At 73.7% G+C, this 54408-nt stretch carries 59 protein-coding genes (1 of these 59 cut by a window edge); 32 read left to right on the top strand and 27 right to left on the bottom strand.

Annotated features, from left to right (window positions below):
* The 11 genes from argG to PUR71_RS36195 form a co-directional block, all read right to left on the bottom strand.
* Positions 1-255 carry the 5' end (the start) of an argininosuccinate synthase gene (argG, locus tag PUR71_RS36245; protein ID WP_329931497.1) on the bottom strand. The gene continues 1170 nt to the left of window position 1, outside the view, so only the first 255 of its 1425 coding nucleotides appear in the window; the start codon lies at positions 253-255; its stop codon lies beyond the left edge, outside the window.
* A gap of 226 nt (positions 256-481) precedes the next feature.
* Complete coding sequence (locus PUR71_RS36240; protein ID WP_329931496.1) at positions 482-1288, bottom strand: SAM-dependent methyltransferase; 807 nt, start codon at positions 1286-1288, stop codon at positions 482-484.
* Between the two features lie 117 nt (positions 1289-1405).
* Positions 1406-2068 carry a rhomboid-like protein gene (locus tag PUR71_RS36235; protein WP_329931495.1) on the bottom strand — a complete coding sequence of 221 codons (663 nt, stop codon included), beginning with the start codon at positions 2066-2068 and terminating at the stop codon, positions 1406-1408.
* 151 nt (positions 2069-2219) lie between these two features.
* Positions 2220-2783, bottom strand: coding sequence for a YbaK/EbsC family protein (locus tag PUR71_RS36230; protein WP_329931494.1), 564 nt, complete (start codon positions 2781-2783; stop codon positions 2220-2222).
* Between the two features lie 249 nt (positions 2784-3032).
* Positions 3033-3413: a VOC family protein gene (locus tag PUR71_RS36225; RefSeq protein WP_329931493.1), complete on the bottom strand. Its 381-nt coding sequence runs from the start codon at positions 3411-3413 to the stop codon at positions 3033-3035.
* Between the two features lie 155 nt (positions 3414-3568).
* Complete coding sequence (locus tag PUR71_RS36220) at positions 3569-4489, bottom strand: STM4011 family radical SAM protein (protein WP_329931492.1); 921 nt, start codon at positions 4487-4489, stop codon at positions 3569-3571.
* A gap of 11 nt (positions 4490-4500) precedes the next feature.
* Entirely contained in the window at positions 4501-5832 is a 1332-nt protein-coding gene (locus tag PUR71_RS36215; RefSeq protein ID WP_329931491.1) for an STM4012 family radical SAM protein, read from the bottom strand.
* A complete protein-coding gene (locus PUR71_RS36210; RefSeq protein WP_329931816.1) occupies positions 5829-6692 on the bottom strand; it encodes an STM4013/SEN3800 family hydrolase in 864 nt (287 codons plus the stop codon). The genes PUR71_RS36215 and PUR71_RS36210 overlap by 4 nt, the downstream gene beginning before the upstream one ends.
* A 41-nt stretch (positions 6693-6733) precedes the next feature.
* The gene (locus PUR71_RS36205) at positions 6734-7885 is read right to left on the bottom strand and encodes an STM4014 family protein (RefSeq protein ID WP_329931490.1); all 1152 of its coding nucleotides are present in this window, start codon (positions 7883-7885) and stop codon (positions 6734-6736) included.
* 10 nt (positions 7886-7895) lie between these two features.
* Positions 7896-8825, bottom strand: a complete 930-nt coding sequence (locus PUR71_RS36200) for an STM4015 family protein (RefSeq protein ID WP_329931489.1) — start codon at positions 8823-8825, stop codon at positions 7896-7898.
* Between the two features lie 80 nt (positions 8826-8905).
* Positions 8906-9850, bottom strand: a complete 945-nt coding sequence (locus PUR71_RS36195; protein ID WP_329931488.1) for an STM4015 family protein — start codon at positions 9848-9850, stop codon at positions 8906-8908.
* Between the two features lie 268 nt (positions 9851-10118).
* Here PUR71_RS36195 and PUR71_RS36190 point away from each other — a divergent pair, with 268 nt between their 5' ends.
* The 5 genes from PUR71_RS36190 (at position 10119) to PUR71_RS36170 (ending at position 15477) form a co-directional block, all read left to right on the top strand.
* On the top strand, positions 10119-11507 hold the full coding sequence (locus tag PUR71_RS36190) for a hypothetical protein (RefSeq protein WP_329931487.1): 1389 nt from the start codon (positions 10119-10121) through the stop codon (positions 11505-11507).
* Between the two features lie 274 nt (positions 11508-11781).
* A complete protein-coding gene (locus tag PUR71_RS36185) occupies positions 11782-12108 on the top strand; it encodes a hypothetical protein (protein WP_329931486.1) in 327 nt (108 codons plus the stop codon).
* 88 nt (positions 12109-12196) lie between these two features.
* Positions 12197-13282: a DUF6745 domain-containing protein gene (locus PUR71_RS36180; RefSeq protein WP_329931485.1), complete on the top strand. Its 1086-nt coding sequence runs from the start codon at positions 12197-12199 to the stop codon at positions 13280-13282.
* A 180-nt stretch (positions 13283-13462) separates the two neighbouring features.
* Positions 13463-14257, top strand: coding sequence for a MerR family transcriptional regulator (locus PUR71_RS36175; RefSeq protein WP_329931484.1), 795 nt, complete (start codon positions 13463-13465; stop codon positions 14255-14257).
* Positions 14254-15477 (top strand): glycosyltransferase, encoded by a 1224-nt coding sequence (locus tag PUR71_RS36170; RefSeq protein WP_329931483.1) that lies wholly within the window; start codon positions 14254-14256, stop codon positions 15475-15477. Before PUR71_RS36175 ends, PUR71_RS36170 begins: the two co-directional genes overlap by 4 nt.
* Positions 15478-15503: 26 nt before the next feature.
* Here PUR71_RS36170 and PUR71_RS36165 read toward each other — a convergent pair whose 3' ends face one another.
* Positions 15504-16277 carry a class I SAM-dependent methyltransferase gene (locus PUR71_RS36165; protein WP_329931482.1) on the bottom strand — a complete coding sequence of 258 codons (774 nt, stop codon included), beginning with the start codon at positions 16275-16277 and terminating at the stop codon, positions 15504-15506.
* Between the two features lie 175 nt (positions 16278-16452).
* Here PUR71_RS36165 and PUR71_RS36160 point away from each other — a divergent pair, with 175 nt between their 5' ends.
* Positions 16453-16812, top strand: coding sequence for a hypothetical protein (locus PUR71_RS36160; protein ID WP_329931481.1), 360 nt, complete (start codon positions 16453-16455; stop codon positions 16810-16812).
* 48 nt (positions 16813-16860) lie between these two features.
* On the top strand, positions 16861-17613 hold the full coding sequence (locus tag PUR71_RS36155) for a class I SAM-dependent methyltransferase (protein WP_329931480.1): 753 nt from the start codon (positions 16861-16863) through the stop codon (positions 17611-17613).
* 20 nt (positions 17614-17633) lie between these two features.
* Here PUR71_RS36155 and PUR71_RS36150 read toward each other — a convergent pair whose 3' ends face one another.
* Positions 17634-19235, bottom strand: a complete 1602-nt coding sequence (locus tag PUR71_RS36150) for an ABC-F family ATP-binding cassette domain-containing protein (protein WP_329931479.1) — start codon at positions 19233-19235, stop codon at positions 17634-17636.
* 241 nt (positions 19236-19476) lie between these two features.
* On the opposite strand from PUR71_RS36150, the gene PUR71_RS36145 reads away from it, so the two are divergent.
* Positions 19477-20421 (top strand): ATP-grasp domain-containing protein, encoded by a 945-nt coding sequence (locus PUR71_RS36145; protein ID WP_329931478.1) that lies wholly within the window; start codon positions 19477-19479, stop codon positions 20419-20421.
* A 3-nt stretch (positions 20422-20424) separates the two neighbouring features.
* Here the strand turns inward: PUR71_RS36145 and PUR71_RS36140 are convergent, their stop codons facing one another.
* Complete coding sequence (locus PUR71_RS36140) at positions 20425-21768, bottom strand: NAD(P)/FAD-dependent oxidoreductase (RefSeq protein WP_329931477.1); 1344 nt, start codon at positions 21766-21768, stop codon at positions 20425-20427.
* A gap of 587 nt (positions 21769-22355) precedes the next feature.
* On the opposite strand from PUR71_RS36140, the gene PUR71_RS36135 reads away from it, so the two are divergent.
* The 7 genes from PUR71_RS36135 to PUR71_RS36105 all read left to right on the top strand — a co-directional run bounded on the left by PUR71_RS36135 (position 22356) and on the right by PUR71_RS36105 (position 28574).
* The gene (locus tag PUR71_RS36135; RefSeq protein ID WP_329931476.1) at positions 22356-23756 is read left to right on the top strand and encodes a hypothetical protein; all 1401 of its coding nucleotides are present in this window, start codon (positions 22356-22358) and stop codon (positions 23754-23756) included.
* A 161-nt stretch (positions 23757-23917) separates the two neighbouring features.
* A complete protein-coding gene (locus PUR71_RS36130; RefSeq protein WP_329931475.1) occupies positions 23918-24517 on the top strand; it encodes a helix-turn-helix domain-containing protein in 600 nt (199 codons plus the stop codon).
* Positions 24518-24584: 67 nt separating this feature from the next.
* Positions 24585-25499, top strand: a complete 915-nt coding sequence (lepB, locus tag PUR71_RS36125; RefSeq protein WP_329931474.1) for a signal peptidase I — start codon at positions 24585-24587, stop codon at positions 25497-25499.
* Positions 25500-25640: 141 nt separating this feature from the next.
* The gene (locus PUR71_RS36120) at positions 25641-25889 is read left to right on the top strand and encodes a hypothetical protein (protein ID WP_329931473.1); all 249 of its coding nucleotides are present in this window, start codon (positions 25641-25643) and stop codon (positions 25887-25889) included.
* 160 nt (positions 25890-26049) lie between these two features.
* Complete coding sequence (locus tag PUR71_RS36115; RefSeq protein WP_329931472.1) at positions 26050-26709, top strand: double zinc ribbon domain-containing protein; 660 nt, start codon at positions 26050-26052, stop codon at positions 26707-26709.
* A gap of 180 nt (positions 26710-26889) precedes the next feature.
* Positions 26890-27288 carry a hypothetical protein gene (locus PUR71_RS36110; protein WP_329931471.1) on the top strand — a complete coding sequence of 133 codons (399 nt, stop codon included), beginning with the start codon at positions 26890-26892 and terminating at the stop codon, positions 27286-27288.
* A gap of 89 nt (positions 27289-27377) precedes the next feature.
* Entirely contained in the window at positions 27378-28574 is a 1197-nt protein-coding gene (locus PUR71_RS36105; RefSeq protein ID WP_329931470.1) for a trans-sulfuration enzyme family protein, read from the top strand.
* A 32-nt stretch (positions 28575-28606) separates the two neighbouring features.
* Here the strand turns inward: PUR71_RS36105 and PUR71_RS36100 are convergent, their stop codons facing one another.
* Positions 28607-30349 carry a SpoIIE family protein phosphatase gene (locus PUR71_RS36100; protein WP_329931469.1) on the bottom strand — a complete coding sequence of 581 codons (1743 nt, stop codon included), beginning with the start codon at positions 30347-30349 and terminating at the stop codon, positions 28607-28609.
* A gap of 183 nt (positions 30350-30532) precedes the next feature.
* Between PUR71_RS36100 and PUR71_RS36095 the strand changes: the two genes are divergently transcribed.
* Both PUR71_RS36095 and PUR71_RS36090 read left to right on the top strand, forming a co-directional pair.
* Entirely contained in the window at positions 30533-31402 is an 870-nt protein-coding gene (locus PUR71_RS36095; protein WP_329931468.1) for an SDR family NAD(P)-dependent oxidoreductase, read from the top strand.
* A gap of 491 nt (positions 31403-31893) precedes the next feature.
* Positions 31894-32454: a hypothetical protein gene (locus tag PUR71_RS36090; protein WP_329931467.1), complete on the top strand. Its 561-nt coding sequence runs from the start codon at positions 31894-31896 to the stop codon at positions 32452-32454.
* 147 nt (positions 32455-32601) lie between these two features.
* Here PUR71_RS36090 and PUR71_RS36085 read toward each other — a convergent pair whose 3' ends face one another.
* The gene (locus tag PUR71_RS36085; protein WP_329931466.1) at positions 32602-33627 is read right to left on the bottom strand and encodes an HD domain-containing protein; all 1026 of its coding nucleotides are present in this window, start codon (positions 33625-33627) and stop codon (positions 32602-32604) included.
* Positions 33628-33701: 74 nt separating this feature from the next.
* Between PUR71_RS36085 and PUR71_RS36080 the strand changes: the two genes are divergently transcribed.
* Both PUR71_RS36080 and PUR71_RS36075 read left to right on the top strand, forming a co-directional pair.
* A complete protein-coding gene (locus tag PUR71_RS36080) occupies positions 33702-35078 on the top strand; it encodes a radical SAM protein (protein WP_329931465.1) in 1377 nt (458 codons plus the stop codon).
* Entirely contained in the window at positions 35075-36073 is a 999-nt protein-coding gene (locus PUR71_RS36075; protein WP_329931464.1) for an aminotransferase class I/II-fold pyridoxal phosphate-dependent enzyme, read from the top strand. Before PUR71_RS36080 ends, PUR71_RS36075 begins: the two co-directional genes overlap by 4 nt.
* A gap of 24 nt (positions 36074-36097) precedes the next feature.
* Here the strand turns inward: PUR71_RS36075 and PUR71_RS36070 are convergent, their stop codons facing one another.
* Positions 36098-36754 (bottom strand): iron-containing redox enzyme family protein, encoded by a 657-nt coding sequence (locus PUR71_RS36070; RefSeq protein ID WP_329931463.1) that lies wholly within the window; start codon positions 36752-36754, stop codon positions 36098-36100.
* Positions 36755-36901: 147 nt separating this feature from the next.
* A complete protein-coding gene (locus PUR71_RS36065; RefSeq protein ID WP_329931462.1) occupies positions 36902-37303 on the bottom strand; it encodes a hypothetical protein in 402 nt (133 codons plus the stop codon).
* A 119-nt stretch (positions 37304-37422) separates the two neighbouring features.
* Here PUR71_RS36065 and PUR71_RS36060 point away from each other — a divergent pair, with 119 nt between their 5' ends.
* The 5 genes from PUR71_RS36060 (at position 37423) to PUR71_RS36040 (ending at position 40284) form a co-directional block, all read left to right on the top strand.
* Positions 37423-37590 carry a hypothetical protein gene (locus PUR71_RS36060; protein ID WP_329931461.1) on the top strand — a complete coding sequence of 56 codons (168 nt, stop codon included), beginning with the start codon at positions 37423-37425 and terminating at the stop codon, positions 37588-37590.
* Positions 37591-37740: 150 nt separating this feature from the next.
* The gene (locus tag PUR71_RS36055; RefSeq protein WP_329931460.1) at positions 37741-38292 is read left to right on the top strand and encodes a DUF2975 domain-containing protein; all 552 of its coding nucleotides are present in this window, start codon (positions 37741-37743) and stop codon (positions 38290-38292) included.
* Complete coding sequence (locus tag PUR71_RS36050; protein ID WP_329931459.1) at positions 38292-38525, top strand: helix-turn-helix domain-containing protein; 234 nt, start codon at positions 38292-38294, stop codon at positions 38523-38525. The genes PUR71_RS36055 and PUR71_RS36050 overlap by 1 nt, the downstream gene beginning before the upstream one ends.
* Before the next feature lie 172 nt (positions 38526-38697).
* Entirely contained in the window at positions 38698-39510 is an 813-nt protein-coding gene (locus PUR71_RS36045; RefSeq protein WP_329931458.1) for a DUF4037 domain-containing protein, read from the top strand.
* Between the two features lie 210 nt (positions 39511-39720).
* Positions 39721-40284 (top strand): dihydrofolate reductase family protein, encoded by a 564-nt coding sequence (locus PUR71_RS36040; RefSeq protein WP_329931457.1) that lies wholly within the window; start codon positions 39721-39723, stop codon positions 40282-40284.
* 7 nt (positions 40285-40291) lie between these two features.
* On the opposite strand, the gene PUR71_RS36035 is transcribed toward PUR71_RS36040, so the two are convergent.
* The 9 genes from PUR71_RS36035 to PUR71_RS35995 all read right to left on the bottom strand — a co-directional run bounded on the left by PUR71_RS36035 (position 40292) and on the right by PUR71_RS35995 (position 46742).
* Positions 40292-40687, bottom strand: a complete 396-nt coding sequence (locus PUR71_RS36035; RefSeq protein WP_329931456.1) for an Imm32 family immunity protein — start codon at positions 40685-40687, stop codon at positions 40292-40294.
* An 82-nt stretch (positions 40688-40769) separates the two neighbouring features.
* Entirely contained in the window at positions 40770-41246 is a 477-nt protein-coding gene (locus tag PUR71_RS36030) for a universal stress protein (RefSeq protein WP_329931455.1), read from the bottom strand.
* Between the two features lie 3 nt (positions 41247-41249).
* Positions 41250-41429 (bottom strand): hypothetical protein, encoded by a 180-nt coding sequence (locus tag PUR71_RS36025; protein ID WP_329931454.1) that lies wholly within the window; start codon positions 41427-41429, stop codon positions 41250-41252.
* A gap of 81 nt (positions 41430-41510) precedes the next feature.
* Positions 41511-42305, bottom strand: coding sequence for an isocitrate lyase/PEP mutase family protein (locus PUR71_RS36020; RefSeq protein ID WP_329931453.1), 795 nt, complete (start codon positions 42303-42305; stop codon positions 41511-41513).
* Positions 42306-42358: 53 nt separating this feature from the next.
* Positions 42359-43192: a hypothetical protein gene (locus tag PUR71_RS36015; protein WP_329931452.1), complete on the bottom strand. Its 834-nt coding sequence runs from the start codon at positions 43190-43192 to the stop codon at positions 42359-42361.
* A 121-nt stretch (positions 43193-43313) separates the two neighbouring features.
* Positions 43314-44693, bottom strand: a complete 1380-nt coding sequence (locus PUR71_RS36010) for an MFS transporter (protein ID WP_329931451.1) — start codon at positions 44691-44693, stop codon at positions 43314-43316.
* A gap of 285 nt (positions 44694-44978) precedes the next feature.
* Entirely contained in the window at positions 44979-45155 is a 177-nt protein-coding gene (locus PUR71_RS36005; RefSeq protein WP_329931450.1) for a hypothetical protein, read from the bottom strand.
* 158 nt (positions 45156-45313) lie between these two features.
* Positions 45314-45850 (bottom strand): CinA family protein, encoded by a 537-nt coding sequence (locus PUR71_RS36000; RefSeq protein ID WP_329931449.1) that lies wholly within the window; start codon positions 45848-45850, stop codon positions 45314-45316.
* 391 nt (positions 45851-46241) lie between these two features.
* The gene (locus tag PUR71_RS35995; protein WP_329931448.1) at positions 46242-46742 is read right to left on the bottom strand and encodes a hemerythrin domain-containing protein; all 501 of its coding nucleotides are present in this window, start codon (positions 46740-46742) and stop codon (positions 46242-46244) included.
* Between the two features lie 506 nt (positions 46743-47248).
* On the opposite strand from PUR71_RS35995, the gene PUR71_RS35990 reads away from it, so the two are divergent.
* The 8 genes from PUR71_RS35990 (at position 47249) to PUR71_RS35955 (ending at position 54392) form a co-directional block, all read left to right on the top strand.
* Positions 47249-47782, top strand: coding sequence for a hypothetical protein (locus tag PUR71_RS35990; RefSeq protein WP_329931447.1), 534 nt, complete (start codon positions 47249-47251; stop codon positions 47780-47782).
* Positions 47783-48019: 237 nt separating this feature from the next.
* A complete protein-coding gene (locus tag PUR71_RS35985; RefSeq protein ID WP_329931446.1) occupies positions 48020-48280 on the top strand; it encodes a DUF4235 domain-containing protein in 261 nt (86 codons plus the stop codon).
* 71 nt (positions 48281-48351) lie between these two features.
* A complete protein-coding gene (locus PUR71_RS35980; protein WP_329931445.1) occupies positions 48352-48558 on the top strand; it encodes a hypothetical protein in 207 nt (68 codons plus the stop codon).
* 23 nt (positions 48559-48581) lie between these two features.
* On the top strand, positions 48582-49097 hold the full coding sequence (locus PUR71_RS35975; RefSeq protein WP_329931444.1) for a DUF6328 family protein: 516 nt from the start codon (positions 48582-48584) through the stop codon (positions 49095-49097).
* Between the two features lie 310 nt (positions 49098-49407).
* Positions 49408-49581 (top strand): CsbD family protein, encoded by a 174-nt coding sequence (locus tag PUR71_RS35970; protein ID WP_329931443.1) that lies wholly within the window; start codon positions 49408-49410, stop codon positions 49579-49581.
* Between the two features lie 153 nt (positions 49582-49734).
* Complete coding sequence (locus PUR71_RS35965; protein WP_329931442.1) at positions 49735-52155, top strand: hypothetical protein; 2421 nt, start codon at positions 49735-49737, stop codon at positions 52153-52155.
* A gap of 44 nt (positions 52156-52199) precedes the next feature.
* A complete protein-coding gene (locus tag PUR71_RS35960) occupies positions 52200-54053 on the top strand; it encodes an RHS repeat-associated core domain-containing protein (protein ID WP_329931441.1) in 1854 nt (617 codons plus the stop codon).
* A 99-nt stretch (positions 54054-54152) separates the two neighbouring features.
* Positions 54153-54392, top strand: a complete 240-nt coding sequence (locus tag PUR71_RS35955) for a hypothetical protein (protein ID WP_329931440.1) — start codon at positions 54153-54155, stop codon at positions 54390-54392.
* The last annotated feature ends 16 nt before the right edge of the window (positions 54393-54408 follow it).

Genomic DNA, 54408 nt, shown 5'->3' with positions numbered 1-54408 from the left:
GAGCGCGGCCAGGCCCTCCTCGACCAGCGCGGCCCGGCAGTCCACCAGGCGGGCCTGCTCGGCGCCGTAGGCGCGGCCGCGGGCGGGCACGTCGGCGAGGTTCGGCTCGTCGTACTGGCCGATGTCCGCCGTGTACGCGTAGGGGACGGCGCCGTGCTCGCGCATCCACGCGACCGCGACGGAGGTGTCCAACCCACCGGAGAATGCGATGCCGATCCGTTCACCGACCGGCAGCTTGCTCAAGACCTTCGACATGCGTGCACCCCTGGACCCGCGGCGCGCGGGTCTTCGAACTAGCGACGTGTGGGACGTTTCGGCACTGGTGTCCGACACCGTCACCCTGGCATAGGTTTGCAGAGTACCGCAAGACAATACGGAAGTGGCGGCCGGGTCCGCCCGACGGAACGGCGCCGTCGGGCGGGACCGCGCCGGCTGTCGGGACCGCGGTGGCCGTCCGGACCGCGGTGGTCCCCCGCGCGCGTCAGGCCTTGCGGCCGACGCCCGCGTACATCCAGCGGGTGCTGCCGGCAGTGGAGCCGTCCGGGCGCCAGAGCGGGACGAAGTCGACGCCGGGCTCCAGCAGCTCCCAGCCGTCGAAGAAGGCCTCGACCTCGGCCCGGCCGCGTCCGTTGATCTGGGACGTCGCGTTCTGCCAGGTCTTGCCGACCTCCTCGGCCCGCTGCGGGTTGCCCTCGGCGGTGCTGTGCGAGACCAGCAGGTGGCTGCCCGGCGCCACTCTCTCGCGCACGGCCCGGACGGCGGACGCGGCCTGGGCGTCGTCGACGAAGTGCAGGACGGCGAGCAGGAGGACGGCGACGGGCTGCGACAGGTCGATCAGGGAGCGCAGTTCGGTGCGGTCCAGCAGCTCCTCGACGTCGCGCAGGTCGCCGGTCAGGACGGTGGTGCTGCGGTTGTCCGCGAGCAGGGCCCGGCCGTGGGCGAGGACGATGGGGTCGTTGTCGATGTAGACGACGCGCGCGTCCGGGGCGAGCTCCTGGGCGACCTCGTGGACGTTGCCGCGGGCGGGCAGTCCCGAGCCGATGTCGATGAACTGCCGGACGCCGGCCTCGACGCAGAGCCGCACGGCGCGGCGCAGGAAGGCGCGGTTCTCGCGGGCCGCCTGCGGGATGTCGGGCGCGGCGGCGATGGCGTGCTCGGCCGCGGCCCGGTCGGAGGGGAAGTTGTCCTTGCCGCCGAGCCAGTAGTCGTAGATCCGCGCCGGGTGCGGGCGGTCCGCCTGGAGATCGGTCGGGACGTCCGTCCCACTGGTGCCGTCGGTGTTGAACATCCGGTCCCCTCCACTGTGCTGAGCGGCTGTCATCCGGCGGGGCGGCGCAGCCAATCGAACGTCCGCGCATGATAGCGGCCGAGCTGCCGAGGGGGGCGGACTGCGGGTGCCCGTCGCCTACCTGGCGGCGGTGTGGTGGACGCGCCCGGGGGCGGGGTCGGCGGGCGCCCGGAGGGCGCGCTTGCGCAGCCAGGGCCGGCGAGAGGCCAGGACGCCGAGGGCGAGGGCGATGAGGTGGCCCGCGTCGGCGAGTTCCTGGTCCACGGCCCAGGCCACGGCCAGGACCGCGGCGAGCGCCGGAAGGCCGTACCGGCGCAGCGGTTTGGGGCCGAGGGCGAGCAGGCAGGAGCCGGTGGCCACGAGGCCGTAGCTGATCCCGACGTCGCGGGCGCGGGAGAGGGCGCCCGGGATGCCGGTGGTGATCATGAACCACATCGCGCCCTCGGTGAGCAGCGTGGCGCCCAGGTGCCCGAAGGCGAAGACCGCGCCGGCCCGCAGCGCGCCCCACCGCCACTCGGCGAGGCCGAGCACGGCGGCCACGGCGGCGATCCCGGCCCAGGCCGGGACGCCGTCGACCACGAGGCCGCTGGTGAAGAGGGTCCACCACTTGCCGACTTCCATGTGGTGGACGTTGCTGCTGTTGTGCCGGACGAAGCGGGCCCGGCCGGCGTGGCTCTGGCTCGCGAGCCAGGCGGCGGTCGCGGTCAGCAGCAGGACGTAGACGGTGGTCAGGCGCAGCCGCGCCAGCACGCGCAGCACCTTGTCGCCGCGGTCTTCCATCGTGCCTTCCGCCTTCGCCGTCCGCCCGAAGCCCGGTGTCGGGCCCCTGCCGGTTTCCGGCAGTACGTCGGCAGCCTATCGGCGTGCGGAGGGTGCACCGTGCCGTGCAGGTGGGTTCGGGCGGGGGCTCCGGCGAGGGGTGGTGCTGGGCTCAGGTCGCGAGGCCGGGCAGCACCTCGGCGTGCGGGAGGAGGGCCAGGGCGGGGCCCGGCAGGATCAGCTTGCCCCGGCGTCGGCCGCTGCCGATGAGCACGTGCGGGGTCGCGGCCACTGCTTCGTCGATCAGCAGGGGCCAGTGCGTGGGCAGCCCGACGGGCGTGATGCCGCCGTACTCCATGCCCGTCTCGGCGACGGCGGCGTCCATCGGCGCGAACGAGGCCTTGCGCGCCCCCAAGTGCCTGCGCACCACCTGGTTGACGTCCAGCCGTGTGGTCGCGAGCACGACGGCGGCGGCGAGCGTGACCTCTCCGCCGCGCTTGGCGGCGACCACCACGCAGTTCGCCGAGCAGTCGAGCGGCGTGCCGTAGGTCTCGCAGAAGACGGCGGTGTCCGCCTTGTCGGGGTCGGTGTCGACGTACAGCACCGAGTGCGCCACTCCGGGGACGTCCCAGTTCTTCAGCGCGTCCGCGACGGGCGCGGCGAGTTCGTCGTGGACGTCCAGCGCGGCGCGGACGACGGGGAAGCTGCCGAAGGGCGGGACGATCTGCTCGCTCATGGTCCGACCCTACCGAACCGCCGCCGTGCCCCGGAGCGAAATCCGTTCCGGGGCACGGCAGTCGGGCGGGTGCGTCGGTTCCAGGGGTTGGCGGGCTGGTCGTCGATCGCGGTCCGGAGGCGGCTGTCGGCGGGCAGGGTGCCGTCGGCTCACCGGCTCCAGCCGTTGCCGTCGGTCGGCCACCGGGCTGCTCGGTGGAGCGTTCCGGTGGCCGGGGGTGGGAGTGGTTGCGGGTTTTCCGGGGCGTTATCAGGTGTCGGTGCGCTGGGCGACGCAGAGGATGTTGCCTTCGCTGTCCTTGAACCAGGCGGCGCGGATGTCGTCGCGCTCGGCGACGCCGTCGACGGTCTTCAGACCGGGGAAGTCGTAATCCTCGAACGTGACGCCGTGCTCGCGCAGGGCGCTCATCTCACCGTCGAGGTCACGGACCTTGAAGCTGGCGAGCGTGTGGGCGGCCTGGCCGCCGCTGGGGGTGTGGTAGATCGTGAACTCGGTGCCGCCGCAATCGCAGGTGAGCTCTTCCTCGTCCTCCCTGGTGACCTTGAGACCGAGGACGTCCGTATAGAAGGCCTTGGCGCGGCCGAGGTCGGTGGCGGGGATGACTGCCTGTAGCGGTCCGTCTCCAAGCATGGTGGTTCGCCTCCTCCTGTTATCAGGCTAGGGAGGTCGGAGCGCGGCCGCGCGGCGGGCGGTGTGGTGCTGCGGGGCGTGTGTGGCTCGTTGCCGGGGGTCACGTGTGTGGGCTCACTCAGCGGGTGCGGGTGCGAACGCGCTGTGGCCGGGTTCTACGCTGCCGGCGGCCACTGCGCCGGCACCCGCTCCAGGACGCCCGCACCGAACAGCTCGTACAGCGGCAGCGTCTTCAGGTGGACGTAGCCGATGTGGCAGTCGCACACCGGCAACGGGCAGGCGCGCGGCTGGAGCCGGGTGCGGTAGCTGCCGTCGTAGAGGTTCCCGAGGACGTCCCGGACGAAGTGGCAGCGGCGCACCGTGCCGTCGCCGTCCACCGAGAGCACGGACTCGCCCGTGCGGCACGGGAGCCCGGCGCTCGGGTGCGCGTGCCGGCTGTAGCCGAAGTGCGGGTCGAGGGCGGCCCACTGCGCGGCCTCGGCGTCGGTGTACGTGCGGCCCTCGGCCGCGTTGATCCAGAGGTAGACGTGCGGGGCGAGCGCGGCGCGCAGGCGTTGCGCCTCCGCCAGGTGCTCGGGCCGGCCGACCACGCCGACGCTGTAGCGGGCGCCCAGGGCGTCCAGTTCGCGGCACTTGGCGAGGAAGCGGTCGTGGGTGACCTGGCCGGGGTGGTAGGTGACCCACAGGGCGAGGGCGTCGAGGTCGGCCTCCGCCAGCCAGTCGGTGCGGCAGCTGAGGTTGGTCTGGATCGCGACGCGGCGGACGTGCGGGAGCCGGCTCAGCTCGGCGAGCGCGCGGCGGTACCAGGACCGCACGAGGCCCTCGCCCCAGGGGGTGAACAGCAGCGACAGCGTGTCGCCGGTGCCCGCTCGCCCGGCGGCCCAGGCCGTGAAGCGCTCCAACGCCGCGCGGTCGGCGCGCAGTTGGTCGGGCGTGTCGCGCCGCTTGGCGAACGGGCAGTACGGACAGTCGTAGTCGCAGGAGGCGAGCGGCCCGCGGTAGAGGAGGGTGAGGTCCCGCCCGGCGACTTCCGCCGATCTGTCGGCGGCGGGCACGGTGGGCGGTGGGGACGGCATGCCGAGGAACGTCATTTCGCCTCGTAGCCCGCCATCAACGCCCGGACCTCGGGCGAGAACAGCATCGGCCCGGCGGAGTCCGAGTGTGCCAGCCCTTCCGGCGTGAGCACCAGGCGCTCACCGTCCTCGGCCAGCCAACCGCGCTCGGCGAACACGGCCAGCTCGGCGGGGAAGTCCTCGGCCGGCGTGCTGGCGAACCGGGCTCGGTAGCCGGACAGCGACATGCCCTGCGCCTGGAGCAGCGACTGGACGAGGTGGCGGCGGCGCGGCTCGTCACCGGACATGGCGTGTCCGACCTCGGCCCGGTGGAAGTCCTCGGTGGCGACGTAGTCGTCGATGATCCCGCGGACCTCGGTGGCGTTGACCGCGTAGTCGAAGGAGTAGTGCAGCCGGGCCGTGTACGAGCGAGCCCCGCAGCCGAGGCCGACCATGCCGTCCGTCTGGCACGCGTACTCGCTCACGCCCGCCTGCGGGGAGGCGGCGCGGCGGAACATCCGCATCGACACCTGCTCGTAGCCGTGCGCGAGGAGGTGGTCCCGCCCGCTGCGGTAGAGCGCCAGTCGGCGGGCGTCCCACGCGGCGGGGCTCTCCTGCTCACCGCGCCGGGCCAGGCCGGTCAGCGGGCGGACGTACAGCGGGTAGAGGTACAGCTCCTCGGGCTGCCAGGCGAGCGCGGCGTCCAGCGAGTGCAGCCAACTGGCCTCGGTCTGGCCGTCGATGCCGTAGATGAGGTCGATGTTGAGCACCGGGAACCCGGCCGCGCGGATCCGGCCGAGGGCCGCCTCGACCTCGGCGCGCTTCTGCGGACGGACCGCCGAGCGGGCCTCGCCGTCGACGAAGGACTGCACGCCGAGGCTCAGCCGGGTGGTGCCCCGGGCGGCCAGGACCTCCAGCCGGTCGGCGGTCGAGGTGGCGGGCGAGGCCTCCACCGACAGGGGTATCGCCCGCAGGTCGGCGCCCATGCTCCGCTCGGCGATGTCGCACAGGCGCTCCAGCTCGCCCGCGGTCAGGTACGTGGGCGTGCCGCCGCCCAACGCGGCCACCGCGAACCGGGCGTCGGCGGCCAGCGCCGCGCGGACGGCGCCGGCCTGGCGCTCCAGCGCGTCCAGGTACGCGGTGGTCAGGCCCTCCGGGCTGCCGATCCGGGTGAACAGGTTGCAGAAGCCGCAGCGCACCTCGCAGAACGGGATGTGCAGGTAGAGCGAGAGCGCGTGCTGCGCCTCGCCGGCCCACAGCTCGGTCAGGGCCGGGCGCTCGGGCAGCGGGCGGTACGCCGTCTTGTGCGGGTAGGCGTAGACGTACGACTGGTAGGGCGATTCGGTGCGCGGGGGTGCCGTCGTCATGCCGCGGGCTCCTCGGCGGTGGTCGTGCGGGGGACCGCGGTGTGGTGGTCCGTGGGGTCGTGGGGGATGGTGAAGTGGGCGTACGGGACCGTCCAGACCACCTCGTGGCCGATGCGGTGCCCGGTGTAGCCGTCCTCGCCGTAGGCGGTGCCGTGGTCCGAGCAGACGATCGCGAAGCACGGGCGGCGGGCGCTCATCGCCGCGAACAGCCGGCCGATGTGGGCGTCCACGTACTCCAGCGCGGCGGCGTGGCTGGCGCGGGAGTCGCCGTGCTCGCGGCTGGCTCCGGGCAGATGGAACCAGTTCGGCTGGTGCAGCGCCGAGACGTTCAGGAACAGGAACAGCGGCTGCCCGTCGGGCTGTCCGGCGACGACCTGCTCGGCCCGGGCGACCTGCGCCTCGAACGACGTCGGCGAGGGCACGCCCATCTCCGGCGCCCAGTGGCTCTCCTGGAACAGACCGGGGAGCACCGAGCCGAGCGGGCCCTGCTTGTTGAAGAAGCCCACGCCGCCGATGCACACCGTCCGGTACCCGGCGGCGCCGAGCGCGGTCGGCAGGTCGGGGGCGTCGAAGACCCAGGTGCGCGGGGCGGTGCTCTCCGAGCCGGCGAAGCGGGCCGCGAACAGGCGCGGGTGCGGGCCGCCGGGCGCGGCCGGGGTCGGCAGGAAGCCGGCCAGGATCGCCTGGTGGGAGGCGTAGGTGAAGCTGCCGGGCGCGTGGCGGCGCTCCCAGCGGCCGCCGGGCAGGTGCGCGGCGAGGTGCGGGATGCGGCCGGCGGCGGCGAGTTCCTCGGCGACGTCGAAGCGGAGGGTGTCGAGCGTGACGAGCAGGAGGTCGTGGGTGCCCACGACGGTGTTCATGTCGGGGTTCGGGTGCGCGTGCGTGCCGGGCGTCCGGTGGTTCATCGTCGTGTCGTTCCGGGGTGGGCGGCGGTCGGTGCTGTCGGTGCTGTCGTAGCGGTCGGTGCTGTCGTAGCGGTCGGTGCCGTCAGGGCGGCCAGCTGGGCACCGTAGGTGTCGAGGCCATCGGCGGGGCCGCCGGGCAGGCCGGTGAGGTTCGGCAGGAGGTCGCCGAAGGCGTTGACCTCGCCGACCACGGCGCGCCGCCAGCCCGTGACGGGCAGGACGTCGACGCCGACCATCGGCGAGCGGGGGAAGCACGCGGCGGCGCGCTCGGCCGTCTCCAGGAGGGCCGGCCACGCGGGCCCGGCGGCCTCGCGGGCGAGGTCGAGGCTGCCCCGGGCGCCGCCGAGGTGCAGGTTGGTCATCGGCTGGGCGCTGGTGCGCACCACGGCGTGCGTGGCCCGGCCGGCCACCACGACGATCCGCAGGTCCGCCGAGCGGCCGGACTGCGCCGCCTTCGGCACCCACTGTTCGACGTGCAGCCCGTCCGGTGCGAGCCGGTCGACGATCGCGGCCACCTCGGTCTCGCTGCGGTAGCGCCGCACGCGCAGCGAGTTGTGCAGCTCGCCGCCGGCCGCCTCGACGGACGTGGTGGCCTGCACCTGGCCGCGCGGGCCGAACTCCAGCGCCACCACCCCCGAGGCGGAGGAGCCGTGCGCGGGCTTGACGAAGACCCGGTGCAGGCCGGCCCCGTGGACGCGCTCGCGCAGGTCGCCCCAGCCCGTCAGGCCGGTGGTGTCGACCGCGCGGGGCACGGGCACCCCGGCGGCGGACAGCGCCGCGTGCGCCAGGCGCTTGTCGAACATGACGGCGATCTCCTCGGGATCGCCGAGCAGCCGCACGCCGGGCCGGCCCGCCAGGGCGCGCAGGGCGCTCATCACGCCCGCGTACCAGGCGGCCGTGCCCTCCACGCGGGTGGGAGCGTAGGACGGGCCGAGAGCCGGGCCGCGCAGCAGTTCGTCCACCGCCGGCTCCTCGCCGGGCGATTCGATCCGCAGCAGAGTGCCCTCGGGCAGCCGGTACCCGCCGCGCAGCACGTCCAGCCAGGGCAGGACGGCGGGCTCGGGCAGGCCGGCGGCCCGGGCCGCGGCGGCGAACAGCGTCACCCGCCGGTGGCCGGGATTGCCGAGGACGGTCAGCCGCGTCGTCATCGTCACCCGCTCACTCGGCGACCGCGACGTAGCGGTCATCCGGGTCGTCGTGTGCGTTCTCGGCCTCGTCGAGGTCGACCTCGACGCCGGGCAGGGCCTTGCGCAGGCGCTCCTGCATCTCGTCGGTGACGTAGTGGTGGTGCAGGTCGAGGGCACGGAGGTGGGTGAGCGGCTGGCCCTCCAGGAGCGCGGCGGCGCCCTCGTCGGAGAGCACGCCCATCGACAGGTCGAGCGATTCGAGCCGGGCCACCACGGGGGCGTGCGCGAGGGCTGCGGCGATCTCGTCCTGGAACTCGCTGTTGGCCAGGCCGAGGTGGCGCAGCGCCGGCAGCCGCGTGCCGTCGAGGAAGGGCGCGAGGTCGTCGAGGGTCGCGTCGCCGCCGTACTCGTCCACGCCGAGCCACAGCACCAGGCGTTCCAGCGCGGGCAGTTCGGAGGCGGCCACGGCGCGGACGACCCCGGCGGGCAGGCCGCCAGCCTCGAAGCGCAGGGATCGCAGCCGGTCGTGGCGCACCGGGGAGAGCTTGAGGTCCATACCGCCGCGCACGGCGAACTCGGTGAGGTCCGGGAACGTCGTCAGGAGCAGCGTGACGTCGCTCATCTCCAGCCAGGAGATCTCGCACTCGTCGAACGTGACGTCGCCGACGAAGAGCGCCTCCAGGGCGGGCAGGCGCTCGGCGTCGTCGGCGATGGTGGCGACGACGGCCTTCACCGGCTCGTAGCCGCTCTGCCACCACGGGCCGATCACCAGGGCCCGGACGGCCGCCGGGTCGACGGTGTCGAGGAACGTCTCCCAGAGGGCGGCGAAGTCGTGCGGGGCGTCGTACTCCAGGGAGAGCCGCCACGAGACGGTGCCGGCGGCGGGCTGCGTCGCTGCGCCGGGTTCGAACTCGTGGATCGGCAGTTCGTGGAAGCGCCCGAGGTGGTGGTCGACGGTCATGGCCGCTCCTGGCGGGGTCGGGTGGGTGGAGGTGGTGGGTGGTGGGTGACGGCTGTGCGGTCAGGGCTGCGTGGTGGTGCCTACTCGGCGACGGCGACGTAGCGCCGGCGGGCGCCCGGGTCGTGGGACCCGGAGAGGTCGACCTCGACGTCGGGCAGGGCCTTGCGCAGGCGCTCCTGCATCTCGTCGGTGAGGAAGTGGTGGTGCAGGTCGAGGGCGCGGAGGTGGGTGAGCGGCTGGCCCTCCAGCAGCGCGCCCGCGCCCTGGTCGGTGAGGACGCCCATCGACAGGTCGAGCGATGCGAGCCGGGCCACGACCGGCGCGTGCGCGACGGCGGCGGCGATGTCGTCCTGGAACTCGCTGTTCTGCAGGCCGAGGTGGCGCAGCACGGGGAAGCGCGAGCCGTCGAGGAACGGCGCGAGGTCGTCGAGCGAGGCGTCGCCGCCGTAGGCGTCGACGCCGAGCCACAGCTCCAGCCGCTCCAGCGCGGGCAGTTCGCAGCCGGCCACGGCGCGGACGACCCCGACGGGCAGGCCGCCGGCCTCGAACCGCAGCGCGGTGAGCGCCTCGTGGCGGACCGGCTTCAGCTCGAGGTCGGTGCCGCCGCGCACCACCAGCTCGGTGAGCCCGGGGAAGGCCGTCAGCAGTGGGGTGACGTCGCACATCTCCAGCCAGGAGATCTCGCTCTCCTCGTAGGTGATGTCCCCGACGAACAGCGCCCGCAGGGCGGGCAGCCGGTGGGCCGAGGCGACGATCGCGGTCAGCGCCTCCTCCAGCCCCTCGGGCGCCTCCGAGAACCACTGACCGAGCACCACGGCGGTGACGTGCTCGGTGTCCACGGTGTCGAGGAACCGCTCCCAGCGCTCGGCGAAGGCCCCCTCGGACTCGAAGTCAAGCCCGACCTTCCAGGCCACCGAGGCGGCCGCGGGCAGGCTTTCGGCGGTCGCCTCCTCCTGCTCGACCGCCTCGACGAAGTCGAGGACGGGGAGACCGTGGAACGTGTCGACGTGCTCGTTGACGGTCATGGCGCTTCTCCTCGGACGTCGGGTCGAACACGTGTCTATCAGTCGGGTCCGACAATCCGTCGCAGCGGGGCACTCGAGAACGCGCGGGCCCCGGCCGCAGGGGGGCCCGATCCGGCCGGTTAGGATGCCGCGATCGCTGTTCGTCGGGGGGCGAAGCACCGGTTCCGCCATGCCAGAAATGGCCTCGCGCGCAGGCGATTTCACGTTTCGACGCATTCCGTCCGAATTCTCCCGTGAGGTTCCGTTGCGCATCCAGCACCGCAGATTCATGGCCGTGACGGCCGCCGCCACGCTCGCGTCCGGCCTGGCCCTCGCCACGGCCCCGACCGCGTCGGCCGCCGCGGGCGGCACCGCGACGGCCCAGGCCCCGCAGGCGCCCGCCTCCCCGGTCACCATCACCATGAACGGCCCCACCACCGTCAAGGCCGGGGGCGGCCCCGTGGAGCTCACCGCGGTCCTGAAGAACACCGCCGACCACCAGGTCGACGCCATGACCGACTTCGTCGTCGCGGGCGTGCTCGGCGACGGCCTCAAGCAGAGCCAGCTCAAGCTGGAGTACCAGCGACCCGGCGGCACCCAGTGGCAGGAAGCCAGGGTGAACAACACCGACGCGGGCGGGGGCGGGTTCTGGGAACTGGACCAGCTCGCCACCCGGCTCCAGCTGGCGAGCGGTACGGAGGCCCCCTACAGGCTGCGCCTCACCGTGGCGGCGGACGCCCCCCTCGTCCGGTTCACGGCGCGTCTCGGGGCCGTCGTGTCGGATCCGGCGCTGCCGCCGGAGCAGCGGATCACGCAGGCGAACGGCTCCTCCCTGAGCCTGACGATCGCCCCGCCAGTGACGCCGAGCACCCCGGCGCCCACGCCCGCCGCGAAGCCGGAGGCCAGGCTCGAGGGCGTGCCCGCCTCCTTCACGGCGGGGGGCGAGGCCCGGCAGTTCAAGCTGGTCTACACCAACCGGACCGGCAAGGACCTCCGCGTCCTGCCCACCGTCCTGTTCCGGGGGCAGGCCGAACTCCCCGCCGACGTGCTCAGGTTCGAGTACGAGGCACCGGGCGGACGGTGGCTGGAGGGCAGGCCCGGTTTCGACTCGGGTCACCCGGGGTGGCTCTACACGTCGCGGTCGACGGGTGACAAGAACGCCGACGTCCTCGACCTGCCCCAGGGGGAGACCCGTACGGTCGACGTGCGGTTGTCGTTCACCGAGAACTCGCCCGCCATGGCGGGGGCGTTGGTGCCCGTGGAGAGCAGCGAGCCGGGGCCGGGCGAGAGCCCGGACACCGGCTACGGCCCGAAGGTCGACTTCACGGTGTCGGCCGCGGCCGGCACCCCGGACCCGACGCGGACGCCCACGCCGACCGCCACCGCCGCGGCGCCGGGTGTGCCCGCGGGCACGCCCTCCGTCGCGCCGGTCGTTCCGGTCCTGCCGATCGCACAGCCCACCGCGCCGACGCAGAGCCAGGCGATGGGTCCGCAGGCCGTCGCGGCCCCGCCCGCCGCGACGGACACGCGGTTCGCCTCCACCGGCGGCGGGCGGCTCGCGTCCACCGGCGGCGGTTCGAGCGCCGCGCCGATGGCGATCACCGGAGCCACGGCGATCGCGCTCGGGCTGGGCACCCTGGTCGTGGCTCGCCGTCGCAAGGGCGCGCAGGGCCGCTGAGAAGTGAAGGCCCGTCCGCCCCCGTCGTCTCCTGGGGTGGACGGGCCTTCGTACGTCAGGTCGGCCCGCTGTGCCGGCCGCGCATGTCAGGCGCGGGGGTCGGTCTCGGCAGGCGTCATGACGCTCCGGCCGAACACCTCCCGGCCCACCGAGTCCTGCGTGACGGCGTCGTTGTCACACCCTTGCCCTATGTTCCGGTTGTGGCTCCGGAGAGTGACGGCGGAGTCGTTGTTCCGGCGTTCGTCGGGGGCTGTCGTGCAGGGGAGGAGAGCTGATGTACCGCCAGGGTGATGTGCTGATCGTGCCGGTCCGGGAGGCGGACGTGCCGGGGCGTGTGGGTGGGTTGGCCGTGCAGCCGCGGGATGCGCGGGGGCGGATGGTGCTCGCGCTCGGTGAGGTCACCGGGCACGCGCACGCCGTCGTCGGGCCGGGGGAGCTGCGGCGGGAGGCCGGGCCGTTCGGGGCCGGCTGGCTGCACCTGCCCGAGGGCGGGCGGGTCGTGCACGAGGAGCACGCGGCGATACCGCTGCCCAAGGGCCGGTACCGGGTGGTGCGCCAGCGCGAGTACGCGCCGGGCGCGGTGCGGGTGGTCGCCGACTGACACGCCGGCCCGGCGGTTGGACGGTGGACGGAACGACGGTACGGAGCGGTCGGCCAGGCGGGGAGCCCGGCCGGGAACGGAGCACGTGATGGAGAACGGCGCGACCCACCGGGTGGTCGGACCCGCCGAAGCGACGGCCCGCTGGCGCGCGGCGGCGGCCGCCACCGGCCCGGACGACCGCGCGGCGGCCGAGCGAGCCGTCCGTGCCGCCTACCGGGCGGCCGGGCTGCCCGAGCCCGCCGGCGTCCGCTGGTACGGCTCGCCGCTCGCCGCCGCCGAGGCGGCGCTGGAGCTGCGGGAGGCCGGCGCGGTGAGCGTCCGCGAGGCCGTCCGCACCCGGGCCTGGGAGGAGGCCCGGCGGCGCGCCGTCGAGCGGGTCGGCGCGGTCGGCTGGGCGGCGCGATGGGCGCTCACCGGCGGCGAACTCGGCCCGGTCACCACCCCGCTCGCCGACCGCGTGCGCAACGCCGTCCTCGACCGGCTCGCCCCCGAGGCCGGTCCCGAAGCGCGGTCCGAGGGCGAACAGAGCGCCCGCTCCCGGCGCACCACCGTCCGCCTCGCCCTGCTCGACGCCGTCCGCGGGCCGCACGACGCGCCCTGGTTCGCCGCTTTCGAGGCCGCCGGCGCGCTCGACGCCGCCGCCCCGCTGGCCGAGGCCGCCCGCACGGCCGGTTGGTGGTGGCCCTACGAGGACGTCGTGCTGATCAGCGAGCGGCCCGTCGAGCTCCACCGCGACGAAGCCGGCCGCCTCGACCGCGCCGACGGCCCGGCCCTCGCCTACCCCGACGGCTTCGCCCTGCACGCCTGGCGCGGCATGCCCGTGCCCGCCGAGTTCCTGGCCGGCCTCGCCGACATCACCGTCGAGCGGATCCGCACCGAGGAGAACGCCGAGCTGCGCCGCGTCCTGCTCGAGCACTACGGCTACGACCGCTACCTCGCCGACGCCGGCGCCGAGCCGCTCCACCGCGACGAGACGGGCATCCTGTGGCGGATCGTCATGCCCGGGGACGAGCCCGTCGTCATGGTCGAGGTCGTCAACTCCACGGCCGAGCCGGACGGCACCTTCCGCACGTACTGGCTGCGGGTGCCGCCCAGCACCCGTACGGCGCGGGCCGGGGTCGCCTGGACGTTCGGCATACCCGAGTCCGAGTACCACCCGCAGCGCGAGACCTGAGCCGCCCCGCCGCCGCTCACTCGGTGCGGTACCCGGTGCAGGCCGTCGGGCTGCGAGTGTTGACCCTGACCCCGCGTCAGGCCCCACGGTGGGGCGCAGCAACGCAGCAACGCAGCAACGCAGCACGGCACAACGGCACCACGGCACACGAACGCACTGCACGAACGCACTGGGGGCACCATGAGCTGGTCGGTAGGACAGGTCTCCGGCTTCGCCGGGGTCACGATCCGGACCCTGCACCACTACGACCGGTCCGGGCTGCTGTCGCCCAGCGAACGCAGCCCGGCCGGGTACCGCCTCTACACCCCCGCCGACCTCGCCCGGCTCCAGCAGATCCTGTTCTACCGGGAACTCGGCTTCCCGCTCGACGAGATCGCCACCATCCTGGCCGACCCGCAGTCCAACGCGCTGGACCACCTGCTGGCCCGCCGGGACGCGCTGACCGGGCAGATCGCCCGGCTGCAGAGGCTCGTCGAGGTCGCCGAGCGGGCGATCGAGGTCCGCGGGCTCGGGATCGACCTGACGCCCGAGGAGCGCTTCGAGGTGTTCGGCGACGTCGTCTTCGACCTCAGCTACGCCACCGAAGCCCACCTCAAATGGGGCGACGGCGACGGCCACCAGGAGGCCCTGGCCCGCGCCGCCACCCACTCCAAGGAGGACTGGCGGCAGTTGATGGCCGAGGCGGCGGTGTGGCGGGCCAAGCTGCTCGCCGCGTTCGACGCGGGACTGGCGCCGGACGGCGAGCAGGTGCTGCGCCTCGCCGAGGAGCACCGGCAGCACATCGCCCGCTGGTTCACGCCGTGTCCGCCGGAGATGCACGCCCGGATCGCGGACGACTACGAGACGGACGCCCGTGCGTTCGCCCTCGTCGTCCCGCCGGGCGAGCAGCGTCCCGGCTTGGCCGCCTATCTCCGCGCGGCCATCCGCGCCAACGCGGCGTCCACCGACGTCGGAGCCGCGGGGGCGGCCGGGTGAAGATCCTCATCATGGCCGCCGGTTCGCACGGCGACGTCGCCCCCTACACGGGGCTCGGCGCCCACCTGCGCGCCGAGGGCCACGACGTCGCGCTCGCCGCCCCCGAGGCCTTCGGCGGGATGGCCGCCGAGAGCGGCCTCGAATTCCGGCCCCTCCCCGCCGACCCGCGCGCCTGCGCCGACGGCAGGGCAGGCGGCTCGACGCTGCTCGCGAAGGCGGCTGCCTTCATTGGCCGCCTCGGCGACGGGCTGGCCGACGCCGCCGGGCCCGGCGCCGACCTGCTCCTCCTCGCCACCACCACGGCCCCGCTCGGCTGGCACCTGGCCGAGGCGATGGACGTGCCGAGCATCGGCGTCTACCTGCAACCCACCCTGCCCACCGGCGAGTTCCCGCCGATCGTCGGCGGTGCCCGCCCGCTCGGCCGCTGGGGCAACCGGGCCGCCGGCCGGGTCGGTCAGCGCGTCGTCGACCGTCTCCACGCCGACGCCGCCCGGCGTCTGCGCACCCGGCTCGGCCTACCCCCGCTCGCCCAGGGCACCCAGCGGCGCGCCCGCGAACGCGAGAACTGGCCCGTCCTGCACGGCTTCAGCCCCACGCTCGTCCCGCGTCCCGCGGACTGGCGCAGCGGCCTGCACGTGGTCGGGAACTGGTGGCCGTACGTGACCCCGGCCCGCCGCCTGCCCGACGAGGTGGAGGACTTCCTGCGGGCCGGCCCGCCACCGGTGTTCGTCGGCCTCGGCAGCATGGCGGCCGGCGACGGCGAACGATTGAGTGGCATCGCGGTGGACGCGCTGCGGCGCGCGGGCGTGCGGGGCGTCCTGCAGTCCGGCTGGGCCGGGCTCGACGGGGGTTCGGCAGATGACGTGCTGACGATCGGGGAGCTCCCGCACGCCCTGCTCTTCCCTCGCACGGCCGCCGTCGTCCATCACGCGGGCGCCGGCACCTCGGCGGCCACCCTGCGCGCGGGCGTCCCGAGCGTGCCGGTGCCGGTGATGGCCGACCAGCCCTTCTGGGCCGCCCGCTTGGCCGCCATCGGCGCCGCGCCCTCGCCGATCCCGTACGCGGACCTCACGGCGGAGCGTCTGGCGGGAGCCATCCGTCGGGCCGTCGACGACCGGGGGCACCGCGCCCGCGCCGGGGCGGCGGCCGGGCTGATGGCGCGGGAGTGCGGTGCGGCCAGGGTCGCGGAGGCGGTGGCGGCGCTGCCGGGCGGGCGGTGAGGGGCGGGCGGCGAGGGCCGGCGACGTCAGGGCACGCGGGCGATGAGCATGGGCTGAAAGAAGCCGGTCTCATCCGGCCCGGTCCAGGCCGGGTCGGTGAAGCCCGCCTCGGTGGCGAAGGCGCTCAACCGCGCCTGGGTGAGGGCCCAGTAGGTGGAGCGGTGCACCACGGTGCGCCACTCGCCGGTGGCGTCCGGGGCCATGCGGAAGAGTTCGAGGTCGTAGCGCTCGCCGTCCTCGTGCCAGTGCCAGAGCTGGAAGACGACGGACCGGTGGCCGTCGCGCCCGGTGGTCTGGGGCGGCGTGGAGGCCGGGCGCAGGCGGCGCAGTTCGTCGTAGGGCCGGGTGGTGAGGAGGAGCAGGCCGCCGTTGCGGAGGGTGCGGCGCATGTCGGTGAGGGCGGCGCGGACGTCGTCGGCGGTGAGGAGGTGCGGGAGCGCGTTGTCGGCGCACACGACGACGTCGAACGTGGCGTCGGGGAAGGGGAGTCGGCGCATGTCGGCGGCGGCGGTGGGCAGCCGGAGCCCGCGGTCGGCGGCCTCGCGGGTGGCGCGTGCGGCGGCGACGGGGCTGAGGTCGGTCCCGGTGACGCGGTGGCCGAGGGCGGCGAGCCCGATCGCCTGGGTGCCGATGCCGCAGGCGCAGTCGAGCACGTCGGCCGGCCGGTCCCCGAGCCGGTCGCGGACGAGGGTGTCCAGCGCCGCGCCCTGGCGGGCGACGGAGGCCTCCCAGTCCGGGTAGACGAGGTGGTAGCCCGCCGCGAACTCGTCGTAGAACCGGCCGGTGGGGGAGTGGCTCATGGACACGCGGGCTCCTCGGTCGGAGGGGGCTCGAACACCGGGCGCGGCCGGCGTTGAAGTGGGCGAGGCGGTACGTCCTGCCGTGGTGCTCCAGCTCCATCGGGGGCGGCTCCGCGGGCTGCTCGTCCGTCGTGGGACCATCCTCTCCCGGGCGAGGGGGCGGAGGACAGCGGTTTTGGACGCGATCGAGTTGCCGGAGGGGTCCTGGTGGGACTGGGACGTGTTCTCCTGGCGGCCCGGGCGGTTGCGGCTGGCGGCCGGGTACGACCTGTGTTACCACCACGGGCTGGAGCTCGTGTTCGACGATCCCCTCTACGTCGTCTGCCCGGCGGCCTTCCACGATCCGGTGTTTCGTGCGCCGACGCCGGAGGAACTGCGACTGGTGCAGCGGTCCTGCGGTGAGGTACCGGCCGTCGTGGTCGCGTTCGAGGCGGACGCCGGCGGGGCGCAGGACGTGTCCGGGCTGATCGCGGCGGGCGGGCTGCGGATCGTCCCGGGGTCGGTGAGCAGGATCGGCGCCGCGAGAGCGGTCTGACGCCACGACCGGCTGGCCGACCGCCGGTGTGCGGGCGAGGATACGGGCATGCGCACCTTCGAGGATCTGATCGCCGAGGCCGGAGCGGTGTCCGTCGACGGCTGGGACTTCTCCTGGCTCGACGGGCGGGCCACCGAGGAGCGGCCGTCCTGGGGTTACCAGCGGTTGCTGGGCGAGCGGCTGGCGGGGGTCGACGCGGCGCTCGACGTCCAGACGGGCGGTGGCGAGGTGCTGGCCGGGGCGGGCAACTTCCCGGCGGTGATGGTGGCCACCGAGTCGTGGCCGCCGAACGTGGCGCGGGCGACGAGGCTGCTGCACCCGCTCGGCGCCGTCGTCGTGGCCGACCCGGACGAGCCGCCGCTGCCGTTCGCCGACGGGGCGTTCGACCTGGTCAGCAGCCGGCACCCGGTGAAGGCGTACTGGACGGAGATCGCCCGGGTGCTGCGGCCCGGCGGCACCTACCTCGCGCAGCACGTCGGGCCGGCCTCCGGCTTCGAGCTGGTCGAGTACTTCATCGGCCCGCAGCCCGAGGCGCGCCGCAGCCGCCGCCCCGAGGACGAGAGCGCCGCCGCGCGGGCCGCCGGGCTGGAGGTCGTGGACCTGCGCTCGGAGCGGCTGCGGATGGAGTTCTTCGACGTCGGCGCGGTGGTGTACTTCCTGCGCAAGGTGATCTGGATGGTCCCGGGCTTCACCGTCGAGGCGTACCTCGACCGCCTGCGCGAACTGGACGCGCTGATCCGCAGGGACGGACCGTTCGTCGCGCACTCGGCCCGCTTCCTGATCGAGGCCCGGAAGGCCTGACCAGGAAGCGGGCACCGGCGTCAGGAGAGGCCGACGAGGTCCAGGTACGAGTCGCTCCACAGGTCCTCGTCGCCGTCCGGGAGGAGGAGGACGCGGTCCGGGCGGAGGGCCTCGATCGCGCCCGGGTCGTGGGTGACCATCACGATCGCGCCCGGGTACGTGCCGACGGCGCCGAGGACCTCGGCCCGGGAGGCCGGGTCGAGGTTGTTGGTGGGCTCGTCGAGGAGCAGCACGTTGGCGCCGGAGTGGACGAGTCCGGCCAACGCCAGCCGGGTCTTCTCGCCGCCGGACAGGACGCCGGCCGGCTTGTCGGCGTCGTCGCCGCTGAACAGGAACGCGCCGAGCACGCGCCGCAGTTCGCCGTCGGTGAGGGCGGGGGCGGCGAGGGCGAGGTTGTCCCGGACGGTGAGGGCCGGGTCGAGGGTGTCGTGCTCCTGGGCGAAGTAGCCGAGCCGCAGTCCGGGGCCGGGCACCACGCGGCCCGAGTCCGGGCTCACGTGGCCGGCCAGCATCCGCAGCAGGGTGGTCTTGCCCGCGCCGTTGAGGCCGAGGATGACCAGCCGGGAGCCGCGGTCGACGGCGAGGTCCAGGCCGCTCAGGACGGGCCGGCCGCCGTAGGCCTTGGCGAGGCTGACCGCGCCGAGCGGCATGCGGCCGCACGGTTCGGGTTCGGGCAGCCGGATCCGGGCCACGCGCTCGGCCTGGCGGACCGGCTCCAGGTCGGCGAGCATCCGGTCGGCGCGGCGGGCCATGGTGCGGGCGGCGGTCGCGGTGGCGACGTTGGCCCGCATCTTGTCGGCCTGGGCGTTGAGCGAGGCGGCCTTGCGCTCGGCGTTGGCCCGCTCGCGGGCGCGCCGGCGCTCGTCGGCCTCGCGCTGGGTGAGGTAGGCCCGCCAGCCGGTGTTGTGGACGTCGATCGTGGCGCGCTGCGGGTCGAGGTGGAAGACCCGGTTGACGGTCTCGGCGACCAGCCCGGTGTCGTGGCTGATCAGCACGAGACCGCCGGGGTGGCCGGCCAGGAAGCCGCGCAGCCAGGCGACGGCGTCGGCGTCCAGGTGGTTGGTGGGCTCGTCGAGCAGCAGGGTGCCGTGGTCGGCGAACAGGATGCGGGCCAGCTCGACCCGGCGCCGCTGGCCGCCGGACAGCGCGCCGACCGGACCGGACATGACGCGGGTGGGCAGCCCGAGCCCGGCCGCGACCCGGGCGGCCTCGGCCTCGGCCGCGTAGCCGCCGCGCGACTGGAACGCGGCCTCGGCCCGCACGTAGGCGTCCATCGCCCGTCGTTCGGCGGCCGGGCCGTCGGCCAGCGTCATCGCCTCCTCGGCGGTGCGCAGGGCGCGGACGGCGGCGTCGAGGCCGCGGGCGGACAGGATGCGGTCGGTGACGGTGACGGCGGGGTCGGCGGCGCGGGAGTCCTGCGGGAGGTAGCCGACCGCGCCGGTGCGGGTGACGGTGCCGGCGGCGGGCGCCAGCTCGCCGGCGAGGGTGGCGAGCAGCGTCGTCTTGCCGGCGCCGTTGCGGCCGACCAGGCCGATCCGGTCGCCGGGGGCGATGTGCAGGCTGACGTCGGACAGGAGGAGACGGGCGCCGACGCGCACGTCGACACCACGGGTGGTGATCATGGGATAACGCTCCGAAACGGCGAACGGACACACGGGTGGCGTGGAGGTGGGTCCGTCAGCTAGGAAATTCGGGGCGTGGACATGGGGCCGAGGGTACCCGGACGGGCGGGGGCCCGCATCCGAATTAACGGCGAGGGGCCCGGAGCGGGCTCGGCGACAGGAGCGATTTCGGCCACGGAGACCCGCATATGGCGCACGGGGCCTCCTTGTCGTGGACGCGCCGCACCGCTTCCATGGCGGCATGAGCCGACGAGACCTCGTTCTTCTGACCGACCACGGCTCGACCGAGGGCACCCGGGACGCGATGGCGACCGCCGTCCGGAGGCTGACCGGCCGGGACGCCGTCCCGCTGGACGCGCGGCACTTCATGACGGACGACGCCGACGGGCTCGGCGGCACCGGCCGGATCGAGGCCGCGGGCGGCAGCGGCGTCGTCCGGCTGGAGGTGCCGGGGCGGACGGTGACCACGGACACGGTGGTCGTCTACGAGATCCCGCCGCACCGGCGCCCCGCGTTCGCGCACTGCCAGCGACTGCTGCGCGCGTACGGCGTCCGTTCGCTCGGCACCGACGCGGAGGCCTGGCGCGCGGCCACCGAGAAGGACGTCACGGTGGCCCGCTTCGCCCGGGACGGTGTGCCGCACATGCCGACGATCGCGCTGTCCCGCCCGAGCCCGGAGGCCGCCGCCGAGGCGTTCGGGCGGCTCGGCGGCGACGTGTGGGCCCGGCCGTGCGTGGGCATGGGCGGCGACGACGTCTTCCACGTCACGACGCTCAGCCGACTCGACGCCGTGGCACGGCACTACGCGGACCTCGGCACGGACTGGCTGATCGCCGCGGACGCCCGGAACTTCACCGTCGACGGGCAGCGCCACCAGTACCGGGTGGTCGTCCTCGGCGGCCGGGTCCTGCGCGCGGCGGAGCACGTCCAGGGCGACCCGGACGCGCCGTGCAACGAGATCCAGGGCGCCGTCGCCACGGTGCTGGACGTCGACGGACTGCCGCCGGGCGTCGCCGAGTTGGCGGTCTCGGCGGCGAAGTCCCTCGGCCTCCCGTTCGCGGGCGTCGACCTCGCCGCCGAGAGCGGCGGCGTGGTCTTCGAGGTCAACGTCCACCCGGCCTTCGGTTCGACGAGCGGGGTGGACCAGGTCGCCGTCCCGTACGTGGCCGCGCACCTCGAACGGTAGCCGTCAGCTCCGCAGGATCGCGCCGAGGAGCGCCGGGCGGAACAGCAGGGTCGGCGGCGCGACGAGGGACATCACCTCGTGGAAGGCCGCCGTCACCGCCGGGTTGCGGGTCGCGGCGGCGAGGACCTTGTCCAGGAAGGCGTGCTGCACCTTGAGCATCGCGCCGGACGGCCCGCCGGTGGTCGCGGCGAAGCGGACGTCCTCGGTGCCGGACATGACCCACGGGTTCTTGGACACCGCCGCCACCTCGCGCCGTGCGTCGCGCGCCGTGGCGTGGCCGATGCCGCCGTGCCGCAGGGCCGCCCGGCGCAGTGCCTCGGCGTTGAGGAGCGAGACCGTGATCCCCTGCCCGTACACGGGGTTGAAGGTGCTGGCGGCGTCTCCGACGACGACCAGGCCCTGCGGTGAGCGGCGCTCGTAGTGGCGCCGCACGCCGGGGCCGGGGACGAAGCCGCGCACCTCGCCCGCCGGTTCGGCGTCGCGCAGCGCCTCGCGCATGCTCGGGTCGCGCAGGAGGCCCAGGTGCCGTTCGAACCCGGCCTCGCCCGGCTCGGGTTCGGCACCGCGCATGCCGGCCAGGCTGACGATCCAGCGGTCGCCCTCGACGGGGAGCAGCACGCCCATCCGGGGGGCGTCGGGGGCCTTGGTCTGCAGGTAGAGGGCCTGGCAGCCGAGCACGGAGCCGGCGTCCTTCGGGCGGTGGTAGAGCCGGGAGGCGTAGGTGACGCCCGCGTCGACCCGCTCCTCGGGCACCGGAGCGCAGCCGAGTTCCGCCAGCCAGGCCGACATCGAGGTCGAGCGGCCCGAGGCGTCCACGACCAGCTCGGCCGGGATCTCCTCGGCCTCGCCGCGCTGCGGGCCGCGCTCGCGGACCTTGACGCCGGTCACCGCGTGCGCCGAGCCGAGCAGGCCGACGACCTCGGTGCCCTCCAGGAACTCGACCGACGCGTCGGCGCGGACGCGGTCCAGCACGGCCTTGTCCAGCACCGGCCGGGTGCACGAGAGGAAGGACGTCCGCGCCGGGTAGTCGGCCATCCAGCCGGCCGAGCTGAGCCAGCGCAGATCACCCGAAGCGGCGACCTGCGCGGCGCCCGCGTCCTTCAACTCCTGTTTGATGCCGGGCATCATCTCCTCCAGTGCCCGGTGCCCGGCCTCCAGCACGAGGTGCGCGTGCCGGCCCTGCGGGACGCCGGCGCGGAACTGCGGCTGCGCCGGGTAGCGGTCCCGTTCCACCACCACGATCCGGTCGGCGTAGCCGCGCAGCGCCCAGGCCGCCACCGTTCCGGCGAGTCCGCCGCCGATCACCACCGCCGTGCCCCGCCCGGGGGCCTTCTCCGAAGAAGTCATGCGACGTAGCGTAGTTGGGCGGTGGTGCGCGCGTAACGGGTCGGTGGTGTGAACGGGCGCTGCCGGGGCGCCCGTTGACGCGTGCGCCGGACCGGCCGCCGAACGCCTGCGGCTACCGTTCTCGATCGGACCGGTGGTGCTCGTCCGCACCCGGGTTCCTCCTGGTCTTCGAGCGGCGCGGCCGGCTCCGACCGCGACGTTCCCTGCGCCCAAGGGACGGCGGTGCTAAGAAGTCGTCAAGATCGGCGTCCGGCGGTGTCCAGGAGGCGCGGGGAGGAGTCTCATCGTCGACGGCGCGGAAACAGCGTCGCTCGGCGGAGAGGAAACGGTTCCGCGCAGGCCCCCACGGGCAGGCGCCGCGGACCGTACAACGGGGAAGAGGACGTGCGGTCATGACGACGGCGGCTAACAGTGGTACGGCCACATCCAAGGAGGCCGCCTCAGCGGGCGTCTCGTCAGGTGCCGCGGCGGGCTCCGACCTCGGGGAGGGGAGCCCAGCGGCCGCAGCGCCGAAGCACGCCGGCCCCCGCGTCCCGCACCCCCTCCCGGCCGGCCTCGGCCACCGTCTGCGGCAGGGCGCCCGCCGGATGAGCGGCCGGGCCCACTGGACCACCCCGCGCCTCGTCCGCGGCCTCACCGCGCTGAGCCTCGCCGCACTGGTCGGCCTCGGCGCCACCGCCGCGGGCGTCCTCGCCGGTGCCCGCGACGGCACCGACACCATCGGCCACGGTGCCGCCCCCCAGGCGACCCGCGCCGCCGACCTCTACTTCGCGCTCAGCGACATGGACGCGCAGGCCGCCAACCTGCTGCTGATCGGCGCCGACCCCGACTACACGGCGCTGCACAAGACCACCCTGGACACCTACGAGCAGCGCCGCGCCCAGGCCGACGACGACCTCCAGCGGGCCGCCCAGGCCGCCGGCGACGACCCGGGCTCGCAACGCGCCGTCCAGCGGGTGCTCGGCGAACTCGGCAGCTACGAGGCCCTGGTGGCCCGCGCCCAGCTGCTGGAGGACCAGGCCAGGGCCCCGGCCGGCAGGCCATCCGAGGAGGCGCTCGCGGCCTACCGGCAGGCCACCGACCTGCTGCGCCAGCAGCTGCTCCCGGCCGCGGACCAGGTCACCGCCGCCAACGAGGCGGTGGTCGACCGGGTCTACCGGCAGCAGCGCTCCGACCTGAGCGGCGGCTGGTGGGAGCTCGCGGTCGTCGGTCTGTTCGCCCTCGCCGTGCTGCTGGTGCTCCAGCGGACGCTGACGGTGCGCTACCACCGCGTCGTCAACCCGGCGCTGGCGGCCGTCACCCTGCTCACCGGCATCGTGCTCGCGGTCGGGCTGCACCTCGTCAGCACGGCGGACGACAACCTGGTCACGGCGAAGAGCAACGCCTACGACTCGGTGATCGCGCTCAGCCGGGCCCGCGCCGTCGCGTTCGACATGAACGCCGACGAGAGCCGCTACCTCACCGACCCGGTGCTCGCGGTCACGTACGAGCGGACCTTCCTGGAGAAGAGCCAGGCGATCGTCCACCTCGGCGGCGCGACGATCACCGACTACGGCGGCCGGCTGGAGGGCGCCGTCACCGAGTACGGGGCGAACCACACGGTGCCGTTCGGGGGGTACCTCGGGACGGAGCTGAACAACATCACGTTCGCGGGAGAGCGGGACGCCGCCGAGCGCGTGCTGACGGCCTTCCGGTCCTACCAGCAGGTGGACCACAAGATCCGCGTCCTGCACGACGCGGGCCGGCTGAAGGACGCGGTGACGCTCAACACCGGCCTCTCGAAGGGGCAGTCCAACTACGAGTTCGACCAGCTGAGCAAGGCGATGGGCGACACCATCGACGTCAACGCCCACGCCATGGACGCGGCCGTCGCCGACACCGACGACGCCCTCGACGGCACCACCGCGACCCTGGCCGCGGCCGTCCTGGCGGCGGCCCTCGCCCTGGTCGCCGTCGGCGTCCGCCCCCGCCTGCGCGAGTACCGCTAGCGGTTCCCGTGGGGCCCGGCGGCGCAGGACCGTCACCGGGCCCCGCGGCGTGAGCACGCCGAAAGGATTCGGCGGCCACGCCGCCGTGCCGGTTTGACGCTGTGCCGGTTTGAGGCCGTGGCGGTTTGACAAAGGGGCTTGCCGTGCGGCGAATGGCGGGTATGGCCGACGACGCGGATTTCGAGAACGTCCTGAACACGGTGGGCCCCCGGCTGCGGGCGCTGCGGCGGGAGCGGGGGACGACACTGGCCAAGCTCTCGGCGGCCACCGGGATCTCGCTCAGCACGCTGTCGCGGCTGGAGTCCGGGCAGCGCAAGCCGACGCTGGAACTGCTGCTGCCGCTGGCGCGCGAGTACCGGGTGCCGCTGGACGAACTGGTCGGCGCGCCCGCCACCGGCGATCCCCGCATCCACCCGCGGCCGGTGACCAGGAACGGGCAGACCATCGTGCCGCTCACCCGCCACCTGGGCGGGCTGCACGCCTACAAGCACATCGTGCCGCCGGGGCACGGCACCGGGCCCGGTCTGGAGCTGAAGGTGCACGAGGGCTACGAGTGGCTGTACGTGCTCTCCGGCCGGCTCCGGCTGCTGCTCGGTCCGCACGACATCGAGCTCGGCGCCGGGGAGGCCGCGGAGTTCGACACCCGCACCCCGCACGCCTTCGGCAACGCCGGGCCGCAGCCCGTGGAGTTCCTCAGCCTGTTCGGGCCGCAGGGCGAGCGCATCCACGTCAGGGCGCGCCCGGGAACCTCTGTTCGGTAGGTTCGTTTCCTGACAGCGGGGGCTTTCCGTTCCGGACTCCCGCAGGCCGTCGGGAGGGGCCGAGGAGATGAGTGTCCAGCAGAGCACGGAGACCGGGGACAGCGACGGAGCAGGGGAGCGGGTCGGGGGCGGGGAGAAGGGGCGACGCAAGAAGGGCAGGGAGCGCAAGGAGCGCAAGAAGCGGCCCTTCTGGCAGGAGCTGCCGATCCTCCTGGTGATCGCCCTGCTGCTCTCGCTCGGCATCAAGACCTTCTTCGTCCAGGCCTTCTCGATCCCGTCCGGCTCGATGGAGCAGACCCTCGGCATCGGCGACCGCGTGCTCGTCGACAAGTTCACCCCCTGGTTCGGCGCGAAGCCCGAACGCGGCGAGGTCGTCGTCTTCCGCGATCCGGGCGGCTGGCTGGAGGGCCCGCCGAAGCAGTCCGGCGACTCCGTGACGGGCACGGTCCAGAAGGTGCTGAGCACCGTCGGCCTGATGCCGTCGGCGGACGAGAAGGACCTGATCAAGCGGGTGATCGCGGTCGGCGGGGACACCGTCGAGTGCAAGAAGGGCGGACCGGTCAAGGTCAACGGCGTCGCCCTGGACGAGCCGTACATCTTCCCCGGCTCCACGCCCTGCGACAACGACCCGGTCGGCACCGTGACCGTGCCCAAGGACCACCTGTGGGTGATGGGCGACCACCGGAACAACTCGCGCGACTCCCGGCCGCACCACAACGAGACCGGCGACGGCTTCGTGCCGGTGGACGACGTCGTCGGCCGGGCCTTCGTCGTCGCCTGGCCGCTCTCGCACTGGAGCACCCTGCCGGTGCCCGACACCTTCGACCAGAAGGGCCTCGCCGCGCCGGCCGCGCCCGCCGGGCCGCGGTCGCAGCCGTCGCCGCCGTCGCAGCTGGAGGCGCCGTCCGTCCCCGCCGCGGCGGCGCTGGTCGCGGCCGTGCCCCTGACGGCGTGGCGGCGCCGGCGTCGGACGCGCCGCTGAGCCGGCCGTGACCGGGTCCGCGGAACCCCGCCCGCGCTGCTCTACACGCCTGTAGAGTCCGAAGGGTGAGCTGCACGCCTGGTCGCGTGGCCGCCCGACCCGGGGAGGCCGCCGGCCACGTCCGGGCCGGGAGGCGAAACCGTGGTGGAGAGTCGGCGCAGTCCCGCGGACGGCGGGGAGCCGGACGGGCCGGACGTCCAGTGGGTGTACCAGCCGGTCGAGGTGCACCTCCCGGACGGCTCCTGGCGGCTCGGGCGGATCAGCGGCTGGTGGCAGGACGCGGGCGGCGAGCGCTGGTGCCGGCTGCGGGTCACCCGCAGCGGCCGCCCGGCCGGCTGGGAGCGCTTCGACCCGTCGCGCGTCGTGCTGCTCCCGGCGGCGGGGCTGTGACCGCCGGCCCGCCGCGGCTCGCGAATGTCACGGTTCGGGCCTGTTCGTGTTTCAACCGGCCCGCTGGACCTGGCGGAAGCGGCCCGGTCCGTGCGAACGTCCCTTCCGGTGCGGTCGACGTGAGGACCGGCCACCCGCCTCTTCACCTTCCGGGGACGACGTGAGTTCCGAGATCTACTTCAGCAGCAACTACCGCGACATGTGCGAGCAGCACGGCACCGGCGCGGGCTTCCAGTTCGAGTTCTCCTGCTACCGCTGCTCCGACACCTGGCGCTCGCCGTTCGAGGCGTTCACCACCGGCCAGGTGGCCGGGTGGATCGGCAAGGGCGTCAGCGCCGCGTGGAACCTCATCGGCGGCAACGCCAACACCATCAGCAACGCCGCCGACGGCCTGGCCGGGCACACCTGGGGCAGCGCGCGCGATGCCGCGTTCCAGCGCGCCATCACCAACGCCCAGACGCACTTCAACCGCTGCGCCCGTTGCACCACCTACGTGTGCGGCCGCTGCTTCGACCCGGGCCAGGGCCTGTGCCACACCTGCGCCCCGGACACCGCCGCCGAGGCCATGGTGGCGCAGCGGCGCGGGCTCAACGACATGGTGTCCGAGCGGGCCTACGGCGTCGGCCGGCAGTCCGGCGCGGAGTTCGACGTGAACGCCCGCCGACAGCTGGTGTGCCCGCAGTGTTCGGCGGAGACGCACGGCACGCCGTTCTGTCCGGGCTGCGGGCACCGGCTGGCGCAGCCGTCGCAGTGCGCGGGCTGCCACGAGGAGGTGCCGGACGGGGCGGCGTTCTGCCCGTCCTGCGGCACCAGGCGCTGACGGCGGGGCAGGTGAAGGCGGGGGAGGAGAGGGCGGGGGAGAGGTGCGCTCCGGATTCCGTTCCGGGGCGCACGTCCGCGATTTCCGGCCGCCGGACGGGAACCCCGGGGCCGGGGTGCGTCGTCCTTCCCCATGGTTGACGCCCGGGCAGGACCCGGGCGCCGAAGTACGAGGAGCACGATGACTCACCGGATCGCACGTTCGATGGCCGGCGCCCTGGTGGCGCTGCTGGCCGCCCTCGGCCTCGGTGCCGTGGCGTCGGGCGCGCCCGCGGCGGCCGCACCGCGCGCGGTGGCGATCGCCCAGTCCGTGGCCGGGCAGTCCACGGCCGGCCAGTCCACGGCAGCGTCGGCGAACGCGCACGCCGTGACGCCCGTGACGACCGTGACGGCCGACGACCGCTCGCAGTCGGCGGCTCGGCTCGCGGCGCCCCAGCCCCAGCAGAAGAAGAAGTCCGGCTTCTTCGCCAAGCTCGGCAAGTTCCTGCTGGTCGTGATCATCCTGATCATCCTGCTCTTCGTGCTGCTGATCATCGGCATCATCTACTTCGCGAAGCGGATCTTCAGCCGCCGCCGCTGAGCGCTCCGCCCGCCGACACCCCGCCGCCCAGGGCCAATTGATCGTGATTGGCCCTGGGCGGCGCCGTCGTCCGGCCCCAGGATGGGGGCATGAACGACTTCGACCGCACGCTGCGCCCCGAGAGCAGGATCGTCCACCCGCCCGTCGTGCAGGTGAACGGCAGCCGCCCGATGGGCGTCCCGCTCCACCAGGGCCACGTGTTCGCCTTCGCCTCCAGCGACGCCCTGGCGGCGGCCTTCAGCGGCCCCGACGGCGGGTTCGTCTACAACCGCAACGGCAATCCGACGGTCCGTTCGCTGGAGGAGGCCGTCGCCGGCCTGGAGGGCGGCACCGGCGCGCTCGCCACCTCTTCCGGCATGGGCGCCATCAACACCGTCCTGCTGGCCCTGCTGCGCTCCGGGGACCACGTGATCGCCCAGCGCAGCCTGTACGGCGGGACGTTCGCGACGCTGGCCGACCTCGTCGAGCGCTGGGGCGTCGAGGTCACCCACGTCGCGGGCGACGACCCGGCCGAGGTGACGGCGGCCCTGCGGCCCAACACGCGGCTGCTGCACCTGGAGACGGTCTCCAACCCGACCACGAGGGTCACCGACCTGCCCGGTCTGATCGCCGCGGCGAAGGCGGCGGCCGGGGTCGTCACCGTCGTGGACAACACCTTCGCGACGCCGCTGTTGTGCCGGCCGATCGAGCACGGCGCGGACGTCGTGATCCACTCCGCCACCAAGTACCTCGGCGGCCACTCGGACGTCCTGGCCGGGCTCGCCGTCTTCGCCGGCCGGGAGCTGCACGAGAAGGTCTGGCGCCACGCGCTCGAACTCGGCGCCACCGCCGACCCGTTCGCCGCCTGGCTCACCCTGCGCGGCCTGCAGACCCTCGCGCTGCGGATCCGCCGCCACTGCGACACCGCCCTCGACCTGGCCCGCCGCCTGGCCGCGCACCCGGCGGTGACCGCCGTCCACTACCCGGGGCTGGCGACGCACCCCGACCACGAACTGGCGCTGCGCCTGCTGCCCGAGGGGAACGGCGGCGTGCTGGCGTTCGACCTCGCGGGCGGGCGGGAGGCGGCGCGCGCGTTCACGGAGTCCGTCCGGCTGGCCTCGCTGGCGCCGTCGCTCGGCGGCGTGCACACGCTGGTGCTCCACCCGGCCAGCACGTCCCACCGGCAGCTGTCGGACGCCGAGTTGGCGGCGGCCGGGATCGGCGCGGGGACGGTCCGGGTCGCGGTGGGCATCGAGCACCCCGAGGACCTGTGGGCGGACCTGGAGCAGGCGCTCGCGAAGGCGTAGCGCCAAGGCGTGGGACGCGGCGGGCCGGCGGCTCAGCGCGGGCGGGGCCGGGCGGCCAGGAGGGCGATGTCGTCCTCGGCCGCCGTCGGCGCGATCGAGTGGAGGAGGGCGTCGAGGAGGTCGTCCAGCTCGCCCGCGGCGGGCAGCCGGAGGTCGGCGAGCCGCGCGAGCGAGACGTCGATGTCCTCGCCGCGCCGCTCGACCAGGCCGTCCGTGTAGAGGAGGAGGGTCTGGCCCGGACTGAGCGGGTGGGTCGCCTGCTCGTAGCCGCCGAGTCCGGTGCCGAGCGGTGGGCCGGTCGGGATCCGCAGGAGTTCGGTGGCGCGGCCCGGTGCGATGAGGGCGGGCGGGAGGTGGCCCGCGCTGGAGAGCGTCCAGCGGCCGCGGCTGGGGTCGGCGAGCACCAGGAGGCAGGTCGCGGGGCGGGCCGAGTCGTTGGCCGAGATGACGGTGTCGAGCTGGCGCAGGATGCGGTGCGGCGGCAGGTCCATCCCGGCCGCGTCGCGCAGGGTGGAGCGGTAGTGGCTCATGTCCACCGCCGCCTCCACGCCGTGGCCCATGACGTCGCCCATCACCAGCAGCGTGCGCCCGAAGGGCAGCCGGACGCTCTCGTACCAGTCGCCGCCGACCACCGACGTGGTGCCGGAGGGCAGGTAGCGGGAGGCGAGGTCGAGGTTCTGGTGCGGGTTGCCGGGCTCGCTGAGCAGGGCGCGCTGGAGTTCGAGCGCGATGCCCTGGGAGCGGGTGTAGCGGCGGGCGTTGTCGATGCTCGTGGCGACCCGGACGGCCAGGTCGCCGAGCAGCTCGGCCTCGTCGGGGGTGAAGGCGGGCACGGCGTCGGTGCGGCCGAGTGTGAGCAGGCCGACGAGGTGGCCGCGGGCGGTCAGGGGGAGCACGAGCAGTGAGGCGAGACCTGCGGCGGCGTCCGTCCCGTCGGTGAGCACCGCGACGCCGCCCGCGAGGCTGCGCGCGCCGGGGGAGCCCTCGCGGTGGCGGACGGACTCGCCCGGGCGGGGCAGGTCGTCGAGCGCGTCCTGCAGCCGGAGCACGGACTCTGCGGCGGCGCGGTGCAGGCGCGGGGATCCGCCGCGCCCGGCGCGGTCGGCGGCCGCCTCGGGCGGCAGGACGTCGACGGTGACGAACTCGGCGAGGCGCGGGACGGCGAAGGCGGCGAGCTCGGCGCAGGTGGTGTCGACGTCGAGGGTCGTGCCGATGCGCTCGGCGGCGGCGTCGAGGAGGGCGAGGCGGGCGCGGGCCCGTTCGAGCTCGTGCAGCTGCTCGCGGGCCGGAGCAGGATCGTCGAGGACGACCACGACGACCCCGGCGGTCCGTCCGGCGCGCTCCAGCGGCCGGTAGCGCACGCGCAGGCCGGGTGGCACGGGCGCGCCCGGGGCGTCGGGGCCGCCGGTGACCTGTTCGCGGTCGCGGCCGTCGGTGAGCACGCGGCGCAGCGTGGCGGTGGCGCCCGCGAAGGCGGTGGCGTGGGCGGGGTGGCCGAGCAGGTCGGCGGGGTGCAGGCCGGTGGCGGCGGTGAACGCCGGGTTGGCGTACTCCCAGCGCAGGTCGGCGTCGAGGAGGGCGACCGCGACGGGGGCGGCGGCGAGGACGTCACGGTGGAGGTCCGGTCCGCCGCCTGCGGCTCCCGGGCCGGAGCGCGTGGCGCGGCCCGAGGTCGGTGGCGACGCTGCCGCGGCGGAGCGGCGCTCGGGCGTGGCGGAGGAGCCGGGGCCGCTCGGGGCGGGGTCCTCTGTTCGGTCGCCGTGCCGGAACTGCATACGCCCATGATCACGCCTTTCGGCGCGGCACGCCCGGACGTGGGCGAAACCTTGACTGGGCGGAAGCGGGGTTGTGACCGACCCGGTGGCATTCCGGCCGCATTTGCGTGTGCGCACACACAACGATAGGGTGCGTGCACACGCACACAGTCGTGGAGCCCGTCCCCGTCGGAGCACCAGCAGATGCAAGAGGTATCGATGAACACCGTCACCGCCCCGATCGTCCTCATCACCGGCACCTCGTCCGGCATCGGTCTCGCCGCTGCCGTGGCCGCCGCCCGGGCCGGGTTCCACGTGGTCGCCACCATGCGCGACACCGGCCGCGCCGGGGCCCTGCGCGCCGCGGCGGAGGAGGCGGGCGTCGCCGGGAGCGTCGAGGTCGAGCGGCTGGACGTCACCGACCCGGCGTCCGTCGCGGCCTGCCTGGACGCCGTCGTCGCCCGCCACGGCCGGCTCGACGCCGTCGTCAACAACGCGGGCGCCGGGCGGGTCGGCACGATCGAGCAGGACGGGATGGAGCCGGTCCGGTTCACGATGGAGGTGAACTACTTCGGCGTCGTCGAGGTCACCCGGGCCGCCATGCCGCACCTGCGGGCCAGCGGCGGGCGGGTCGTCACCGTGACCAGCGTGGGCGGTGTCGTCGGCCAGCCGTTCAACGAGGCCTACTGCGCCTCGAAGTTCGCCGTCGAGGGCTTCATGGAGTCGCTGGCCCCGGCCGCCGCGTCCGTCGGCGTGCACGTCAGCGTCGTCGAACCGGGCGCGGTGGCCAGCGAGTTCATCGGCAACCAGGAGATCGACGTGCCCGCGCTGCTCGACGCGGCCGGCCCGTACGCCCCGGCCCTCGGCGCGTACGTCGACCGCACGCTCAAGGCCTTCGGGCAGGCGCAGACGCCGGAGGAGGCCGCCGTGCCCCTCGTCGAGGCGCTGACGGCCGAGCGGCCGGCGTTCCGGATCCAGACCTCCGCGGCGGCGCGGGCGTTCGCCGGCACCAAGCTGGCGGACCTCGACGGCTCGGCGGTGCAGACGATGACGGGCGGCTGGGTCGCGGGCTGATCCCGGCGCAACCGGTGCCGCCGTCCTCCCCTCGCGAGCGCGAGGGGAGGACGGCCGCGTCGGCGGGCGGTCAGCCGGTGGCCAGGGCCAGGCCGTAGTTCCGCAGGAGTGGGTTGACGGCCGGAAGTACGTGGTGCCGCCGGAGGTGCAGTCGCCGGAGCTGCCGGAGGTGACGTCCTGCGCCTGGTCGCCCGGGATGAACGAGCCGTCGGAGTCGCCGGGTTCGGCGCACACGTCGGTGCGGGTCGGGCCGTCGTCCTTGGCGCCGTTGGCGGACGCGCGGGGGGCGCGGGCGCGTGAAGGGGCGCGCGCCGCATGCGAGGCGCTCCGGGGCGCGCGGCTGACGGGACGTCGGGGCGATCAACGCCCGGTAGTCGGTAGGTCTCGATCCGCCAACGAGTGTGAGATCCGTGCATGGACGGTGGAGGAGTTCTGCTTGACTCGCTCACCTCTCCCACCTCATCCGAATCGGAACGGAGCGTTCTCCCCTCATGCCTTCACGGATACACGTGGGCCGCAGCGGCGTTCGCCGGGGCGCGGGTCCGGCGGCCTTCGCCGGATTCGTCCTCACCCTCGGTCTGGCGCTGACGGGTTGCGACCCCTCGGCGGCGGACGCCGGCGCCAAGGACTCGGCCCCGACGGCCACCGCCGCGGCACCGGCTGCGGCGACCCCCACGCCGACCACCACGCCCGCCGCTCCCGCACCGCCCGTGGCCGAACCGACGACGGCCGCCGCGCAGCCGCCGGCCCCGCCCACCACACACGCCTCGGCCCCCGCGACGCCCGCCTCCGCGAGCAAGCCGCCGACGACCAAGGCGCCCCAACCGCAACCGCAGCCCAAGGTGACGACGGCCCAGCCGCCGACCGACCCCCAGCCCCAGCAGCCCGCGGCCGCCGCCGGCAGCGGCTGCGAGATCCGCTCCAACGCGGGCAACTGCTACGAGGCCGGCCAGTTCTGCCGGACCGCCGACCTCGGCCTGAGCACCCACGACGCCAACGGCCGGATGATCACCTGCCGAATGGTGAGCGGCAAGCCGCACTGGCAGGCGTGAGAGATGGAGCATGACCGCTGCGCAGGAAGTCGGCCCGGCCGACTCCCTGCGCAGCGCTCGGCGCCGGCCACGGAAACGCGCACGTGCGCGGCCCATCCGGAGAACGCCGACGGCTCCGAGGTCGAGGTCGTCGCCCTTCCCTGAGGCTCAGCGCCATCGGACGTGGAAATCGGTGGGCAGCAAGCGCAGGGCGTCCAGCTCCTCCGCGAGCGCGGGCGCGGCGGCCTCGATCCGCTCGCCGTCCACCAGCGGAGCGGAGCTGTAGATCTTGCGCAGCGAGAAGTCCCACCCGGTGCGGTCGTCCCCGGCGGCGTGCCCGGCCGTGACCTCCAACCGGTGCGGTTCGTACCGGATCCTGCGGCTCTCCTCCCGGGTGGCGGCGCAGGCGTCGAGCGCGGACCAGAACTCGTGATCCGTCATCCGGGCGAGCCGGGCCGGGGCGAGTCCCGTGTCGTCGAGCAGCCGGCCCGCCAGTCGCCGGACCACCGAGACCGGCCCCACGTTGTCCCACGAGGTGTGGAGCCGCGCCTCGGCGGCGACCAGCCCGACGAGCGTGCCGGCGTCCTCGCGGTCCGCCGACACCGCCGAGTCCACCAGCCCGAGCCGCCCCAGCAGCGCGGCCGGATCGACGTCGAGCCGCCCGGCGGCACGCCCGCTGCGGACGTAGGAGTCGAGGTGGTCGAGGTTCAGCAGCCCGGAGCGCCCGGTGAGCGGCGAGCGCGGCTCCCCGTCGAGCAGGGCGACGACGGCCCCCGCATCGACCCCGTGCTCCTCCAGCAGACCCCGGAGCGGCTCGGTCAGCACCGACCCCGACCCGATCGCATGGTGGTCGAGCCCGCCGAGCCCTTCGAAGGTGTGGCTCAACGGCAGGTGCCCGACGTCGTGCAACAGCGCCGCGATCCGCAGGAGCTCGTCCCGGGGCCGGAACCGCACGACCAGCGCGAGCACCCCGAGGGTGTGCTCCAGCCGCGAGTACGACTGCAGCGTACTGATCGCCGAGGCCCCGCCGTGCACCACGAAATGCAGCCGCCGCACCGGCTCGGTCCGCAGCAACCCGACTTCCAAGGGGGACAGTTCGACCTCGACCCGCCAGAGCGGATCGGTGAACACCGGAGCCGCCCCCACGACATTGGTCGGCGCGGCCGGTGCGGTCTGGTCCATGTGAGCAGGCATCGGGCAACTCTAGGAACCGATCGCCCGCCCGCGCCACTCCATAAACCGTTGCGGGGTCGGGGTAGCGTGATCGGATGATATCCAGTGACCAGCGCTTTCACGTCATCGTGCTGTCGAACTTCGCGAGGGGTTTCGACAAGTACGCGTTCGCCTACGGCAAGGCGGGGATCCCGGAGAGCACCTACCCGGACCGGTTCCACCTGCTGACCCGGGCGGAGCTGGGCATCGGCGTCGGCAAGGCGCGGCGCCTGCTGGAGCGGCTGGCCGTTCCGGGGGACCGACTGCTGGTGCTGGAGACCGCGGTGGACCCCGACGTGCTGGTGCCCAACACGAGGACCGGCCTCGGCATGGAGCTGCGCGAGGCGAGCATCCGGCTGTCGGCCGTCCACGAGGTCGACTGCGAGGTCGACTGCGAGGCGGACTACGAGGTCGACCACGCGGGCGACGAGTTCACCCTCCGTCCGACGACCGTCGAGGACGCGATGGCGGCCTCCCTGCACCTCCAGGAGGCGGCCCGGAGACCCTACGCCGACCTGCGGCCGCGCTCGGTCTCGGTCCTGCCGGTCGCCTCCGCCTGCCAGGCCCGGTGCTCGTTCTGCTTCTCGGCGGCCTCGATCTCCAGCGACCAGGCGCCGGCCCGGGTCCCGTGGGACGCCGTCACCTCCTGGCTGGAGCGTGCCCGTGCGGCGGGTGCCGAGCGCGCGGTGATCACCGGGGGCGGGGAGCCCACGGTGCTGCCGTTCGACCAGCAGCTGCGGCTGGTGTCCGCCTGCTCGGAAGCCTTCCCGAAGGTCGTCCTGATCACCAACGCGCACAACCTGTCGCAGGGTGAGCACGCCGATCGGGTCGAGCGGCTGGCGGCCCTGAGCTCCGCGGGTCTGAGCGTGTTGGCGGTCTCCCGGCACCACCAGGACGACGCCGTCAGCGAGCGGCTGATGTCGCTGCGCACGCCGGTGGGCTCCGTGGTCGAGAGCTGGCGCGCCGAGCGCGACCGCTGGCCGGGGTTGCGGATGCGGCTGATCTGCGTGTTGCAGCACGGCGGTGTGGCCGACGCGAGCGGTGTCGCCGACTACCTCTCGTGGGCGGCGGCCCTCGGCGTCGAGGAGGTCTGCTTCAAGGAACTGTACGTCTCCACCAGCACCGAGTCCCTCTACTTCGACCGCGCCGCCAACGTCTGGAGCCGGCAGCACCAGGTCTCGCTGTCCGTGGTCACCCGGTTCGCCGAGCAGCACGGCTTCGCGCTGTCGAGCCGGCTGCCCTGGGGCGCGCCGGTGTACGACGGCGCCTGGGAGGGCCGGCCGATGCGGATCGCCGCCTACACCGAGCCCAGCCTGCTCTGGGAACGCACCAGCGGGACCGCGCGCAGCTGGAACGTCCTGGCGGACGGACGCTGCTACGCCTCGCTGGAGGATCGGGCGAGCGAGATCGTGTCGGAGGGAGCACCCGCATGAGGTTCGACGAGTTCCAGGAGTTCCGGCAGCGGCGACTCGGCGCCGACCCCGCGCTGCTGGACGCGGCCGAGACCAATGTGTACCGGGCGCTCGCGGCGCTGCGACCGGAACCGCCGGCCGAGCCGCACACGGTGTACCGGTGCGATCTCGCCCGCGCCTGGTTGCGGCGGTACGGGCTGCCGCAGGAGTGGTCCCGCCGGGCCATGGTCTCCCGAGGGGTCCGGCACGGCCTCGGGGTGGTGTTCGCGCGGCTGCGCGTCGAGCGGGCGCGGTTGTGGCTGCCCGGCGACGTGTACCCGGTGTACTTCGAGCTGGCGCGCGCCGCGGGTCTGGAGCCCGGCTCCTATCCGACGCTTCCTGAGCCGGTCCTGCCGACGTCACCCCCGGCGGACGACCGGCCCGAGTACCTGCTGCTCGCGAACCCCAGCAAGCCGCTCGGCCGCCACCTGACGGACGAGGAGTGCGCCGCGGTCGTCTCGTGGCTGCGGGAGTCCCCGCACCGCCGCTTGCTGATCGACGCCGTCTACGACCTGGGAGCCCCGTTCGCGGCCGGCACGCAGCGACTGCTGGAGACCGGTCGTGCGGTCCTGCTGCATTCGGTGACCAAGGGCTGGTTGTGGCCGCGTACGTTCGGCGTGGTCCTGCTGGGTCCGGAGCAGCCCCACCTGGCCGAGGCGTTCCGGGCGGACCCGCCGACACCGGAGCAACTGAGCCTCGCCGAACGGCTGCTGGCCGATGGCGAAGACGTGCCCCGGCAGGTCGCCGACGAACTGGCCGTACGGGCCGGGCGGTTGTTCGAGCAGCTGCCGGCCGAGGTGCTCGGGGCGGTTCCGGCGGCGAGCCGGACGTCTCCCGGCAACTACTTCTTCCCCGTCGAGATCCCGGCGGAGACGCTCCGGCTCGAGTACGGCGTGCTCGCCCTGCCGGCCGGCGTGTTCGGGGAGGGGGACTGGTCCGGCTCGGTCCTGACCAGCCTTGCCTTCGGCCCGGCGTAGGCAGGGCCGAACTCCTCGCGGGCCTCAGGAGGGCGTGGCCAGGGAGTCCCAGAAGAGGTGCTCGTAGGCCTGGAGCAGGAGCGCGTGTTCGCGGGCCGCGGCGAGGGTGTGGTCGTCGAGGGGGTGCGGGCCGAGGGATTCGGCGGCCTGCTCTTCGAGGGCGGTCGCGGGCTGGGCGAAGAAGTCGAAGAACGCGCAGGCCTCGTCCGGGAAGCCGTAGTGGCGGCGCAGCGCCTCGGCGATCGAGGCGCAATAGGTGCCCCAGGCGGCGAAGTTCGCGACGAGGGCGACCGCTGCCGCGGGCGGCTGTGCGTTGAGGGCGAGCCAGGCGAGGTACGCGGGGTAGGCCTGACAGCCGGCGAGGGGCGGGTGGTGCGCGAGCCCGTCGGGGTCGAGGCCGCAGGCCGACGCGAGGGCGGGGAGGGTGCGGAGCGCCGCGCTCTCGCCGTCGGCCAGGGCGGCGAACCAGGCGCCCACGGGGCGGTCGGCGCAGCGCGTGGCGAGGAGGAGCAGGCTGCGCCGGTCGGAGGCGATGATCCGGTGCTGCTGGGCGGCGAGTCGGGCGAGGACGGTGAGCGGGGCCCGGCCGTCCGCGAGCGCCGTGACGAGGGCGGGGGCGGTGTCGCCGGGCGCCAGGTCGGCGCGCAACCGCTGGATCTGGGCGAGGATCGGGTGGGTCACCGGGTGCCTCCTGGACGGGAGCTGGTGGGGCGCTGGGCGGTGCGACCCCGGTGTCCCTTCCTACCGCCTTGCCGGGGGCGGCGTGCGGCGACAGGCCGGGCGGGCGGCGGGGGCCGCCGCACCCGGCTTACCGGCCGGCGCGGGTCGTCAGGACGATCCGCAGGCGGTGGTGACGTCGGCGGCGGCGCTCACGATGGCGCCGACGTCCGGCTGCTTGCCGTCGTTCACGGCCTTCTGGGCGTCGTCGACGGTCTTGGACAGTTTGTCGGTGGCCTTGTCGAGCTTGCCGTTGCCGCCGCTCTCGCGGACCTTCTTGACGTCGTCCCTGATCTTCTTCAGGGCGTCGAGCGTGTGCTGCCGCTTGCTGTCGTCGGTGATCTGCCCGACGTTGATCGCCGAGTCCGCCAGGTCCTGGACGTCGCCGGTGACGCTGATGGCCCGTTTCCCGCAGTCGAGCGCCTCGTCGGCGTTCTTGCAGGCGGTGAACAGCGGGGCGGCGGCGAGCAACGCGACCGCGGCGATCGTGAGCCGGTACGGCTTCCTTGTCATGTCGATTCCCTCCCGTCCTCACCAACGCCGAAACGGGCTGCGGCGGTTCCGTCGTGGTCGCGCGGGCGGATCAGGTGCCGCCCGCCGTCCCGGAATGGGCGAGGGACTCGGAGCGCGGGGTGTCCGGGCTCTACCGGCTCGTCATGCCGAGCATCGCGATGCCCGGCGTGCTCGCCCCGCCCGACCGGGCACCCGATCGCGACGCCCGGGTGGCGGCCGAGGTGACCGACGGAGCGTCAGGAGCCCAGTACAGGACGGATGTTGTGATCATACTCGGCGCCGACTGAGGGCTGCGTACGCGGCTCCGGGTGGTGGATCGACGAGCCGTCAGCGATCGTGACTTGTCGAATATCGATATGCTCCGCTACCTTTGGGCATATCGAAAGTCGATAGGTGGGGGTGTAATGAACACGCGGCTCACGAGGACTCTGGCCTCGGTGACCTTTCTGCTGGCGCTTCTCTGCGGGGGCGCCTTCATCGGCACGGGGATCACGCACATGCTCGACGACGGAGCGGTCTGCGTGCAGACGGACTTCTGGCGCAACGCCTCGCTGGCGGACCCACTGCCGGTGGGCGTGGGCGTGAAGGCGTCCAGCAGTACCACGCGCCTCTGCCAGGACGGTCCCTCGGTGGGGCAGCGCGCGGCCGACCTCGGGGGTGAACTGCCTTGGCTGCTGTTCGGTGCGTTGGCGCTGCTGCTCTTCTCCCGACTGCTCAAGGCAGTCTTGCGGCAGGGGCCGTTCACGGAGGTCGTGGCGCGCCGGCTGTCCGTTCTGGGCTGGTGCGTCAGCGTGGGCACGCCGCTGGTCGGTCTCATCGTCGGCTGGTCGCAGTCCTGGCTCGTCGGGAGCATGGCGCCGATCGTGGGTTCCGGGCCGACGGTCTCCGGGCCGCTGGTGCTCGTCCTCGCAGGCCTCGCCGCAGTGATCATGGGGAAGATCATGCGCGAGGGCGTGCGCATGCGAGAGGATCTCGAAGGGACCATCTGATGTCCGAAGAGGAGCCTCACGCGATCCGGGTCCACCTCGACCGCCTTCTCGCCGAGCGCGGCATGACGCTTACCGAACTGTCCGCGCAGGTGGGTATCACCGTCGTCAACCTGTCCGTACTGAAGAACGGGCGGGCCAAGGCCATCCGCTTCTCGACCCTGTCGAGGATCTGCGAGGTCCTGCGGTGCCAGCCGGGAGACCTGATCACCCACGACCCCGCCGGTCCTGCCTGAAGCCCACCGCTCCGAGAGGCGATCCACTCCGCAGAGTGCCGCCCACGACTCGCGCCGGTGATCCGAGGGGCCGCCATGCCGGCCCTGTGGTGGGCGACTTCGAGTCGGCGGAGGCTTCGAGAGTGCGCGGAAACGGCTGGCCCGCCATGTCGGAGACTGCCAGACTCCCCCCATGGGGCAGATCGTCGAGGACATGGCTGACCGCTTGGTGAAGGTGCCGGGCGTGGTCGGGGTACTGCTCGGGGGCAGTCGGGCGCGTGGAGAGCACCGGCCGGAATCCGACTGGGACCTCGGCGTCTACTACCGTGGCGGCCTCGATCTCGCCGCGTTGCGCGCCCTGGCCGGGCCGGACGTGGAGGTGGCCGGACCGGGCGGCTGGGGCCCCTGGGTGAACGGCGGCGCATGGCTGCGGGTCGACGGCATCGCGGTGGACTGGATCCTGCGGGATCTGGACCGGGTCGAGCAGGTGTGGGCGGACTGCCGCGAAGGCCGGTACGAGGTGGGTGTGCAGGCAGGGCATCCGCTCGGATTCTGGTCGCCCTGCTATCCGGGTGAGGTGGCACTCGGGCGGGTACTGGCCGACCCGACCGGGGAGCTGGCGGACCTCCGGCGGCTGACCGCGACGTATCCGGAGCCGCTGCGGGAGCAGTTGATGGCGGGAGCCTGGGAGGCGGAGTTCCTGGTCGGTGTCGCGGCGAAGGGCGCGGCGCGGGCAGACGCCCTGTACGTCTCGCTCTGTCTGTCCCGGGCGGTCGGCGTGCTGATCCAGGCGTTGTTCGCCATGGACCGGCGCTGGTGCCTCAACGAGAAGGGCGCGCTCGCCGTCGCCGAGGTGCTGCCGGGGGTGCCGAGCGGCTTCGGCCCGCGCGTTCGCAGCCTGCTGGGGGCGCAGGGCGAGACCGCCGAGTCGCTGACGGCAACGGTGACCCGGGCACGGGTGCTGGTCGAGGAGACCCTCACCTCGCTGAGAGGCTCGGCCGAGTGACGGCACCGAATGCCTTTGTCCACCCTGGCACCGGCACTGCGGCCGGAATGATGGGCCGGCGCGGATTCCGGCAGTAGTGCGGGGCGTGCACGAGCCTGCGCTTCGAGGCGCCGGGCCGGCAGCAGGTGCGGGAGAGTTCCCACCACAGCGTGCGGGGCGCGCTGGCGGGGGAGACGGCGAGAACCCGCCGGGCGGCATAGGCTCGGAGCCATGCTGATTTACTCGATGGGCGTCTCGGTGGACGGCTTCATCGCCGACCGCGCGGGAGCGTTCGGCTGGTCGGTCCCCAGCGAGGAGCAGTTCCGGTTCCACATCGAGCAGATCCGGGAGCTCGGGGGGTTCCTGTGCGGGCGCCGGCTGTACGAGACCATGCTGCCGTGGGAGACGGACCCGTCGATGCGGGACACCGAGGCCTGGGCCGAGTTCGCCGACGTGTGGTGCGCGATCCCGAAGGTCGTCTTCAGCCGCACGCTCGACCGCGTCGAGGGCAACGCCCGGCTGGCCGGGGCGTCGCTGGCCGAGGAGGCCGCCGCCGCACTGGCCGCGACCGACCTGGACGTCGAGGTCGGTGGCGCCGGCCTGGCGGCGGAGGCGATCCGGCTCGGGCTGGTCGACGAGCTGCGCATGTTCCGGCACCCGGTCGTCGTCGGCGGCGGCACGCCCTTCCTGCCGCCCGTCACCGAGGACATCCGGCTGGACCTGATCGACACCAGGACGTTCGCCTCCCGCGTGGTCTACGAGCGCTACCGGCGCGCCCACGACGCCCCTGCGTGACCCACCCTCACCGCCGGGGCATGCCCCCGTGCGGGCTGTTGACCACCAGGGCCAGCGAGCCCTCCGCCAGGTAGTAGTGGTCGGGGAAGTACTCGATGTGGAGGTGGCCGCCGTCGTCGAGGCCGGCTGTCTCCCGCAGGTTCTCCGCCAGCACCGCCCGCGCCGGGGCGTCGCCACTGATCATCAGGACCCGGCGCGACGCGTCGAGGTGGACCAGCACCCCGGGGCCGGGCGTGTCCCTCACCTCGACCCCCGCGAGGCGGCGTCGGCCGGCCACCGGGGCCGAGGACAGGAGGTCGATCGCCCCTTCTCCCCCGGCCACCAGGCGGGCCAGCCGGTTCAAGTCCTCGGCGGAACCGGAGACGTCTCCCATCGAGTACGAGGCATCGAATTCGATCTGCATGGGCGGTGCTGCTCCTTCGTCATGCGGCTGTTGGGCGGCCGGCGACGGCCTCCTACGGTCGGCGCACGATACCGACCGTCCGTCAGGGCCAGACCAGCAGGACCGGGCAGGGGGCGTGGTCGACCACGTACCGGGTGGCCGGGCCGAGGCTGCGCGGGCCGGGGCGGGTACGGTCGCCGTCGCGGGCGAGGACCAGCAGGCCGGCGGACCCGGCGGCGGTCACGACCTCCCGCCCGACGCGGCCGGTGCGCACCTGGGCGGTGCACGGCAGGTCGAGGCGTTCGGCGGCGGCACGCACGAGGTGTTCGCCGGAGGCGGCCGCGAGGTGCTCCAGGCGGCTGCCGGGATCGCTGCCCCAGCCCTCGCCGGGGGGATGGACGGGGTCCTCCCGCGGATGGCCGCGGCCGAGTAGGCCGACGAGGGAGCCCTGGGCGGCCCCGCGGACCTCCGGGTCGCGCACGTACAGCAGGACGATGTCGGCGCCGGGCGGGGAATGTTCGCGCGCGGCGTCGACGCAGGCGGGCCAGGTGCCCTCGGTCAGCCAGACTACGGTCGTCACGGGTCACGCTCCGATCGTGCGGAGGGACCCCCACAGTGCCACCACGGCCACGATCAGGGAAGCAGGGCCGGTCAGCAGGCCCGAGTGCGACCGCACGACGGCGCAGACCGGCACCACCAGCAGCAGCCCGATGGGCAACAGCTCCGAGACCGACGTGCTCAGGGCCGACCCCGCACTTCTCACGTCCCGGACGGACGAATGTCCGCCCCATCGAAGCAGGTTCGGTCGGCCCGAGTCACCGCGCGAGCCGGCCCGGCGGAACGGTCACTCCGCGAGCGCCTGGACCGCCGCGTAGCTGGGCACGTTCGGCACCGCCGGGAGGATGCCGTCGGTGCGCAGGGCGACGGCGGCGTCGACGGCCGCGCCGAGGGCGATGCGGAAGAGCAGGCCGCCCAGGCTGACGCGGCGGACGCCGAGGTCGGCGAGGGTCTTGAGGGACGGGCCGCCGGTCGGGGCGAGGAGGTTGAGCGGGAGCGGGATCGCGGCCACCACCTCGGCGATGGCCGCCGGGTCGGTCAGGCCGGGGACGAAGACGCCGTCCGCGCCCGCGTCCTGGTAGGCAGCCAGGCGGGACAGCGTGTCGGCCAGGTCCGGTTCGCGCTGCCAGTGGGTGTCGGTGCGGGCGTTGACGAAGAGCAGGGGTGCGGCCGCCTTGATCGCGGCGATCTTCGCGGCGTGCACGTGCGGCGCGGTGAGGCCGCCGTCGGCGCGGCCGTCCTCCAGGTTGAGGCCGACGGCGCCGGTGTCCGCGAGTTCGGCGGCGAGGTCGGCGACCTCGGCCGGGTCGTCGCCGTAGCCGTTCTCGATGTCGACGGTGAAGAGGAACCTGCCGTGGCCGAACCTGCGGGCGAGCCGGAGCATGGCGGCGCGCGTGCCGCCGGTGCCGTCGGGCAGTCCGGCCGCGGCGGAGACGCCCAGGCTGGTGGTGGCGATGGCGGGGAAGCCGGCGGCGGCCAGGGCGGCGGCGGAGGCGTGGTCCCAGGCGTTCGGCAGCACCAGGGGCTCGCCGGGGCGGTGGTGCAGCTCGCGGAAGGCGGCGGCGTCGGCGGTGCTGGTCATGGGTGCTCCCAGGAAGGTGTGGTGATGGGCGGTGGTGGCCCCAGTCTCGCGGGTCAGGAGCCCGGCGCCGTGGCGACGTGCCCGGCCCGGCCGTCCCGTTCCAGCAACCCGGCGGCGAGCGCCAGCGCGTGGGCGCGGCCGGGGCAGCGGTGCGGGCCGGCGCCGAAGACCAGGAGGTCCGCAGCGCCCTTCTGGGTGGCGGTCACGTCGATCAACACGGCGTCACCGGAACGGACTTGCAGCTCCCCTGCGCGGACGTCCGTGACCGCCCGGCGGCGCAGCGCCGGCACCGGCGGGTCGTGCCGAAGCACGTCGTCGAGGATGCCCTCCGTGCCGCTGGCGGGGAGCCCGGCCCGGCGGGCGTGTTCGACCAGACGGGCCGTCGCGTCGCAGGCCTGCACGAGCAGCCCGACCAGCTGAGCGGCGGCCTCGAGGTCCTCCTCATCCGCGACGTGGGCGAGCAGCAGGGCCACGGCCTCGTCGGCGGCCTTCGCCTCGACGGGCGTCAGCGTGCCGCCGAAGTAGCCGGCCGACACGGCGACGACCGCCTCGGCCACCGCGTCCGGCCCCGGCAGCCCGAGGGCCTGCGCCAGGGTGCGGACCACCGCGTGCCGGTCGTCGGCGCCCGGTGTCGAACCGGCTGCGGCCCGCCGGAGTTGCTCCGGCTCCAGGCCGGCCAGCCCGGCTTCGGCGTGGGCCCGCCGTCGCCCGTGCACCTGCGCGTCGCCGGTGAACCGGGCGACGGTCGCGCGCAGCCAGGCCAGGGAACCGACGGGGGAGTCCGCCGCGTCGGCGGCCGGTTCGGGGACGAGCAGGGGCTGTTCGAGCACCGCGCGGGCATTGTCGTACGAGCTGACGCCGTGGACGGACGGTTCGGAGATCGTCATGGGTCCACGCTAGGCGCGGGAGAGTTCGGCGGCCGCCGAACCGTGCCGGGAGTTGACGGGCGGTCAGGCGCTGACACGGAGGCGCCGCCACCTGGGCGGCGCCTCCGTGTCGATGGCGGCGTCAGCGCACCGTCTGCGGCACCCGCTGCGCCGGGACGGCCGCCGTGCCCGCCGGCGCCGGGGTGGCGCCCAGCGCCGTGCCGCGCGTCTCCTCGGCCCACAGCACGCACACCAGGAGCCCGAGCGCCGTCGTCCCGGCCGCGATCAGCATGGTCGGGCCGGTGCCGAGGCCGGTCAGCGACAGCGGCAGCAGGTAGGTGCCGACGGCCGCGCCGATCCGGCTCACCGAGGTGGCCACGCCGACGGCGGTGGCCCGGATCTCGGTCGGGAAGAGCTCGTTGGGGTAGGTCCAGTCGAGCACGTTGGGCCCGCCGCACAGGAAGGCGTACGCGCAGAGCGCGGTGAGCGCGACGGCGGCCGGCGCGGTGGGCCACACGCCGAGCAGTGCCAGCGGCACGGTCATGAGCGCGAAGGACCAGATGATGACGGGGCGTCGGCCCTTGGAGTCGATCAGTCGCAGCGCGGGGTAGCAGCCGAGCAGGAACACGAGGCTGATCAGCCCGGTGCCGAGGGTGTCCATCACGGTGCCGCCCGGCATGCCGAACGAGGAGAGGATCTGCGGACCGAAGGTGAGCATCGCGAACAGCGGGCCGACCTGGCAGAGGAAGAACAGGCCGCAGAACAGGGTGCGGCGGCGGTACGGCGGGGTCATCAGCAGCCGCAGCCCGCCGACGCGCCGCGCGGCGCCGGCCGGATCGGGCATCAGCTCCCGGCCGTCCACCCGGACGCCGAGGTGCTTCTCGACGACGCGAACGGCGTCGCCGACCCGCCCGTTGGCGGCCAGCCAGCGCGGCGACTCGGGGGAGCCGCGGCGGATCACCAGGAAGACCACGCACAGCACCGTCGAGCTCGCCAGCATCCACCGCCAGCTGCCGGGACCGGCCAGCTCCAGGAACAGGTAACCCACCACGTAGGCGAGGACCGAACCGGCGTACCACGCCACGATCTGCTGGCCGAGGAGGCGTCCGCGGTGCTTGGCGGGCAGCCACTCGGCGAGCAGGGAGGTGGCGATGGGGTAGTCGGCGGCCACGGCCATGCCGAGCACGAAGCGCAGCACGGCGATCGCCCACACCGCGTCGACCCAGAAGGAGAGCACCGAGCAGGCGACCATGACCAGCAGGTCGGCGGTGTACATCACCTCCCGGCCGATCTTGTCGGTCAGCACGCCGAACAGGGCGCCGCCGACGAACATGCCCACCAGGGCGGCGGCGCCGATCAGGCTGACCTCCGCGGTGGACAGGCCGAGGTCGGGGCGCATCCCGATGAGGGCGACGCCGACGATGCTCAGGATGTAGCCGTCGAGCAGCGGCCCGCCGGAACAGGCGAGCGCGAGCCTGCGGTGGAAGGCGGTATACGGGGCGTTGTCGATGGTCCGGGACATGGTCTCGGGGATCCTCCGGAGCGTACGGCGGCGCTGTTCGCGCGCCGTAAGCCGGGTAGACGACAGGACAGGCGCCGCCCGGCAGGACGGCGCCGCCGCCCGAAGGCGACCGTCCACGGTTGCCCGGGACCACCGGGGTCGCCACCGGGCCGAAGGTCGACCGGATTCGCGACGAAGGTCCCGAAACGGACAGGCCTTCCGGCCGTGTCGCCGGGCCGCCCGCCCGTGTCTCACGGGGCCTGTGCCTGTCCCGACGCGCCGGGGGCCCGGCGGAGGTGACGCTCGTCACTCCGTCGGGCCCCATAGCACGGGCCGGTCCGCCTGCTTGGGCGGGCTCCCCTCGCCCGCCTCCTCGGCGTCGTACGAGGACGTGCCCGGTGGAAGCATCGCCAGCAGCGCCGTCCAGCCGTCCACCGGACGATCCCGGAGAGGCGTCCGCCGCACGAGGGCCGTGGCGCCCATGCCGAGCCGCTCCCCGCAGCGAGCCCTGGAGAAGCCCTGCTGCCCGTTGATCCGGCTGGGCGGGCAGCGGTGGGTTGCGCCGGGATCCGCAGCCGATCGGACGCAGGCGTGTCAGTTCGGCGTACGCGGGTGGGAGCAGGATCCCCGTGGTGGGAGGCCTACCCGGGCGGTCCTCCCACCACGCCGGTGTGCCCGTGACCGCCGGGCCGCAGGTGGTCCTGCAGCATGGTCAGGGCACTGAGGACAGTGGCGTTCTGGACCGCTTGGCGGTCTCCGTCGGCATGGAGGCGCATCGAGCAGGCATGGTCGGCCGAGGCGAAGGCGATGTACGCCGTACCGGGGTCGTGGTCGCCCTGCGGCTCAGGTCCGGCGACGCCGGTGGTGGCCAGGCCGTAGGTGGCGTTCATCAGGAGCCGGACACCCTTGGCCATCTGCGCGGCGACGTGTGGATGGACGGGCCCGGCCGCCTGGAGCAGGGACTGGTCCACGTGCAGGACAGCTGCCTTGGTGTCAGTGGCGTAGGCGGTGACCGACCCGCGGAAGGCTTCGGATGCGCCGGGAGCTTCTGTCAGGGTGTAGGCCAGCAGGCCGCCGGTGAGTGACTCCGCCACCGCCAGTGTGCTGGCAGCCGCGGCGAGAGCCGTGAGGAGCTCACGCGTGAGGCGACGGCACGTCTCGTCGTTTGCCGCTCCCATCGGTCCTCCTTCCCCCCACCAAGTAGACCCGTGCTCGCGTCGGCAGGCACGCTGATGCGGCCGTGCGAGGTCGGAGCACGGCCCCGGGGCCGCGCTCCGACCGCGATGGCAGGGCCGGCTGGCTTCGGCCGGGGCACGGTCCCGGACGCGGTGCGTGCCGAGAAAGCCGGCCACGCCTGTCACCTCCTCCTCCAGTCACCCGGGCCGGTGCCGGATGGAGGAGCGGAGTGAACTTCCCGCCCCGGCGGGCACGGCCTGTATTCCAAGCCGGGAGCCGGGGGCAACTGCGGGGCCCGGCGGCGCGGCGCGGAGGCCGGCGCCGCTGTGGGCGCGCTCGGGCCGACACGTCGCGGATGCGCGAGCTCCACCCTCGGCCCTGCCGGCCCGTCTGCTACGAGAGGATCGCGTCGACGGCCTTCTTCAGCGCGCTGGGCTCCTGCGGCCGGCGGGGCGCTTTCTTGCGCGCCTCGATCAGCTGGACGCCGATCTCCTGCAGTTCCTTACGGCCCAGAGCCTCGCGCACCTGGGGGAACCAGTCGTTCTCCTCCTCCTCGATGTGGTGGGTGACGCTCTCGATCAGAACGGTCGTCTTCGCGTCGAACCTCTCGTCGTCGGGGCTCATCGCTGCCAGTTCCGCGCAGAGCAGATCGGCGACGTGGTGCTCTTCGTAGGACTCCAGGATGTCCTGCTCCAGGTCGGGCACGAGTTTGCGAACCTCGGGGTACATCACCTCGTTCTCGATGTACGTGTGCACGGTGAGGGCCTCGAGGATCTGATTGACCAGGTCGGCCTTCGTGGCGCGGGCGTTCTCGCCGGCGCCCGTGAAGGCCCGGAAGAGGCGGCGGACGTCCTTGTGGTCTTCCTTGAGGAGAACGATGGCGTCGGTGGACACAGGAAATTCCTCCCAGCAGGTTCGATGCGTTCCTTCGTGTCCCCTGACAAGGCTCTCGGCATGCCTGCGACCGGCTGAACGGGTGGTCCCGGCGGTGGTCGCGCGGTTTCCCGTGAGGTGCCTTCTTCCTGCGGCGCGGGATGAACGTGGGTCCTGTCTCGTCGCCAACGGATCCGAGCAGGCCGGAAGGAACTGCGATGGGACGGTGCGGGCAACCATCGAGATCGCCATCCCGACCGCTACCCCCGACTCTCCACCCGCGGGCCGGCAGCATCGGTGACATCCAGCTCCACTGCCAGCGGCGGGCGGAACCGGCGCACGACGGACCGGTCCGGCCGAGCCGTCAGCCTGCTCTCGCTCCCTTCCGCGGACACCCGCACCGCTCGGCAACCCGGCAATCGTCCCCGCGCCGGAGACGCAGGCGCACCGGCGGCGCCGGCGACGACTTCGCCCGACCATGGAAGGGCGTTACCGGCCTGGACGGAGCACCACCCTCGGAGGTCACGATGTCTCCTTCAACCGCGACACGGCCGCTGGCCGTCTACCTGAACGACCACCTCACCGGGGCGGTGGCGGGCGCGGCACTGGCCCGCCGGATGGCGGACACCCACCGCCGCAGCGGCCTCGCCGACGGCATGAGGGAACTGGCCAGGGACATCGCACAGGACCGTGACGAGCTGGTGCGGATCATGACCCGACTGGGCGTGCCCGTCCGCCGGTACCGCACGTGGCTGGGACTCGCAGCCGAACGGGCCGGTCGCCTGAAGCCCAACGGCACTCTGCTCCGGCGGGCACCGCTGTCCGACCTGATCGAGCTGGAGACCCTGCGCACCGGTGTCGAAGGCAAAGCCGCCCTGTGGAGAGCACTGAGGACCCTCACGGAACGCGAGCCGCGACTGGAGACCCAGGAACTGGAGCGCCTGTCGGAACGAGCCCGCAACCAAGCACGGACCCTGAACAGCTGGCACCGAGCCGTCAGTTCCAGGGTTCTCCCGGACAAAGCCGCCGACGCCGAGGGCGACACCCCACCGCCCCGGTGAGCACCCAGGGACACGAGGGCGCGGAGTTCTTACCAGTCCCGACACACTCCCGGGCACACCCCGTGACTGCCCTCCGGCCGGGCCACCGGTCCGACTTCTCCCGTCGCGCGACCGCTGAACCACCAGGCGTTCGCGCCCACCGTGGCGAGCACGACCGTCACCTCTCCAGGGTGATTCGTCGGCCGCCTTTCGGAAAGACGAGCACTGCCCGTCCGTCCCAGTTCCAGGAGGCTCACGATGGTCAAGCTTCTCTACAAGCCGCTCGGGCTGCTGTTCAGCGTCCTGGGCGGCGTCGCCGCCGGTGCCCTGTTCAAGCGCCTGTGGGCGCTCCTCGGACACCAGGGCGACGCGCCGGCCGCCACCGACCAGGACCGCACCTGGACCGAGGTGCTGACCGCCGCGACGCTCCAGGGAGCGGTGTACGCGCTCGTCAAAGCAGCCATCGACCGCGGCGGCGCGGCCGGCGCCCGCCGCCTGACCGGCACCTGGCCCGACTGAAACCCCATCGTCAACCCGACCGGCCCGCCCCCGGGTGGCACCGGACGCGGCGAGCCCCGATGCTCGAAAACATGGGCAAGAAGCAATGGGCCGCAGCCGTCGTCCACTGCCTGCCGAACGCAGTGCCCGGCACAGCGGCAGCACACCTCGCCGGCCGCGTACGCGTGACCGGCCGGTGGGTGAGGATCCGCTCCGACGGCACCGACGGTGCCGACGAGACCTGGATCTCCGCCGCCGCCGTCCAGCGCATCGTCTGGGCCGCCTCCGACCCCAGCTGAGCCCGCAGCACCGAAGGGCAACCATGCCCCCCAGCCCGTCCAATCGCGACGAGACACCTGAAGAGCGCGCCGACCGGCTCTGGAGCGAGATGCTCCAGGAAGTCCGGGTCTGCCAGACCGGCGCCCAGATTCTCTTCGGCTTCCTCCTTTCCGTCGTCTTCACCCCCCGCTTCACCACCCTGCCCGTCCTCGACCGCCACCTCTACGTCGTCACCGTCCTCCTCGGCGCGTTCGCCACCGGAGCCCTCGTCGCACCCGCCGCCTTCCACCGGTTCTTCGCCGGCCACGGCCTGAAACCCGAACTCGTCCACGCAGCCGGGCACCTCATCTCCACCGGCCTGGTCCTGCTCGCCCTGACCATCACCAGCGCCATGCTGCTCCTGCTCCGCAACGCGCTGCACACCGCCGCCGCGGCCTCGGCCCTCAGCGGCGTTGTGCTGCTCTGGTTCACGACGTGCTGGCTCGTCCTGCCGCACCTGGTCCTGCGACGCGAAGCCCGTCGGCGAGAGCGGGACACGGGAAGCGCAGGCGGACGCTGAGCCGACTTCCGGCGCACCCGGATCCGGACGGCGGCCGGTCGTGGTAACCCCCGGACGGCCCGTGGGGCGGTGGGGCGCGACGGCAGGAAGGCTGAGGGCGCCGCAGCGCCCCCAGCCGCAAGAGGAGAGGCCGAGCCGGACGACCGGCGAGCGCTCCGGCCGCACCCCGGACGGACGAAGATCCGCAGCGTTCGTTCGACGCTCTTCAGCTGATCCGGCCGGCGCCGCACACTCAGCGGCATGCATGCCGTTCCGCTGGGCAGACGCCTGGCAGTACAGGCCATGGCCATCTGAACCCAGGGAGGAAGCGATGAGCACCTCGGACAAGGCCGAGAACCTCGGTGACAAGGTCAAGGGCAAGGTCAAGGAAGCCGCGGGCAAGGCGGTCGGCAACGAGCGCCTGGAGGCCGAGGGCAAGGGCGACCAGGTCAAGGGCGACGTGAAGCAGGCCGGCGAGAAGGTCAAGGACGCGTTCAAGGACTGACCGCGTCGTGCCGAAGGGGCTGGGCAACCTGGTGAAGGTTGCCCAGCCCCGTGCGGTTCGGCTTCCCACCGGCTGGACGGGCCGTGTTCAGGATCCGCCGGACCGTCCGGCCGGCCCGGGTGTGAAAGACCCGGGAATGAGGCGGCACCCGACGTGCCGTCAGCGATCGCCACGGCGCGACTGCGCAAGGCGAAGGTCGAGGTGCTCGACCACGGCACCGAGCAGACCAAGACGTGGGCGAACCCGGACGGGACGCTCACCACCGACTCGTACGCGCTGCCCTTCCGCTTCAAGCGCGACGGCCAGTGGGTCGACGTGGACACCTCCCTGCAGGAGGCCCCGGACCACTCGGTCACGCCGAAGGGTCACGTCCGGGGCCTGAAGCTGGCCGGTGGCGGTCACGACGCCGCCCTCGCCACCCAGGGCGACGGTGACCACCAGGTCTCGATCGGCTGGCAGGGCGACCTGCCCAAGCCGTCCCTCAAGGGCGACACCGCGACCTACAGCGACGTCACCCCTGGTGCGGACGTGACCGTGCAGGCCACCCGCAACGGCTTCGAGCAGAACGTGCTCCTCAAGTCCCGCCCGGCCGCGGGCTACCGGGTGACGATCCCGGTGACCGCCAAGGGCCTGACGGCCAAGCAGGGCCCGGACGGCACGATCACCTTCACCGACACCAACGGCAAGCCGGCGGGCAGCATCCCGGCGCCGTTCATGTGGGACGCCACGGTCGACGCCAAGTCGCTGGAGCACCCGCACAAGGCACCGGTGGCGATGACCATGACGCAGTCCGGGGACACGGTGAACCTCACCCTGACCCCGGACGAGAAGTTCCTGGCCGACCCGGCGACCGCGTACCCGGTGACCGTCGACCCGTCCGTCAGCCTGTCGACGGTGCTGGACACCTTCGCGCAGACCAGCTACACCACCCCGCAGTACACCTCCACCGACCTCAAGCTCGGCACCTACAACGCCGGCGGCGACGTCGCCCGGTCGTTCCTGCAGTACGCCGGCGACCACGGCTACAACTACGCCAACATCGGCCTGCGGGCGACCAACGAGACCGACTCCAACAGCTGGAAGCGGTTCTACTCGGCCAACAACGGCAGCAACGTGCCGTACCTGTCGGTGACGTACAGCTCGTACCCGATGAGCACCGCCCCCGCCGTCACGCCGGGCGTCTCCTCGGTGTCGGGGTCGACCACCACGCTGTACACCAACACGGCGACCCCGCAACTGCAGGCGACCGTCACGGACGCCGACGGCGGCAACGTGATGGCGCAGTGGAACGTCTACGACACCACCGGCGGCGGCAACACCCAGGTCATCTCCAACCTCAGCGGCTCCTGGACGGCGTCGGGCGGCATCTCCACCGCGACCGTGCCCGCCGGCAAGCTGGTCGACGGCCACCAGTACACCGCGTGGCCCTGGGGCTACAGCGGATCGCTGTGGGCGCGCCAGACCGTGCCCAGCGGACTGGTCTTCACGGTGAAGACCACCACGCCCGGCACGCCGACCGTCACCTCCACCGACTATCCGTCCGGCGGCTGGGCGCTCGGCGCCGGCCGCAGCGGCAACGTCACCGTGACTCCGCCGGCCGGCGCCACGGACACCGCCGGCATCGTCTGGCAGCTGGACTCCGGGCCCCAGACCACGGTCGCCACCACCGGATCCGCGGTGAGCGTCCCGGTCACCCCGGCCACCGACGGCCCGCACACGCTCACCGTGTTCACCGTCAACGTGGCCGGGAGCGTCTCGAACCCCGTCACCTACGCGTTCAACGCCGGCGGCGGCGCCGTCACCTCGCCCAAGCTGGGTGACCGCACCTCGCGCCGCTTCTCGCTGACCGCGGCCGGCCCGGCCGGTTCGACCGCCGTGAAGTTCCAGTACCGGCGCGCCGATTCGGACGCCTGGAGTGACATACCGGTCGCGAACGTCACCTCCGGCGGCAGCCCGCTGGCGGCCTGGCCGGTGGCCATGAGCAGCGGCACCTCCCCGGCCCTGGTCTGGGACGCCGCCACCACCCTCGCCGACGACGGATCCGTCCAGGTGCGCGGCGAGTTCACCACCGCCACGACGCCGTACGACTCCTCGGCGGTCACCGCGACCGTGGACCGCAAGTCCTCCGGCGCGGCCACCACGCAGGTCGGCCCCGGCACGCTCAACCTGTCCACCGGCGACTACCAGCTGTCGGGCACCGACACCTCGGCGCTGGGCCTCGTCGTGACCCGCACGGCCTCCTCCCGGAACCCGGGCGCCGCTGCGGCGGCCGGCCAGGTCGCCCCGTTCGGTCCGCAGTGGTCCTTCGGCGGCGTGGCCGCGCAGGCCTCGACCGACTACACCGAGATCCGCTCGGTGACCGCCACCGCCGTCCAGCTGGTGCTCGCCAGCGGCGCCGAGGTGGCCTTCACCAAGAACGCCGACGGCAGCTGGTCGCCCGAGCCGGGCGCGAAGCAGTACACGCTCGCGTACGCTCGGGTCCCTGCGGCGGGCACCCCGAGTGGGCCGACCTGCTCTGCCAGACCGCCCCGGCCGGGACGATCACCGGCGGCGGCTCCAACCCCTCCCAGCTGACCACCACCACGACCACGTACAACCGCTACGGCACCGTGGCCACCGTGACGGAGGCCGCCAACGGCAGCTCCCGCACCGTGACCACGAGCTACGACGGCGCGGGCCGCAAGACCCAGCTCGCCGTCTCCGGCGGCCTCGGACAGGCCGTGCAGACCAGCACGGTCGGCTACGACGCGGCCACCGGTCTGCTCGCCACCGCGTCCACCCCGGACGGCAAGACCGTCACCCGGTCCTACGACCAGCTCGGCCGCCAGACCTCCTACAAGGACGCCGACGGCAACACCGCCGCCACCCAGTACGACGCGCTGAACCGGCCCATCCAGGTCACCGACTCGGCGCCGTCCACCACCACCTACACCTACGACACCACCAAGGACCCGCGCGGTCTGCCCACCTCGAAGGCCGACTCCAACGCCGGCACCTTCGGCGTCACCTACGACGGCAACGGCGCCCCGGTCGCCGAGACCCTGCCCGGCTCGGTCACCCTGACCGAGAACGTCGACGAGACCGGCCAGCACACCGCCCGGGTCTACACCGACGCCTCGGGCAACGTCCTGGTCTCCGACCAGGCCGGCTACTCCGCCGCTGGACAGCGCGTCACCCGTGCCCTGTCCACCTCCGGCGGGCTCGGCGTCAACGACAGCTACGGCTACGACGCCCGCGGCCGCCTGACCACGGCCAACGAGACCGTCCTCCAGAACCAGGCGCAGACCTGCACGGCCCGGTCCTACGGGTTCGACAAGGACACCAACCGGACCAGCCAGAACACCGCGGTCAGCGCCACCACCCTCGACGGCACGACCCCGTCCTGCCCGACCGGCGGCGGCACCACCCTCAACCACACCTACGACAGCGCCGACCGCCTGGTCGACAGCGGTTACACCTACGACGCCTTCGGCCGCACCACGGCCGAGGCCAACGGCACCACCACCGCCTACTACGCCAACGACCTCGCCTACCAGCAGGTCTCCGGCACCAACCGCACCACCTGGCAGCTCGACCCGACCGGCCGGTTCCGTACCGCCACCACGGAGGCCAACTCCGGCGGCACGTGGGCCCAGACCGCGTCCCGGGTCAACCACTACGACAGCACCGCCGACTCGCCGTCCTGGACGGTCGAGAACACCGGCACCGGTGCGTTCACCCGCAACGTCGCCGACCTCGCCGGCGACCTGGGGGCCACCTACAGCTCCGCCAACGGCGACATCGTCCTGCAGCTCACCAACCTGCACAGCGACGTCACCATGACCCTGCCGATCGGCGGCTCGACCACGCCCGTCACCGTGCTGGCCACCGACGAGTACGGCAACGCGCTCTCCGGCACGGCCACCGCCCGGTACGACTACCTGGGCGGCAAGGAGCGCTCCAGCGAGACGCCCACCGGCGACGTCCTCATGGGCGCCCGCCTGTACAACCCCACCCTCGGACGCTTCCTCTCGGTCGACCCGATCCGCGGGGCCAACGCCAACGCCTACGACTACACCTACGGCGACCCGCTCAACCGGGTCGACCTCGACGGACGGTCGAGCGCGCGCAGCTGCGGCTGGGGCTGCCAGGCCATGTTCTACTCGCTCGACTACGCCGGAGGCTGGGCGCTCGAAGCCGCGTGCGGCGTCGCCGGCTTCGTGTGCAGTGCCGTCTGGTCCGGCCTCATGGCGGTCGCCAAGTACGCCTACCAGTGCCTCAACCGCTGCTGGAGCTGGAGCACGGCCGGGTACAAGTTCGGTTCCGCCTTCGCCTGGGGCATCGGCGCCGGTGGGGCCATGACCTGGGCACTGAGCAGGTACCGCTTCGAGATCAGGTACCTGCTGACCTACGCGCGAGGCCCGATCGTGCGATTCCTCGGATGGGGATCGTGGAACGCGATCGACAACGCCGTCTACTGGATCCTGTACTAGCCCATCACCTATAGTCCGTGATCGAATGGGGCGCACCAGCACAGGTGCGCCCCATTCGACTCAAATCCCCTCACCGGAGAATGGCGCGAGGACCGCTCGATGAACAGCGCAAAGGCCTTCTGGAGACAGGTCACCTATGCGCGTCCGGGAAACTCCTGGACAGCCCTGGTGATCAACCTGACCTTCTGGCTCCTCCTCTACGCGGCCAACCTGGTCATGGTGTTCGGCATGTATACGGCCAACTGGCGCGCCGTCGCCGGTGTTCTGGTGTTCCTGCTCCCCATCTTCCACGGATTCGCCGTAGTCGCTCGCAAACGCAGGCTCCGCCGGCGGTACTGACGCGGAAAACCCCGGG

Source organism: Streptomyces sp. SP17BM10 (assembly GCF_036322405.1).
In the GTDB taxonomy this organism is placed as follows: domain Bacteria; phylum Actinomycetota; class Actinomycetes; order Streptomycetales; family Streptomycetaceae; genus Kitasatospora.
This window is presented reverse-complemented; position numbering and strand designations above follow the sequence as displayed.

What these genes read in the sequence shown, in the direction of transcription:
- lepB (WP_329931474.1), top strand. Translation starts at nt 24,585, where the DNA reads ATGAGTGTCCAGCAGAGCACGGAGACCGGGGACAGCGACGGAGCAGGG.
- PUR71_RS36145 (WP_329931478.1), top strand. Translation starts at nt 19,477, where the DNA reads ATGAGCCGACGAGACCTCGTTCTTCTGACCGACCACGGCTCGACCGAG.
- PUR71_RS36095 (WP_329931468.1), top strand. Translation starts at nt 30,533, where the DNA reads ATGCAAGAGGTATCGATGAACACCGTCACCGCCCCGATCGTCCTCATC.
- PUR71_RS36175 (WP_329931484.1), top strand. Translation starts at nt 13,463, where the DNA reads ATGAGCTGGTCGGTAGGACAGGTCTCCGGCTTCGCCGGGGTCACGATC.
- PUR71_RS35980 (WP_329931445.1), top strand. Translation starts at nt 48,352, where the DNA reads ATGGGCAAGAAGCAATGGGCCGCAGCCGTCGTCCACTGCCTGCCGAAC.
- PUR71_RS36195 (WP_329931488.1), bottom strand. Translation starts at nt 9,850, where the DNA reads ATGACCGTCAACGAGCACGTCGACACGTTCCACGGTCTCCCCGTCCTC.
- PUR71_RS36185 (WP_329931486.1), top strand. Translation starts at nt 11,782, where the DNA reads ATGTACCGCCAGGGTGATGTGCTGATCGTGCCGGTCCGGGAGGCGGAC.
- PUR71_RS35970 (WP_329931443.1), top strand. Translation starts at nt 49,408, where the DNA reads ATGAGCACCTCGGACAAGGCCGAGAACCTCGGTGACAAGGTCAAGGGC.
- PUR71_RS36240 (WP_329931496.1), bottom strand. Translation starts at nt 1,288, where the DNA reads ATGTTCAACACCGACGGCACCAGTGGGACGGACGTCCCGACCGATCTC.
- PUR71_RS36230 (WP_329931494.1), bottom strand. Translation starts at nt 2,783, where the DNA reads ATGAGCGAGCAGATCGTCCCGCCCTTCGGCAGCTTCCCCGTCGTCCGC.
- PUR71_RS36090 (WP_329931467.1), top strand. Translation starts at nt 31,894, where the DNA reads ATGCCTTCACGGATACACGTGGGCCGCAGCGGCGTTCGCCGGGGCGCG.
- PUR71_RS36080 (WP_329931465.1), top strand. Translation starts at nt 33,702, where the DNA reads ATGATATCCAGTGACCAGCGCTTTCACGTCATCGTGCTGTCGAACTTC.
- PUR71_RS36140 (WP_329931477.1), bottom strand. Translation starts at nt 21,768, where the DNA reads ATGACTTCTTCGGAGAAGGCCCCCGGGCGGGGCACGGCGGTGGTGATC.
- PUR71_RS36020 (WP_329931453.1), bottom strand. Translation starts at nt 42,305, where the DNA reads ATGACCAGCACCGCCGACGCCGCCGCCTTCCGCGAGCTGCACCACCGC.
- PUR71_RS36205 (WP_329931490.1), bottom strand. Translation starts at nt 7,885, where the DNA reads ATGACGACGCGGCTGACCGTCCTCGGCAATCCCGGCCACCGGCGGGTG.
- PUR71_RS36225 (WP_329931493.1), bottom strand. Translation starts at nt 3,413, where the DNA reads ATGCTTGGAGACGGACCGCTACAGGCAGTCATCCCCGCCACCGACCTC.
- PUR71_RS36130 (WP_329931475.1), top strand. Translation starts at nt 23,918, where the DNA reads ATGGCCGACGACGCGGATTTCGAGAACGTCCTGAACACGGTGGGCCCC.
- PUR71_RS36000 (WP_329931449.1), bottom strand. Translation starts at nt 45,850, where the DNA reads ATGGGAGCGGCAAACGACGAGACGTGCCGTCGCCTCACGCGTGAGCTC.
- PUR71_RS36045 (WP_329931458.1), top strand. Translation starts at nt 38,698, where the DNA reads ATGGGGCAGATCGTCGAGGACATGGCTGACCGCTTGGTGAAGGTGCCG.
- PUR71_RS36010 (WP_329931451.1), bottom strand. Translation starts at nt 44,693, where the DNA reads ATGTCCCGGACCATCGACAACGCCCCGTATACCGCCTTCCACCGCAGG.
- PUR71_RS36215 (WP_329931491.1), bottom strand. Translation starts at nt 5,832, where the DNA reads ATGACGACGGCACCCCCGCGCACCGAATCGCCCTACCAGTCGTACGTC.
- PUR71_RS36135 (WP_329931476.1), top strand. Translation starts at nt 22,356, where the DNA reads ATGAGCGGCCGGGCCCACTGGACCACCCCGCGCCTCGTCCGCGGCCTC.
- PUR71_RS36235 (WP_329931495.1), bottom strand. Translation starts at nt 2,068, where the DNA reads ATGGAAGACCGCGGCGACAAGGTGCTGCGCGTGCTGGCGCGGCTGCGC.
- PUR71_RS36040 (WP_329931457.1), top strand. Translation starts at nt 39,721, where the DNA reads ATGCTGATTTACTCGATGGGCGTCTCGGTGGACGGCTTCATCGCCGAC.
- PUR71_RS36050 (WP_329931459.1), top strand. Translation starts at nt 38,292, where the DNA reads ATGTCCGAAGAGGAGCCTCACGCGATCCGGGTCCACCTCGACCGCCTT.
- PUR71_RS36035 (WP_329931456.1), bottom strand. Translation starts at nt 40,687, where the DNA reads ATGCAGATCGAATTCGATGCCTCGTACTCGATGGGAGACGTCTCCGGT.
- PUR71_RS36165 (WP_329931482.1), bottom strand. Translation starts at nt 16,277, where the DNA reads ATGAGCCACTCCCCCACCGGCCGGTTCTACGACGAGTTCGCGGCGGGC.
- PUR71_RS36200 (WP_329931489.1), bottom strand. Translation starts at nt 8,825, where the DNA reads ATGACCGTCGACCACCACCTCGGGCGCTTCCACGAACTGCCGATCCAC.
- PUR71_RS36155 (WP_329931480.1), top strand. Translation starts at nt 16,861, where the DNA reads ATGCGCACCTTCGAGGATCTGATCGCCGAGGCCGGAGCGGTGTCCGTC.
- PUR71_RS35955 (WP_329931440.1), top strand. Translation starts at nt 54,153, where the DNA reads ATGAACAGCGCAAAGGCCTTCTGGAGACAGGTCACCTATGCGCGTCCG.
- PUR71_RS36085 (WP_329931466.1), bottom strand. Translation starts at nt 33,627, where the DNA reads ATGCCTGCTCACATGGACCAGACCGCACCGGCCGCGCCGACCAATGTC.
- PUR71_RS36110 (WP_329931471.1), top strand. Translation starts at nt 26,890, where the DNA reads ATGACTCACCGGATCGCACGTTCGATGGCCGGCGCCCTGGTGGCGCTG.
- PUR71_RS36210 (WP_329931816.1), bottom strand. Translation starts at nt 6,692, where the DNA reads ATGAACACCGTCGTGGGCACCCACGACCTCCTGCTCGTCACGCTCGAC.
- PUR71_RS36180 (WP_329931485.1), top strand. Translation starts at nt 12,197, where the DNA reads ATGGAGAACGGCGCGACCCACCGGGTGGTCGGACCCGCCGAAGCGACG.
- PUR71_RS35975 (WP_329931444.1), top strand. Translation starts at nt 48,582, where the DNA reads ATGCCCCCCAGCCCGTCCAATCGCGACGAGACACCTGAAGAGCGCGCC.
- PUR71_RS36005 (WP_329931450.1), bottom strand. Translation starts at nt 45,155, where the DNA reads ATGGGCGCCACGGCCCTCGTGCGGCGGACGCCTCTCCGGGATCGTCCG.
- PUR71_RS36105 (WP_329931470.1), top strand. Translation starts at nt 27,378, where the DNA reads ATGAACGACTTCGACCGCACGCTGCGCCCCGAGAGCAGGATCGTCCAC.
- PUR71_RS35985 (WP_329931446.1), top strand. Translation starts at nt 48,020, where the DNA reads ATGGTCAAGCTTCTCTACAAGCCGCTCGGGCTGCTGTTCAGCGTCCTG.
- PUR71_RS36220 (WP_329931492.1), bottom strand. Translation starts at nt 4,489, where the DNA reads ATGCCGTCCCCACCGCCCACCGTGCCCGCCGCCGACAGATCGGCGGAA.
- PUR71_RS35990 (WP_329931447.1), top strand. Translation starts at nt 47,249, where the DNA reads ATGTCTCCTTCAACCGCGACACGGCCGCTGGCCGTCTACCTGAACGAC.
- PUR71_RS36065 (WP_329931462.1), bottom strand. Translation starts at nt 37,303, where the DNA reads ATGACAAGGAAGCCGTACCGGCTCACGATCGCCGCGGTCGCGTTGCTC.
- PUR71_RS36150 (WP_329931479.1), bottom strand. Translation starts at nt 19,235, where the DNA reads ATGATCACCACCCGTGGTGTCGACGTGCGCGTCGGCGCCCGTCTCCTC.
- PUR71_RS36100 (WP_329931469.1), bottom strand. Translation starts at nt 30,349, where the DNA reads ATGCAGTTCCGGCACGGCGACCGAACAGAGGACCCCGCCCCGAGCGGC.
- PUR71_RS36190 (WP_329931487.1), top strand. Translation starts at nt 10,119, where the DNA reads ATGGCCGTGACGGCCGCCGCCACGCTCGCGTCCGGCCTGGCCCTCGCC.
- PUR71_RS36015 (WP_329931452.1), bottom strand. Translation starts at nt 43,192, where the DNA reads ATGACGATCTCCGAACCGTCCGTCCACGGCGTCAGCTCGTACGACAAT.
- PUR71_RS36075 (WP_329931464.1), top strand. Translation starts at nt 35,075, where the DNA reads ATGAGGTTCGACGAGTTCCAGGAGTTCCGGCAGCGGCGACTCGGCGCC.